52 protein-coding genes (1 of these 52 running past the window's edge) are annotated in these 57671 nt (G+C 38.4%); 32 read left to right on the top strand and 20 right to left on the bottom strand.

Annotated features, from left to right (window positions below):
- From GQO39_RS01260 to GQO39_RS01240, 5 genes are all read left to right on the top strand, one after another.
- Positions 1-778 carry the 3' portion of a class I SAM-dependent methyltransferase gene (locus GQO39_RS01260; protein ID WP_156850612.1) on the top strand. The gene continues 155 nt to the left of window position 1, outside the view, so the window shows 778 of its 933 coding nt (coding positions 156-933); the start codon falls outside the window, past its left edge; it ends in the stop codon at positions 776-778.
- A gap of 2 nt (positions 779-780) precedes the next feature.
- Positions 781-1635, top strand: a complete 855-nt coding sequence (locus GQO39_RS01255; RefSeq protein ID WP_156850611.1) for a TrmH family RNA methyltransferase — start codon at positions 781-783, stop codon at positions 1633-1635.
- A complete protein-coding gene (gene lspA / locus GQO39_RS01250; RefSeq protein ID WP_156850610.1) occupies positions 1625-2128 on the top strand; it encodes a signal peptidase II in 504 nt (167 codons plus the stop codon). The genes GQO39_RS01255 and lspA overlap by 11 nt, the downstream gene beginning before the upstream one ends.
- Before the next feature lie 287 nt (positions 2129-2415).
- Positions 2416-3189 (top strand): Bax inhibitor-1/YccA family protein, encoded by a 774-nt coding sequence (locus GQO39_RS01245; protein WP_007552243.1) that lies wholly within the window; start codon positions 2416-2418, stop codon positions 3187-3189.
- Between the two features lie 118 nt (positions 3190-3307).
- Positions 3308-4186 carry an endonuclease/exonuclease/phosphatase family protein gene (locus GQO39_RS01240; RefSeq protein WP_156850609.1) on the top strand — a complete coding sequence of 293 codons (879 nt, stop codon included), beginning with the start codon at positions 3308-3310 and terminating at the stop codon, positions 4184-4186.
- On the opposite strand, the gene polA is transcribed toward GQO39_RS01240, so the two are convergent.
- The 6 genes from polA to GQO39_RS01210 all read right to left on the bottom strand — a co-directional run bounded on the left by polA (position 4183) and on the right by GQO39_RS01210 (position 11033).
- On the bottom strand, positions 4183-7089 hold the full coding sequence (gene polA / locus GQO39_RS01235) for a DNA polymerase I (RefSeq protein WP_156850608.1): 2907 nt from the start codon (positions 7087-7089) through the stop codon (positions 4183-4185). The two genes, GQO39_RS01240 and polA, sit on opposite strands and share 4 nt — an antisense overlap.
- 342 nt (positions 7090-7431) lie before the next feature.
- A complete protein-coding gene (dnaQ, locus tag GQO39_RS01230) occupies positions 7432-8139 on the bottom strand; it encodes a DNA polymerase III subunit epsilon (protein ID WP_156850607.1) in 708 nt (235 codons plus the stop codon).
- 4 nt (positions 8140-8143) lie between these two features.
- Positions 8144-8731, bottom strand: a complete 588-nt coding sequence (gene coaE / locus GQO39_RS01225; RefSeq protein WP_156850606.1) for a dephospho-CoA kinase — start codon at positions 8729-8731, stop codon at positions 8144-8146.
- Positions 8728-9609 carry a shikimate dehydrogenase gene (locus GQO39_RS01220; RefSeq protein ID WP_156850605.1) on the bottom strand — a complete coding sequence of 294 codons (882 nt, stop codon included), beginning with the start codon at positions 9607-9609 and terminating at the stop codon, positions 8728-8730. The genes coaE and GQO39_RS01220 overlap by 4 nt, the downstream gene beginning before the upstream one ends.
- Positions 9602-10198 carry a Maf family nucleotide pyrophosphatase gene (locus GQO39_RS01215; protein ID WP_156850604.1) on the bottom strand — a complete coding sequence of 199 codons (597 nt, stop codon included), beginning with the start codon at positions 10196-10198 and terminating at the stop codon, positions 9602-9604. The genes GQO39_RS01220 and GQO39_RS01215 overlap by 8 nt, the downstream gene beginning before the upstream one ends.
- A 10-nt stretch (positions 10199-10208) precedes the next feature.
- Positions 10209-11033, bottom strand: coding sequence for a pyruvate, water dikinase regulatory protein (locus GQO39_RS01210; RefSeq protein WP_007552234.1), 825 nt, complete (start codon positions 11031-11033; stop codon positions 10209-10211).
- Between the two features lie 649 nt (positions 11034-11682).
- On the opposite strand from GQO39_RS01210, the gene rho reads away from it, so the two are divergent.
- The 6 genes from rho (at position 11683) to GQO39_RS01180 (ending at position 18668) form a co-directional block, all read left to right on the top strand.
- Entirely contained in the window at positions 11683-12948 is a 1266-nt protein-coding gene (gene rho, locus GQO39_RS01205; RefSeq protein ID WP_004856222.1) for a transcription termination factor Rho, read from the top strand.
- 33 nt (positions 12949-12981) lie between these two features.
- Positions 12982-14289, top strand: coding sequence for a tRNA uridine-5-carboxymethylaminomethyl(34) synthesis GTPase MnmE (gene mnmE / locus GQO39_RS01200; protein ID WP_156850603.1), 1308 nt, complete (start codon positions 12982-12984; stop codon positions 14287-14289).
- A gap of 108 nt (positions 14290-14397) precedes the next feature.
- Positions 14398-16266 carry a tRNA uridine-5-carboxymethylaminomethyl(34) synthesis enzyme MnmG gene (gene mnmG, locus GQO39_RS01195; protein WP_156850602.1) on the top strand — a complete coding sequence of 623 codons (1869 nt, stop codon included), beginning with the start codon at positions 14398-14400 and terminating at the stop codon, positions 16264-16266.
- Positions 16266-16913, top strand: a complete 648-nt coding sequence (rsmG, locus tag GQO39_RS01190; protein WP_156850601.1) for a 16S rRNA (guanine(527)-N(7))-methyltransferase RsmG — start codon at positions 16266-16268, stop codon at positions 16911-16913. Before mnmG ends, rsmG begins: the two co-directional genes overlap by 1 nt.
- A 6-nt stretch (positions 16914-16919) precedes the next feature.
- Positions 16920-17717, top strand: coding sequence for a ParA family protein (locus tag GQO39_RS01185; protein ID WP_156850600.1), 798 nt, complete (start codon positions 16920-16922; stop codon positions 17715-17717).
- 45 nt (positions 17718-17762) lie between these two features.
- Complete coding sequence (locus tag GQO39_RS01180) at positions 17763-18668, top strand: ParB/RepB/Spo0J family partition protein (RefSeq protein ID WP_156850599.1); 906 nt, start codon at positions 17763-17765, stop codon at positions 18666-18668.
- 521 nt (positions 18669-19189) lie between these two features.
- On the opposite strand, the gene gloB is transcribed toward GQO39_RS01180, so the two are convergent.
- The 5 genes from gloB to dapF all read right to left on the bottom strand — a co-directional run bounded on the left by gloB (position 19190) and on the right by dapF (position 24088).
- Positions 19190-19951, bottom strand: a complete 762-nt coding sequence (gene gloB, locus GQO39_RS01175; RefSeq protein WP_156850598.1) for a hydroxyacylglutathione hydrolase — start codon at positions 19949-19951, stop codon at positions 19190-19192.
- 69 nt (positions 19952-20020) lie between these two features.
- Positions 20021-20710, bottom strand: a complete 690-nt coding sequence (locus GQO39_RS01170) for a septation protein A (RefSeq protein ID WP_156850597.1) — start codon at positions 20708-20710, stop codon at positions 20021-20023.
- Positions 20707-21939 carry a signal recognition particle-docking protein FtsY gene (gene ftsY, locus GQO39_RS01165; RefSeq protein WP_156850596.1) on the bottom strand — a complete coding sequence of 411 codons (1233 nt, stop codon included), beginning with the start codon at positions 21937-21939 and terminating at the stop codon, positions 20707-20709. The genes GQO39_RS01170 and ftsY overlap by 4 nt, the downstream gene beginning before the upstream one ends.
- Positions 21940-21953: 14 nt before the next feature.
- On the bottom strand, positions 21954-23237 hold the full coding sequence (mtaB, locus tag GQO39_RS01160) for a tRNA (N(6)-L-threonylcarbamoyladenosine(37)-C(2))-methylthiotransferase MtaB (RefSeq protein ID WP_156850595.1): 1284 nt from the start codon (positions 23235-23237) through the stop codon (positions 21954-21956).
- Complete coding sequence (gene dapF, locus GQO39_RS01155) at positions 23237-24088, bottom strand: diaminopimelate epimerase (protein ID WP_156850594.1); 852 nt, start codon at positions 24086-24088, stop codon at positions 23237-23239. Before dapF ends, mtaB begins: the two co-directional genes overlap by 1 nt.
- Positions 24089-24319: 231 nt before the next feature.
- Between dapF and GQO39_RS01150 the strand changes: the two genes are divergently transcribed.
- The 8 genes from GQO39_RS01150 (at position 24320) to lpdA (ending at position 35432) form a co-directional block, all read left to right on the top strand.
- Positions 24320-24865 carry an AprI/Inh family metalloprotease inhibitor gene (locus GQO39_RS01150; protein ID WP_156850593.1) on the top strand — a complete coding sequence of 182 codons (546 nt, stop codon included), beginning with the start codon at positions 24320-24322 and terminating at the stop codon, positions 24863-24865.
- Between the two features lie 99 nt (positions 24866-24964).
- Entirely contained in the window at positions 24965-26140 is a 1176-nt protein-coding gene (zapE, locus tag GQO39_RS01145) for a cell division protein ZapE (RefSeq protein ID WP_156850592.1), read from the top strand.
- Between the two features lie 280 nt (positions 26141-26420).
- Entirely contained in the window at positions 26421-27383 is a 963-nt protein-coding gene (gene mdh / locus GQO39_RS01140; protein WP_156850591.1) for a malate dehydrogenase, read from the top strand.
- Between the two features lie 94 nt (positions 27384-27477).
- Positions 27478-28674, top strand: a complete 1197-nt coding sequence (sucC, locus tag GQO39_RS01135; protein WP_156850590.1) for an ADP-forming succinate--CoA ligase subunit beta — start codon at positions 27478-27480, stop codon at positions 28672-28674.
- Positions 28675-28677: 3 nt separating this feature from the next.
- On the top strand, positions 28678-29580 hold the full coding sequence (gene sucD / locus GQO39_RS01130; RefSeq protein ID WP_156850589.1) for a succinate--CoA ligase subunit alpha: 903 nt from the start codon (positions 28678-28680) through the stop codon (positions 29578-29580).
- Positions 29581-29737: 157 nt separating this feature from the next.
- Positions 29738-32737 carry a 2-oxoglutarate dehydrogenase E1 component gene (locus GQO39_RS01125; RefSeq protein ID WP_156850588.1) on the top strand — a complete coding sequence of 1000 codons (3000 nt, stop codon included), beginning with the start codon at positions 29738-29740 and terminating at the stop codon, positions 32735-32737.
- A 32-nt stretch (positions 32738-32769) separates the two neighbouring features.
- Entirely contained in the window at positions 32770-33993 is a 1224-nt protein-coding gene (gene odhB, locus GQO39_RS01120; RefSeq protein ID WP_156850587.1) for a 2-oxoglutarate dehydrogenase complex dihydrolipoyllysine-residue succinyltransferase, read from the top strand.
- Between the two features lie 32 nt (positions 33994-34025).
- Positions 34026-35432: a dihydrolipoyl dehydrogenase gene (gene lpdA / locus GQO39_RS01115; RefSeq protein ID WP_156850586.1), complete on the top strand. Its 1407-nt coding sequence runs from the start codon at positions 34026-34028 to the stop codon at positions 35430-35432.
- A 129-nt stretch (positions 35433-35561) separates the two neighbouring features.
- Here the strand turns inward: lpdA and GQO39_RS01110 are convergent, their stop codons facing one another.
- Positions 35562-36800: a saccharopine dehydrogenase family protein gene (locus GQO39_RS01110; protein WP_156850585.1), complete on the bottom strand. Its 1239-nt coding sequence runs from the start codon at positions 36798-36800 to the stop codon at positions 35562-35564.
- 59 nt (positions 36801-36859) lie between these two features.
- A complete protein-coding gene (locus GQO39_RS01105) occupies positions 36860-37957 on the bottom strand; it encodes a carboxynorspermidine decarboxylase (RefSeq protein ID WP_156850584.1) in 1098 nt (365 codons plus the stop codon).
- A 171-nt stretch (positions 37958-38128) separates the two neighbouring features.
- On the opposite strand from GQO39_RS01105, the gene GQO39_RS01100 reads away from it, so the two are divergent.
- The 7 genes from GQO39_RS01100 (at position 38129) to mnhG (ending at position 44901) form a co-directional block, all read left to right on the top strand.
- Positions 38129-38617, top strand: a complete 489-nt coding sequence (locus GQO39_RS01100; protein WP_156850583.1) for a BA14K family protein — start codon at positions 38129-38131, stop codon at positions 38615-38617.
- A gap of 232 nt (positions 38618-38849) precedes the next feature.
- A complete protein-coding gene (locus tag GQO39_RS01095) occupies positions 38850-41771 on the top strand; it encodes a monovalent cation/H+ antiporter subunit A (RefSeq protein ID WP_156850582.1) in 2922 nt (973 codons plus the stop codon).
- Entirely contained in the window at positions 41771-42112 is a 342-nt protein-coding gene (locus GQO39_RS01090; protein ID WP_156850581.1) for a Na+/H+ antiporter subunit C, read from the top strand. Before GQO39_RS01095 ends, GQO39_RS01090 begins: the two co-directional genes overlap by 1 nt.
- Positions 42112-43734 carry a monovalent cation/H+ antiporter subunit D gene (locus tag GQO39_RS01085; RefSeq protein ID WP_156850580.1) on the top strand — a complete coding sequence of 541 codons (1623 nt, stop codon included), beginning with the start codon at positions 42112-42114 and terminating at the stop codon, positions 43732-43734. The genes GQO39_RS01090 and GQO39_RS01085 overlap by 1 nt, the downstream gene beginning before the upstream one ends.
- On the top strand, positions 43731-44216 hold the full coding sequence (locus tag GQO39_RS01080; protein WP_156850579.1) for a Na+/H+ antiporter subunit E: 486 nt from the start codon (positions 43731-43733) through the stop codon (positions 44214-44216). The genes GQO39_RS01085 and GQO39_RS01080 overlap by 4 nt, the downstream gene beginning before the upstream one ends.
- Positions 44213-44494 (top strand): K+/H+ antiporter subunit F, encoded by a 282-nt coding sequence (locus GQO39_RS01075; RefSeq protein WP_156850578.1) that lies wholly within the window; start codon positions 44213-44215, stop codon positions 44492-44494. Before GQO39_RS01080 ends, GQO39_RS01075 begins: the two co-directional genes overlap by 4 nt.
- Positions 44491-44901: a monovalent cation/H(+) antiporter subunit G gene (gene mnhG / locus GQO39_RS01070; RefSeq protein ID WP_156850577.1), complete on the top strand. Its 411-nt coding sequence runs from the start codon at positions 44491-44493 to the stop codon at positions 44899-44901. The genes GQO39_RS01075 and mnhG overlap by 4 nt, the downstream gene beginning before the upstream one ends.
- Positions 44902-44917: 16 nt before the next feature.
- Here the strand turns inward: mnhG and GQO39_RS01065 are convergent, their stop codons facing one another.
- From GQO39_RS01065 to GQO39_RS01050, 4 genes are all read right to left on the bottom strand, one after another.
- Complete coding sequence (locus GQO39_RS01065; RefSeq protein WP_156850576.1) at positions 44918-45319, bottom strand: MliC family protein; 402 nt, start codon at positions 45317-45319, stop codon at positions 44918-44920.
- 17 nt (positions 45320-45336) lie between these two features.
- Entirely contained in the window at positions 45337-45732 is a 396-nt protein-coding gene (locus GQO39_RS01060) for an MliC family protein (RefSeq protein WP_156850575.1), read from the bottom strand.
- A 409-nt stretch (positions 45733-46141) separates the two neighbouring features.
- Positions 46142-47275: a 3-dehydroquinate synthase gene (gene aroB, locus GQO39_RS01055; protein WP_156850574.1), complete on the bottom strand. Its 1134-nt coding sequence runs from the start codon at positions 47273-47275 to the stop codon at positions 46142-46144.
- A complete protein-coding gene (locus GQO39_RS01050) occupies positions 47250-47882 on the bottom strand; it encodes a shikimate kinase (RefSeq protein ID WP_156850573.1) in 633 nt (210 codons plus the stop codon). The genes aroB and GQO39_RS01050 overlap by 26 nt, the downstream gene beginning before the upstream one ends.
- A gap of 260 nt (positions 47883-48142) precedes the next feature.
- Here GQO39_RS01050 and GQO39_RS01045 point away from each other — a divergent pair, with 260 nt between their 5' ends.
- The 3 genes from GQO39_RS01045 to GQO39_RS01035 all read left to right on the top strand — a co-directional run bounded on the left by GQO39_RS01045 (position 48143) and on the right by GQO39_RS01035 (position 50903).
- Positions 48143-49081, top strand: coding sequence for a site-specific tyrosine recombinase XerD (locus GQO39_RS01045; RefSeq protein ID WP_156850572.1), 939 nt, complete (start codon positions 48143-48145; stop codon positions 49079-49081).
- A 78-nt stretch (positions 49082-49159) separates the two neighbouring features.
- On the top strand, positions 49160-50116 hold the full coding sequence (locus GQO39_RS01040) for an acetyl-CoA carboxylase carboxyltransferase subunit alpha (RefSeq protein WP_156850682.1): 957 nt from the start codon (positions 49160-49162) through the stop codon (positions 50114-50116).
- Between the two features lie 37 nt (positions 50117-50153).
- Positions 50154-50903 carry a L,D-transpeptidase family protein gene (locus tag GQO39_RS01035; RefSeq protein WP_156850571.1) on the top strand — a complete coding sequence of 250 codons (750 nt, stop codon included), beginning with the start codon at positions 50154-50156 and terminating at the stop codon, positions 50901-50903.
- Positions 50904-51326: 423 nt separating this feature from the next.
- On the opposite strand, the gene GQO39_RS01030 is transcribed toward GQO39_RS01035, so the two are convergent.
- From GQO39_RS01030 to GQO39_RS01020, 3 genes are all read right to left on the bottom strand, one after another.
- The gene (locus tag GQO39_RS01030) at positions 51327-52388 is read right to left on the bottom strand and encodes a CobW family GTP-binding protein (protein WP_198039396.1); all 1062 of its coding nucleotides are present in this window, start codon (positions 52386-52388) and stop codon (positions 51327-51329) included.
- 5 nt (positions 52389-52393) lie between these two features.
- Positions 52394-53500 carry a D-alanyl-D-alanine carboxypeptidase family protein gene (locus GQO39_RS01025; protein ID WP_156850569.1) on the bottom strand — a complete coding sequence of 369 codons (1107 nt, stop codon included), beginning with the start codon at positions 53498-53500 and terminating at the stop codon, positions 52394-52396.
- A gap of 600 nt (positions 53501-54100) precedes the next feature.
- The gene (locus GQO39_RS01020) at positions 54101-54907 is read right to left on the bottom strand and encodes a lysophospholipid acyltransferase family protein (RefSeq protein ID WP_156850568.1); all 807 of its coding nucleotides are present in this window, start codon (positions 54905-54907) and stop codon (positions 54101-54103) included.
- 123 nt (positions 54908-55030) lie between these two features.
- On the opposite strand from GQO39_RS01020, the gene thiD reads away from it, so the two are divergent.
- The 3 genes from thiD to GQO39_RS09380 are packed head-to-tail and all read left to right on the top strand — an operon-like array spanning position 55031 to position 56592.
- Positions 55031-55894 (top strand): bifunctional hydroxymethylpyrimidine kinase/phosphomethylpyrimidine kinase, encoded by an 864-nt coding sequence (gene thiD / locus GQO39_RS01015; RefSeq protein ID WP_156850567.1) that lies wholly within the window; start codon positions 55031-55033, stop codon positions 55892-55894.
- A 12-nt stretch (positions 55895-55906) separates the two neighbouring features.
- Complete coding sequence (locus GQO39_RS01010; protein ID WP_156850566.1) at positions 55907-56473, top strand: NADPH-dependent FMN reductase; 567 nt, start codon at positions 55907-55909, stop codon at positions 56471-56473.
- Positions 56470-56592: a hypothetical protein gene (locus tag GQO39_RS09380; RefSeq protein ID WP_256375693.1), complete on the top strand. Its 123-nt coding sequence runs from the start codon at positions 56470-56472 to the stop codon at positions 56590-56592. The genes GQO39_RS01010 and GQO39_RS09380 overlap by 4 nt, the downstream gene beginning before the upstream one ends.
- Positions 56593-57671 lie beyond the last annotated feature (1079 nt).

Below are 57671 nucleotides of genomic sequence, written 5' to 3'. Positions count from 1 at the left end.
TCCTGAAGGTCAAGCACTGTGGAAACCCGTTTTATCACAAGAGCAATGGGCTAATGTTGATGCTATTTTCACAGGCAATCGAAATGAAGAAAGCATTGGTCGCTGGCATTTTCCTAAGAAACCGCTTGGTGAAACTTGGCCACTTTCTTGGAATGGACTGTCTTTTCTAGGTCGTTTTACTTCCTTTCGTCATGTAGGGGTCTTTCCTGAACAAAATGCCCATTGGCGTTTTATGGAAGAACAAATTGTCAAAACGACACGCCCAATCAAATTACTCAATCTTTTTGGCTACACAGGTATTGCCTCTCTGATTGGCGCACGTGCTGGCGCAAATGTTACACATGTTGATGCATCTAAAAAAGCTATCGCTTGGGCAAAAGCGAATCAAGAAAAAGCTGGATTATCAAATCGTTCTATTCGCTGGATCTGTGATGATGCCATAAAATTTGTCGAACGCGAACTGCGTCGAAAAAAAAACTATGATATGATTCTTCTCGACCCCCCTGCCTACGGACGTGGACCCCATGGCGAAATTTGGCAACTGTTTGATCATTTACCAGCGATGATCACAAACTGTCGTAAACTGCTCTCCGATGAACCTCTTTCTATCGTCCTTACCGCTTATTCTATTCGTGCTTCCTTCTACGCACTTCATACTTTAATGTGTGATGAATTCATAAACTTTGGTGGTACGGTTGAATCAGGAGAACTAATCTTGCGTGAAGAATCTGCGGGACGTGCCCTTTCTACTTCTCTTTTTAGCCGTTGGATTGCCTGAATATGTGTATACCAAAAATCGGTAAGGTTAAAGAAATCACCTCTCTTAGCAATCCCATCATCAAAAACCTTCGGGCACTTAATCAGAAAAAAAACCGTAATCGAGAAGGTCTTTTCATGGCAGAAGGACTGAAATTAGTGATTGATGCTCTCAATCTCGGCTGGACAATACAAACACTCATTTTTTCTAAAAGCAAAATAGAGAACACTACTATTGAAAACACCGCTGCGCGCACCGTGGCCAATGGTGGTTTTGTCATAAAAGCCTCACAAAAGGTGATGGAATCTATTACTCGCCGTGATAACCCACAAACAGTTATTGGTATTTTCAAACAACAGTGGCAACCACTTGAAATGATAAAAGAACAAGTCGGTAACGTTTATGTTGCGCTTGATCGGGTGCGTGATCCTGGAAATCTTGGCACCATTATTCGCACTGCAGATGCCGTAGGAGCTAAAGGCGTTATTTTGATTGGCGAAACAACAGACCCTTTCTCACCCGAAACAGTCCGCGCAACAATGGGATCAATTTTTTCCATTCCACTTTATCGTTTTGATGAAAGCACCTTTTTAAACTGGTCTGCTTACTTTAAAGGCATGATCATTGGCACGCATCTCAAAGGATCTACCGATTATCGTACAATTGATTTCAAAGGCGAACCTATTATACTTTTAATGGGAAATGAAAAACAGGGGTTACCAGATAACCTTGCGAATCGTTGTGATCAACTCGCACGTATTCCGCAAAGTGGGCGCGCTGATTCGCTTAATTTGGCGATAGCAACAGCTATTATGCTTTATGAAATTCGCCGCCCTTATTTAACACTGGAACATGTGAGGCCAGAACATGATGCGTAAATCACTCCCTCTTTTTCTCCTTGGCTTGATACTTACTGTAGGGTTTGATCAAGCAATAAAATACTGGGTTATGCACAATATGCCTTTAGGAACAGAAAGCCCTCTTTTTCCTTTTCTTTCCCTCTACCATGTGCGTAATTCTGGCATTGCATTTTCGTTTTTTTCTTCTTTTTCGCAGTGGGGACTTATTGCCATTACATCCGCTGTTATTACTTTTCTTTTATGGCTCTGGAAAAATGTTGAATATAAAAAGTCTTTAACGCGCTTTGGTCTTACCCTTATTATTGGCGGAGCTATAGGCAATCTTATTGACCGTATCCGTTTTCACCATGTCACTGATTATATACTCTTTCATATTGATGATATTTTTTATTTTGCTATTTTCAATCTTGCAGATAGTTTTATCACGCTCGGTGTCATTACTATTCTTATTGAAGAATTGCACATCTGGATAAAATCAAAACGTCCTTCCAATCATACATTTTCCAAATAAGAGCCTATTTATCCATCTAGAATAGCTGTATTTCATACAGTATAATGGTTTTATTACAAAAAAGACTTTTCCTTACTAATTTGTAAGGTTTCTTCCCCAGACAAGTCTCTTGTAATTTTAAAATAAATCTCCATAATAAAGGGAGGTATGCTGGATTCCGCCAGCGGCACCTGGAGTTGGTTGTATATGCTGAGATAATAAAGTTTGTACAAGACTTCCTTTCGTGGCGAGAGAGATTCTTTTCAACTCCAACATCTGGCGGAACATATGCTAAAGGACTTTATATTATGGCTGATTTCAAAAAATTACGTTCGGCGTCTGTTTCTCGTGCCGATGCATCAATAGATCAAGGATTGCGCAGCTATATGCTGGGCGTCTATAATACAATGGCCATTGGTTTGCTTATTACAGCTGCTGCCGCTTACGCAGTTGCATCATTAGCAACGACAACAGATATGAGCCAAGCAGCCGCTCAAATCAATAGCAGTGTTTACTTAACCCCGTTTGGAGTAACATTTTATACCTCGCCATTCTCTTATATTATTATGTTTGCACCACTTGTGGCGGTATTATTCCTCAGTTTTAAAATCAACACATTGAGTACGAGTGCAGCTCGTAGTCTCTTTTTTGGTTATGCTGCTCTCGTTGGACTTTCACTGTCCTCGATCGTTTTGCGCTATACAACAGAAAGTATTGTGCAAACGTTTGTCATTACCGCTGCTGCTTTTGGTTCTCTTTCACTTTATGGTTACACAACAAAGCGTGATCTCACGGCGATTGGTTCATTCCTTTTTATGGGTCTGATTGGTTTGTTGTTGTCTATGATTGTGAATATTTTTCTTGGATCAAGTGCCTTGCAATTTGCTATCTCCGTGATTGGTGTGTTGATTTTTGCTGGTTTAACAGCTTACGACACACAAAACATTAAATTGATGTATTACGAAGGAGATGAAAGTGACACGAAAGGTCGTAAGATTATTATGGGTGCACTAAATCTTTATCTTGATTTCATTAATATGTTTGTTTTCTTGCTGCAATTTCTCGGCTCAAACCGTGATTGATTGCGAAAGTCAAAGTTATAGTTCAATTAAAGAACCTTGTTTCTTTTGAGAGACAAGGTTCTTTTGTTTTTAGCACAAATGCTTACCTTTTACCTTCTCGCACAACCCACTTCACAAAATGATAAAGATACTTTACAAGCAAAAATTTTCTCAGTTTACCTCATTTATCCAGCAAAAGCTTCGTAGTTCCCTTTTACATGCTATTCGTAGCCATTCTCGTCATCGATCAGAGATAATCAATCAAAACAATAACTATGATCTTACTGTTGCTTCCTATAATGTTCACAAATGCGTAGGTGTTGATAAAATTTTTAATCCTACGCGTATTGTACGTGTTATTTCTGAACTGAGTGTTGATATTCTTGCTCTTCAAGAAGCAGACAAACGTTTTGGTGAACGAATTGGCTTGATTGATCTTCAATTGTTAAAAGCCGAAACAGGTCTGATCCCTGTACCCCTGAATACCATGTCACCTCAAGGGCATGGCTGGCATGGTAACGCTCTTTTTTTGCGAAAAGGGCATGTACGAGATATCTTACAACTCACTCTTCCTGGTATTGAACCACGTGGTGCTGTAATTGTAGAGTTTGAAATGGAAGTAGGACTTATTCGTATTATTGCCGCTCATTTTGGCTTATTGCGCCATTCTCGTAATCAACAAACAAAAACGCTCTTTACACTTCTTCAAAAACGCCCCCTTATGCCTACACTCCTCGTTGGAGATTTTAATGAATGGAGGATGGGAAAAGGCTCTTCTTTAAATCATTTTTCTCCCTATTTCGATAGCACACTTGGAACTGTACCAAGCTTTCCTTCTCGTTTTCCTTTTTTGGCTCTTGATAGAATTCTTGCTTTTCCCCATCAATTGGTGACAAATATTGAAAATCATTATTCACCACTTGCACGTATTGCTTCAGATCATTTGCCTATCAAAGCTTATCTTGACCTTACTAATGCAATGACCATTATTAAGAACAAAATAAGTGAAAAAGGCTAATGTGCTTCATCCCAATTTTGAGCAACCATTACTTTCACTTCAAGTGGTACAGACAAAGAAAGAGCTGGCATTGTAGCATTTTCCATAACCTTTTTAACGACAGCCATGGTTTTTTCACTTTCATTTTCTGGTACTTCAAAAATGAGTTCATCATGCACTTGTAGCAACATCTTTGCCGATAGTTTTTCTTTTTCCAAAGCACCTTCCATTTGAATCATGGCACGACGAATAATATCCGCCGCTGAACCTTGAATCGGTGCATTAATAGCAGCACGTTCATTAAAAGAACGAATTTGTAGATTAGCCGCTTTTATTTCCGGATAATGGACACGGCGTCCAAAAATGGTCTCTACATAACCATTTTGGCGTACAAATGTTTTAGTCTTCTCCATATAATCTTTAATTCCCGGAAATCTTTCAAAATAAAGTTGAATATAACGCCCAGCCTCCTGTCGCGACAGACCCAATTGATTCGCTAATCCAAAAGCTGAAATGCCATAAATAATGCCAAAATTAATCGCTTTCGCACGTCGTCGTATATCTGAGGACATTCCTTCTATCGAAACCCCAAACATTTGCGATGCCGTTATAGCGTGAATATCCTGACCTTGGGCAAAAGCTTCCTTTAGCGCCGTAATGTCGGCAATATGTGCAAGAATGCGCAATTCAATCTGGCTATAATCAGCCGATAGTAGTACATGTCCTTTTGGAGCAATGAAAGCCGTGCGTATTTTACGTCCTTCAGCAGTCCGCACTGGAATATTTTGTAAGTTAGGTTCTGATGATGATAACCGTCCCGTTGTTGTTATTGCCAAAGAATAATTGGTATGAACACGCCCTGTTTTTGGAAAAATATAAGAAGGTAGAGCATCTGCATAGGTAGATTTTAGTTTTGCAAGTTGACGCCAATCAATAATTTTACGAGGTAAAATATGACCATCAGCAGCTAACTCCTCTAAGGTCTGTGCAGAAGTTGACCACTGTCCACCTTTCGTTTTAGCACCTCCAGGCAATCCCATTTTGCCAAAAAGGATATCACCCAATTGCTTTGGTGAGGCAAGATTAAATTTCTCATCAGCCAGCTGATAAATTTCCTCTTCTAAAATAAAAGCAGCCTGCGCTAATTCTCCTGAAAGACGCAATAAAATCTGTCTATCAACGAGAATTCCACGTTCTTCCATTCTTGCAAGAACTTCTATCAGTGGTCGATCAAGACGTTCATAAATTTTTGTCATCCCTTGCGCCACGAGTTGTGGTTTTAAAACTTGCCATAAACGGAGCGTTACATCAGCATCCTCCGCCGCATAAAGGGTCGCCTGTTTTAAATCCACTTGCGCAAAAGAAGTAATCTTTTTTCCGTTATATGTTAGATCTTTGTAAGCTATAGGTTTATGTCCAAGCCAACGCTTAGATAAATCGTCCATATTATGTGTTAGAGTTCCTGTATCTAAAACATATGATAAAAGCATGGTGTCATCAAAAGAACGCATCACAACGCCGTATTGCTTCATTACCAACCAATCATACTTTATATTCTGACCAATTTTTAACACCGATTGATCTTCTAATATCGGCTTTAAAAGTGCCAAAGCCTTTTGTACTTCAATCTGCTCAACAATACGCCCACCGCCTAAAAGATCATCTCCCCCTTCAACGTGTTCAAGGGGCACATAGGCAGCTTCTCCCGGCTGTAATGCTAATGAAAAACCAACCAGCTTCGCTTGTAGTGGATCAAGTGAAGTCGTTTCAGTATCAAAAGAAAAGAAGCCTTGTTCTTGTATTTTTGATAACCATTCTTTCAAAATTTCTTCATTAAGAATAGTTGTATAGGCATCTCTTGTAATTTTTTGGGTAAGAGCTTGATCTTTACGTTTTTGTGCTAAACATTGTGGAGAATTCTCAGAAAAATCATGAAAAGATGCTCTCTCAATTTTTTTGACATCAGAATCACGCTCGTGAGCGGGTTTTTCCCATTCAACGTTTATATCGAGTGTATCAATAACTGCTGCGTCACATTCCATTGTTGCTGCTACACGACGTGTTAATGTCGTAAATTCCATCGCTTTAAGAAAGGCGATTAAGCGTGGACCATCTTGTGATTCTAAAACAAAATCATCTAAATCATTATCTACAGGTACATCTGTTTTAAGCCGAACGAGTTCACGAGAAATTTTTGCTTGTTCACTATAAATTTGAATATTTTCACGCCGTTTTGTTTGCTTAACTTCTGTTACTCGTTGCAATAAAAGATCGAGAGAACCAAATTGATCCAGCAATTTGGCTGCAATTTTGGGGCCAATACCCGGAATGCCTGGAACATTATCTGTCTGATCTCCAATCAAAGCTTGCAAATCAACCATTTTTTCAGGAACAACACCCCATTTCTCTATAACCTCAGAAATACCGATATGCTTATCTTTCATTCCATCATATAAAAATACATGTGTATTTACTAATTGCATCAGATCTTTATCAGAAGAGATAATCGTTGTTTTTGCTCCAATCTTTGTTGCCTGTGTTGCATAAGTAGCAATTAAATCATCTGCTTCAAATCCTTCCTTTTCGATACAAGGCAAATTAAAAGCCCTTGTTGCTTGGCGTATTAGAGCAAATTGATGAATAAGATCTTCAGGAGGTGCCTCCCGATTAGCTTTATATTGTGGATAAATTTTTTTTCGAAATGTATCGGATGAATAGTCAAAAATAACAGCAAAATGCGTTGGAACAACACCGGTAGCTGTATTGCGTGCATCACAGAGCAATTTCCACAGCATATTACAAAAGCCAGCTACGGCTCCCACAGGAAGTCCATCCTTTTTGCGCTTTAAAGGTGGCAAAGCGTAGTAAGCGCGAAAAATATAGCCCGACCCATCAACCAAAAAAAGATGATCTGTTGCTTTCATGACAATTTTATTTCTCCATTAAAAAAACAATTCACTTTTTTATATATTTTTTTCATTCTTATTTTTAAAATTTATCGACCTGCCTCTAAAAAGCCATTTTTTTTTTTCATAAAGCATGAAGTCGTTGCACTTTATATTTGGTACCTAGAGCTTTTCTTTGCTGTTACAGGATATAATAGCTTTCATTTTGCTCCTCCTATGATAGCTGAGGTACTATGTAGCGACAGGGTCGTTGTGGTGTTCCCCTCCCCACAACGACCGTATTTTTTCTATGAACACATTTCTAAAGGCTTTGTTTTTCCTAGGTTTTCAAATAACTTTTTCAGGGAAAAGGTGGTTGAACTATTCAGAAACTTCAAAGTCATTCCACAGAGCTTTTTTACCCATTTTGTTGATAAAATCAGCATGCATACTTCTTTCTTGTGCACTTAGTCTTGAAGGTAAAGGCTGTGGGCGTAGTTTCACTACGTAGAGAGCATCTTTGTTATTTTGAGTATCCTCATCAATGCTCCCCCTGTTATCAAAACCCAATATGCCCTGCTTTCCACCAATGAGTTCAATATAAACATCGGCAAGAATCTCCGCATCGAGCAAAGCACCATGAAGAACACGATGGCTATTATCAATTCCAAAGCGTTTGCACAAAACATCAAGAGAATTAGGACCCATGGGAAATTTACGCCGCGCCATAGCCAATGTATCAAGAATATTATCAACACTGATAAGTGGTTTATTTGCTCGTTCTAATTCTGCATTAAGAAAACCAATATCAAAACTCGCATTATGTGCAATCATTGTTGCGTCATTAATAAATTCCAAAAACTCATCAGCAATATCACTAAAACTTTTTTCATTCTTTAAGCGTTCATTGGTTAATCCGTGAATTGCTACAACTTCTTCAGGAATAATAACGCCTTGCGGATTCAAATAAACATGGAATCGGCGCCCTGTAAGATAATGATCAACCATCTCTACACAACCGATTTCGATTATGCGATCTTTCTCTTTATCTAAACCTGTTGTTTCCGTATCAAAAATAATTTCACGCATTATTTTACTTCTTTAGCAAACTTTTTATCAGGCAAAAAACTTGTTGACGTGTATTCTCTAAATCTTTTCCTGTATCAATAATAAAATCAGCATGTTCTCGCTTTCTTTCATCAGACATTTGCTTAGTGTTGATAAAGGTAAATTTTTTTTCATTCATATTTGGACGAATCATTGCACGCCTTTTTTGTATTTCTGGTGGAGCAGACACAACAACTACACTGTCTACACGTCTTTCACTGTTTGTTTCAAAAAGAAGTGGAATATCAAGAACAACTAATTTTTCTCCCTTTTGGCGTGCTATATTAATAAACTCTTTTTCTTTTTTTTTGACTAAAGGGTGGATTATTTTTTCTAATGTTTGTAATTTTTCATCATTGTTCATCAAAATTTCAGAAAGCTTTAGGCGATTAACTTTACCATTTTCAATAATACTAGGGAATGTACGTGCTATAAGTGATAAAGTTGGTTCACTCTCATAAAGTTGATGTACCGCTTCATCAGCATTAAAAACAGAAATACCAGCTTGCTTGAAAAAATCAGCAACTGTTGATTTTCCCATAGCAATTGATCCAGTAAGTCCTATAATTTTCATTCCTTTTTTTCACCCATATCCTCTAAAATTGCTGCTCGTAACGCCTTTGTAACCTGTGGTCTTATTCCAAACCATCGTTCAAAACCAGGAACAGCTTGATGTAAAAGCATACCAAGTCCATCTACTATCCTTAAACCATGCGCTTTTGCTTGTTGTAAAAAAGGTGTTATCAATGGTGTATAAACGATATCTGTTACCAACGTTGTTGTTTTTGTTTTATGAAAATCGCAAAAAAAAGAATCACTTTTATTCTCGTGTGGATTTGTCATCCCCACAGAAGTTGTATTGACAATTAAATCAGTCTTGTAAAGTACTTCACTAGAACAGTGCCAGTCGTGGACTTTAACAGGTTTTCCAAAATGTTCGGCTAAATCATCTGCTCGTTTTTTTGTACGATTAGCTAAGAAAATACGTTCAAATCCACGCTCCTTTAAGGCATATAAGATTGCACGTGCAGCGCCACCAGCACCAAAAACAAGGGCTGTCTCTCCAACCCAATCAGGAATAAAATCATCAAGATTAGCACTGAAACCATAAGCATCAGTATTTGTGGCACAAAGTTTATCTCTTTCATACCATAGTGTATTAGCAGCACCAATCATTGTTGCTACATTATCTTTATGATTAGCTAAACGAAAAGCTTCCTGTTTATGTGGCAGAGTAACATTGCCCCCACAAAAACCTCTTTTTTGTATAGATGCGAGAAAATCACTAAATTTCTCAGAGGTTACTTCTTGTGCTAAATATTCGCCTTGTAAATTATATTGTTTAAGCCAAAAATTGTGAATTTTTGGCGACTTTGAATGATAAATAGGAGTACCAACAACAAAAGCGCGTGGAGAAATTATTTTTTCATGTTTTATTGTAAAGTTAACCATCAATAATTCCCAAATGACGTAATTTTGCTAATAAAGGTAACAAAGGTAAACCAATAATAGTAAAAAAATCTCCATCAATTTTTTCAAAAAGATGGATTCCTTCTCCTTCAATTTGATAAACTCCTACGCTGTTAAAAACATCTGTTCCCACACGGGCTAAATAACGTTCAATAAACTCTGATGAAAGAGGACGTACTGACATATATGCACTAAAAACTTCCACCCAAATTTCTTGGCCATTCTGAAATAAAGCTACTGCACTATGAAGAGAATGGACTTTTCCTGATAAATCACATAAACGTTTATGTGCTTCCTTGCTACTTGTGACTTTGTGAAAAACCTTTCCTTCCAAATCAAGTACTTGATCACAACCAATGACCAAGGCATGAGGAAAGCGATCAGAAACATTTTTTGCCTTTGCACTTGCAAGAAAGCAACTAAGTTCTTTAGGAGTCTTTGTTTCTCCTGTCTTTTCTACTTCTCTTTCATCAAAAGAAACTCCTTCAATGAAAAAATCTAAACCTGCTTTTTTCAATAATTGCGCACGATAAGAACTAAGGGATGCTAAGATTAACATATCTGTTACCATAAAAGTTTTTTTATTTTCCTTCACGAAATCGCGATAAAAGTTCAAATATAGCTGCAGCTGTTTCTTCAATAGAACGTCTTGTAACATCAATAATAGGCCAACCAAAACGTTCGCAAATGCGTTTTGCATAAGTCAATTCTTCAGCTATACTGATACGGTTTGTATAACTTTCAATGGCAAAACTATCTCCTAAATCTCGATTTTGACGAATGTGTGATATTCTTTCAGCTGAAGCTATTAAACCAATGATCAAAGCATTTTTTGCTTCCAAAAGGGCTTCTGGTAAATCAATATTCGGAATAAGAGGAACGTTAGCTGTTTTAATTCCACGATTTGCTAAATAGATACTCGTAGGAGTTTTAGAAGTTCTTGAGATTCCTACAAGTATCACGTCCGCATCCGATAAATCATTGGAAGACTGTCCATCATCATGCTCTATTGTAAAATCCAGTGCCTCAATACGGCGAAAGTAATCTGCATTAAGATCATGCTGTGCACTTGCACGTAAATTTGTCGGCATTCCAAGATATGTCTGAAAAGCATCTAGAACAGGATGCAATATGTCAATATAGGGAACTTTTATTTTTTCACATTTTTTCCTAAGAAGGAGTTTAATTTTTTTATCAATGATTGTGTAAAGAACAATACCCGGCTCTTGTTGTATTTCATTAAGAGCTCTTTCCAACTGTGTTTCATTACGAATCATTGGATAAATATGCTCTGTTGCTTGGCTCATTGTATATTGTGATGCAACAGCTCTACCAACAGAGATTAATGTCTCTCCTGTTGCATCAGAAAGCATATGCAAATGAAAGGATTTTTTTTCTTTTGTCACAAAAATTTTAACTCCTTGTTAACAAATGTGCATATATCCTAGGGACTTTTTATAAAGCTAAAATTTAGAAAAAAAAATTCATTATTATGCACAAATTAAACAGTTGTGATAATTTTTATCCCCTTATGAGAGAAAAATGGGGATAATGCTTTTAAAATAATGTTTTATTTCTTTTTTTCCATCTTACTTTGTGGATAAAATTGAGTATAACTAACTAATAAATAGCATTCCACGTTAAACACAGGTTTAAATAATAAGAATAATTCCTTTTTTAAATTTATTAATATAAAAAATATGGGAAAATTAAAAATAATTTTAATTAATTATTTATTTATGATATAGGTTAGATCCGTTCACTTTTTTAGAATATTATAAGATAACTTTACTGACTTATAAATAATTTATTTTATATAATTTTCTTTAAATACTATTAAAATAGTTTATGAAACGACACATTTTTGAGTGTTTTAATTTATATAAGCGTTTTTTTACAGAATAACTTATTTTATATGAATTGTATTCATATAAATGGTTCTTGCATATTTAAAAATTGAGTGTATAATGATTTTTTCCTATAAGAATGTTCCGTTCTTTATTTTCCGTAAATTAATTCAAGGATAATTTCCCGTTACTCTAAAGAGCATATTTCATGCAAGAAATGAAACTACAAGAACTTAAAAGTAAAAATCCCGTTGAACTTGTCTCTTTTGCTGAAACATTAGAAGTTGAAAATGCTTCTTTAATGCGTAAACAAGAATTAATGTTTGCTATCTTGAAAAAACTTGCTTTACAAGATGTGGAAATTATTGGTGAGGGAGTTGTTGAAGTTTTACAAGATGGATTTGGATTTTTGCGATCTGCTGATGCTAATTATCTTCCAGGTCCTGATGATATTTACCTTTCTCCAGCGCAAATTCAATCTTTCTCTTTAAAAACAGGGGATACCGTTGAAGGTCCTATAAGAAGTCCAAAAGAAGGAGAACGTTATTTTGCTCTTCTTAAGATTAATACAATAAATTTTGAAGATCCTGAAAAAATTCGCTATAAAATTCATTTTGATAATCTTACTCCCCTTTATTCTAATGAACGTTTTCAAATGGAAATACAAGACCCTACAGAGAAGGATATGTCATCACGGGTGATTGACTTAATATCGCCTTTAGGAAAAGGGCAAAGAGGATTAATTGTAGCACCTCCTCGAACAGGAAAAACAGTTTTACTTCAAAATATTGCTCATTCTATTACGACTAATCATCCTGAATGTTATCTTATCGTTCTTTTGATAGATGAACGACCAGAAGAAGTTACAGATATGCAGCGTTCTGTACAAGGGGAAGTCGTTTCTTCTACTTTTGATGAACCGGCAATTCGTCATGTGCAAGTAGCTGAGATGGTTATTGAAAAAGCAAAACGTCTCGTTGAATATGGGCGTGATGTTGTTATTCTCCTTGATTCTATTACACGTCTTGGGCGTGCGTATAATACGGTTGTTCCTTCATCAGGTAAGGTTTTGACAGGTGGTGTAGATGCAAATGCGCTACAGCGTCCAAAACGTTTTTTTGGTGCAGCGCGTAACATTGAGGAAGGTGGATCTTTAACCATTATTGCAACGGCTTTGATTGATACTGGCAGTCGTATGGATGAGGTTATTTTTGAAGAATTTAAAGGTACAGGTAATTCGGAAATCGTTCTTGATCGTAAAGTTGCTGATAAGCGTATCTTCCCAGCTATGGATATATTAAAGTCAGGAACACGTAAAGAAGAACTTTTAGTAGCACGGCAAGACTTACACAAAATTTTTGTACTACGTCGTATTTTGGCGCCTATGAATGTAACAGATGCAATTGAGTTCTTGATTGATAAATTAAAACAGACAAAAAACAATAGTGAATTTTTTGATTCAATGAATACGTAGAAGTATTGGATTTTTTTGATTGGGATACATCCTGTGGATACAATCTTTGCTGTTTCAAGTGGATTGTTGCCTTCAGGGGTTGCAGTCATTCGGCTTTCTGGTCCCCATGTTGTAAATGTAGTTAAAACGCTTTGTGGTTGCTTACCAAAAGCGCGATTCATGCATTATGGAAATCTTATTGCTCGTGATGGTAGTTTTTTAGATTCTGCTTTAACTGTTTTTTTTCCTGCTCCTCACAGCTTTACGGGGGAGGACTGTGCAGAGTTTCATTTACATGGAGGAAAAGCAGTTGTTAATCGTTTTCTCGATGAGTTATCCACATTTACTGGATGTCGTATTGCAGAGGCAGGTGAATTTTCACGTCGTGCATTTATAGAGGGAAAATTAGATCTTGTACAAGCAGAAGGTCTTGCTGATTTAATAGAAGCAGAAACGGAAAGTCAGCGACGTTTAGCAATTATGGGTACAAGTGGACGTTTAACTACACTTTATAGTGATTGGCGTCATAAGCTTATAAAAGCACGTGCTTTTATAGAAGCGGATCTTGATTTTTCTGATGAAGATGATGTTCCAAATTCAATATCTGATAAAGTTTGGAAAGATATGAAAAAACTCTGTACTTCTCTTCTCAAACATATTGATGAAGGGGAACGTGCTAGTATTTTACGTGATGGATTAAAAATTGTCATTGCTGGTGCTCCAAATTCTGGAAAATCAAGTATTATGAATCGTTTGGCTGGAAGATCTGTCGCTATTGTGACAGAAGAAGAAGGAACAACTCGTGATGCTTTGGAAATAAGACTTGTTTTTGGTGGTTTACCGGTTCTTGTGACGGATACTGCTGGTTTTAGGAAAACAGAAAACAAAATTGAGCAATTAGGAATAGAAATTGCAAAGCAGCATGTTAAGGATGCTGATTTAGTCATTTTAGTTTATGATATGCTAAATCCAAAGGAGATTGAATTACCAAAAACATCAGCTGAAATATGGCGTGTTGGTAATAAGCTTGATCTTTATGAAAAAAATGAAAACCATTGGTTTATACAGTTTTCTGCAATAACTGGTTTAAATTTTGATTTTTTTATTAAAGAACTTGAGTTATTTTGTTCACGCCGTGCTTCCGAAATTGGAAATCTTGTTCCAGCACGTAAGAGGCAACTTCAGTTATTAAAAGATGCTGTTAAAGAAATAGAATTTTCCATAAATAATCATACTCTTGATTTAAGTTTACGTGCAGAACATCTTCGCCGTGCAAGTGATTTTCTTGGAAAAATTACGGGAGATATAGATGTTGAAGATTTGCTTGATATTATTTTTTCAGAATTTTGCGTTGGTAAATAATGATTCACGTGAAACATTGATTATTTCATAGACAGATTTAAAAGATAGTGTATTTTACATCTTGTTTCACGTGAAACTTGAGAATAGGTTCTTTATGGAATGAAATAAATGCAATTATATGATGTTGTTGTTGTTGGAGGTGGTCATGCAGGCTGTGAAGCTGCTTCAGCTTCGGCACGTGTTGGAGCACGGACCGCACTCGTTACACATAAAATATCAGCAATAGGAACAATGTCTTGTAATCCTGCTATCGGTGGGCTTGGAAAAGGACATCTGGTTCGTGAAATAGATGCTTTGGATGGTCTCATGGGGAGAGCAGCAGATGCTGCTGGGATTCAATTTAGACTACTTAATCGACGAAAAGGACCAGCAGTAAGAGGACTGCGTACACAAGCTGATAGACAACTCTATAAGGAAGCAATTCAAAGAATTTTACAAGAACAAGATAATCTCATTCTACTTGAAGATGAAGTAGTAGATCTGATAGTGAAAGATAATTATGTTTCAGGTGTTATTTTAAAAAAACAGGGAACACTTTTTTCTGGTGCTGTTGTTTTAACAACAGGGACATTTTTAAATGGGCTTATTCATATTGGTGATAAGAGGTGGGCTGCTGGACGGATGGGAGAACAGTCAAGTGTAAAACTTGCTGAACGCTTAAAAAATTATAATATAAATCTTGGAAGATTAAAAACAGGAACTCCAGCTCGTCTTAGTAAAAAAACAATTTGTTGGGAGTGTCTTCCCAAACAACAAGCTGATGAATATCCAGTTCCCTTTTCTCTCTTAACAGAAAAAATTGAGCAGCCACAAATTGAATGTGCAATAACACGTACGAATGTGCAAACACATCAAATTATTCGTAAAAATATTCATCGATCTGCTTTATATTCTGGAAATATTGAGGGATTAGGACCACGTTATTGTCCTTCAGTTGAAGATAAAATTATTAAATTTGGGGAACGTGATGGACATCAGATATTTCTAGAACCAGAAGGATTAAATGATGATACTATTTATCCAAATGGCCTTTCTACTTCTCTTCCTGAAGATGTCCAAATTTCTTTATTGAAAACAATTGAAGGGTTAGAAAATGTTAAAGTTTTACAACCTGGTTATGCTATTGAATATGACTTTGTTAATCCACAACAACTGACTAAAACTTTAGAATTGCGTTCTTTACCAGGATTGTTTTTAGCTGGACAAATTAATGGTACAACAGGATATGAGGAAGCTGCAGCACAAGGACTTTTAGCTGGATTAAATGCTGCACGGAAAGTTTCTGGATTAGATGAAATTCTTATAAGTCGTTCTACGGCCTATATTGGTGTTATGATAGATGATTTAATTTCACGTGGGGTTTGTGAGCCTTATCGAATGTTTACATCACGTGCTGAATTTCGTTTGTCTTTGCGGTCTGATAACGCTGATGCGCGTTTAACACCTTTAGCACAACAATGGGGTATTGTGAGCCAAATACGTTGGGATTATTATCAGAAAAAACAACAACGTCTTGATCATGCACGATCAATATGCCAAGAACTTTTTTTAACGCCTAATGAAGCTTCTTCTCGTGGATTACAAGTAAATCACGATGGAATTCGGCGTTCTGCTTATGATCTGCTTGCTTATCCTCATATGACTATAGAGCGTCTTTCACATCTTTGGCCACAATTACAATCAATAGATTCTAAAACTGTTGAATCTTTAGAAATTGAAGCGCAGTATGCAGTTTATCTAGAAAAGCAAGCACAAGATATTGCTGCTCTTCAGCGAGATGAACGTTTAGAAATTCCTTCTTCTCTTGATATTCAGGCAATTTCAGGTCTTTCAAATGAGTTAAAAACAAAAATTAGAGAAATATCACCACGTTCAATTGCAGATGCTCAAAAAATTGATGGTATGACACCCGCGGCATTATCTCTTATTATTACGTATATTCAACGCCAACGACGTGAAAAGGCTCAATTGGTTTAATGGATATTTCTACAGAACAAAAATATCAAGCACTCTTAAATATTATTCCTTCTGTTTCACGTGAAACGATGGAGAATTTAATACGATTTGAAACTTTGATAATTCAATGGAACAAGCATATTAATTTAATCTCTTCTACAACAATACCAGTTCTCTGGATACGCCATATTTTAGATTCAGCTCAAATATATCCTTTACATAGCAATTTTCTACACTGGTGTGATCTTGGATCAGGCGGCGGATTTCCTGCAATTGTTATTGCTATTTTTCTGAAAGAAAAAAAAGCAGGACATATTGATCTCGTTGAAAGTAATGGTAAAAAGGTAGCTTTTTTACGAATGGTCATTGCTCAACTTAATCTTCCAGCAAAAGTTTACCACTGTAGAATTGAGGATGTGTACAAAAAAATAGAGAAACCAGAAGTTATAACCGCGCGAGGATTGGCTTCACTTGACGCTCTTTTACAACTTATTTTTCCTTTATTCTCAAAAAAAACAATAGCTCTTTTGCAAAAAGGTCGGGATTACTCTACAGAAATAAAAAATGCCTCTGCCAATTGGCAGTTTGATCTGCTAAAACATAAGAGTAAAATTGATGAAAGTTCTATTATTTTAGAAATTTCTCATATTCGATCATGTAGAGGGTAAAGCAAAATGAGCGAAACACGGATTATCGCTATTGCAAACCAAAAGGGTGGGGTCGGAAAAACAACCACAGCGATTAATCTTGCAACAGCTTTAGCAGCCATTGGGGAAAATGTTCTTATTATGGATGTTGATCCACAAGGTAATGCTAGTACAGGATTGGGAATTGATCGTAATAGCCGTCCTTTATCCTCTTATGATGTTTTGGTTTCAGGAATTTCAGTCACAAAAGCAGCTTTAAAAACAGCTGTACCCAATCTTCATATTGTTCCCTCTACTCTTGATCTTTTAGGCGTAGAAATGGAGATTTCTTCATCAAAAGATCGCATTCAACGTTTACGTAAAGCTCTCTATGATGACCCTAAAATGGAAAAAAAATTCAGTTATATTTTAATTGATTGTCCACCGTCACTTAACCTTTTAACACTCAATGCTATGGGAGCTGCGGATTCTGTTTTAGTTCCTATGCAATGTGAATTTTTAGCACTTGAGGGTTTGAGCCAATTGCTTGAAACAGTAAAGCAAGTAAGATCCGTACTTAATCCATCTTTAGAAATTCAAGGTATCGTTCTAACGATGTATGATGGACGTAATAATCTTTCAAATCAAGTTGTTGAAGATGTACGCTCTTTTATGGGAGATAAAGTTTATCGTACTGTTATTCCACGAAATGTGCGGGTATCAGAAGCCCCCTCTTTTGGTAAGCCAGTATTGCTTTATGATCTCAAATGTGCTGGGAGCCAAGCTTATTTGCGTTTGGCATCGGAAGTGATCCAACGTGAAAAACAAGCACGCGCTGCTGCTTAAAAATGTAAAAAACAATTTTTGTAAGAAAATTTGAAGAGCAAAACTATGTATGATGATCAATCAAAAAAAAGACTGGGACGTGGGTTAGCAGCGTTGATTGGGGATATTAACTTAAATAACAATCTCGTACGCACATCGAATGCTGACGAATTGACAGAATCCAATACAGTTTCTCCTGTTTATGAGCGATTTGTGCCTCTTGAATCTATCTCGTGTAATCCACACAATCCGCGGCGTCATTTTACTGATTCAGAACTTGATAATTTAGCACAATCAATTCGTCAGCATGGAGTAGTTCAACCTGTTATTGTAAGGACTTCGCGTGATCATCCTCATCGGTTTGAATTAATTGCTGGTGAACGACGGTGGCGTGCTGCACAACGCGCCAATTTAAGTCAATTACCGGTCATTGTTCGCGATGTAGATGATAAAACGGCTTTGGAATTAGCAATTATTGAAAATGTTCAACGTGCTGATCTCAATCCTATTGAAGAAGCAATGGGATATGAAATTTTGCTGAATGAGCATGGATATACACAAGCAGATTTAGCACAAGTTATAGGAAAAAGTCGAAGTCATGTTGCAAATACACTCCGTTTGTTGAAACTTCCACCAAAGGTACAACAATTTTTAACTGATGGACAACTCTCTGCTGGTCATGCACGCTGTCTTATTACCGTCGATAATCCACAGGATTTGGCCGAAAAAATTATTCGTGAAAGTCTCTCAGTACGACAAGCAGAAATACTTGCATATGAACAAGCAAATCCTAAAGTCAAAAAACGAACTACCGTGCAGAAAGATACAGAAACAAAATCTTTAGAAAAATTACTTGCAGATGTCATTGGAATGAAAGTTGTCATTCGGCATGGTAAAAAAGGTGGTGATTTAAAAATACACTATTCTTCATTAGAACAATTAGATGATATTTGTCGGCGTTTACAAAATTAAGAAACGCTTGCGAAGTTAATCAATTGTTCAAAAGAGCAGGGATTTTATTCATAACTTTTTTGAAATAGTAAGTATTCTATCGTACGTTTTTACCAAATTTCAAATTAGCTGAAACTACAGTGTGTTTTTTCACCAAAAGAAAACCTTTTTTAAGATCTTCAAAAGAAGCGAAAAGCATTGTTAATGTTGTTTGAAGTGCTAGGGAACCGATAACGAAATCTTTAGGTGTGATATTATTTTTCTTAAAATACTCATTAATTTTGGCTTATTAGAAATAGAAACTACTAATCCTTCAATACTGTCGTCATATTCAATTTCGATATCAGATGCTTTTTCAGTATTGGATACTTTTGATTCTGATTTGTTTTATTTTAAAAAGGAAATCTTCTGTTCGGGTGTGATTTGCAATGACATGCGGGAAATCGAATTGATTGTTTTTTTCTTTTTCCTTTGCCATTGTTATTTGAGCATATGTTACGAAAGAAAAAAGGAAAAGAAACGTAAGACAAACTTAAACATGGCTAGAAATTATCCTTTCTTCTTCGGATTTCGGCAAAAACTTCTTCGTCTGTCTCTTTTTCCATCGCAAGTTCTTTTCGCAAAGTACTACTATCCCAGCGGAGAAAAGGATTGGTGGCTTTTTCTTGCTCTAAGGTTACAGGTAAAGTCATAGCGTTTTTTGCGCGCAATAAAAAAACATCCTCTACCCTTTTATGAAGTTTTTGATTATGTGGATCAATTGTTAATGCGAAAAGAGCATTGCTTTTTGTGTATTCATGACCACAATAAAGAAGTGTTTTATCGGGAAGTTGACGAAGCTTTTTTAATGAATTGAGCATTTGTACAGGTGTTCCTTCGAAAAGTCGTCCACAACCGAGTGAAAAAAGTGTATCTCCAGCAAAGAGTAAATTCTCTTCAGGAAAGTAGTAGGATAATGCACCTAAAGTGTGACCCGGTGTTGAAAGAGCCAAAAGCGGGCATGTGCCAAAGAAAAAACTTTCATCAGGTTGAAGTGTTTGGTCAAGATGATTAATATTTTTTTTCTCTGCTTCTGGTCCAATAACGACAGCCTTATAAACTTGTTTTAATTCTTCCAGCGCTTCCACATGGTCGTGGTGATGATGAGTCACAAAAATGGTCTGAAGTGTCCAGTTACGGCGTTTTAAGGCGTTATGAATCGCTTCACTTTCAGGCGCGTCAATTGCGGCTGTGTAGCCGCTTTTTTCATCATGAATGAGTACACCAAAATTATCTTTTCGACAGATAAACTGTTCAATTAACATGTCTTTTCCCCATGAGCAGTGTACAGCGATAAATCTACAAAATAATCTATAGTTAGAGATGTATTATGTTTAAGAATCAGATTTGTCTCCTTCTGTAAAAAGTCCTTGTGAGTGTTTAAGGATAAGAGGCATTTGGGTAAGCATGAAGAGGACTGTTAAGGGCATAACACCAAATACTTTAAAACTCGTCCAAAAATTATCGCTAAAATTACGCCAAATAATTTCATTCAAAAGAGCAAGAAAAACAAAAAAGAATGCCCAACGATAGGTGAGTTTTTGCCAACCTAAGTCATCGAGTTTTAAAGTAGAATCTAAGGCATAACGCAAAAGTGGTTTCTTAAAAAACATTCCACCAAAAAGAATGATGGCAAATAAGCTATTAATAATTGTTGGTTTCATTTTGATGAAAGTATCATTGTGAAGCCAAAGAGTTAAAAATCCAAAGACTAGAACAAATATTCCCGAGATAAGAGGCATTATGGGGATTTTTCGTGCAAGAATCCATGATAAGCTTAGTGCAATAATGATTGCTACCATGAAAATAGCTGTTGCAGGAAAAATAGGTTTATTAAAATTTTTAAAAAATCCAATATTGTTTATCAACCATTCGCCTTTATAATTGGCAAGGAAAAAGATAACTAAAGGTCCCATTTCCAAGAGAAACTTAAGTGTTGGTGAAAGGGGCTTTTTTGGGTTATTATTCATATTTCCCGAATTGGAATTATTGTATGAGCGAAGTTTAAAAGGAGATTGTTTCATGTGTGTTTTCCTGCAATAGTTTCGGCAAATTCAGAAGCAGAAAAAGGTTGAAGATCCTCAATATTCTCTCCTATACCGATAAAATAAACGGGTAATTTGTATTTTGCTGCGATGGCAATAAGAATTCCTCCTCGTGCGCTACCATCGAGCTTTGTCATGACTAAACCATTAACACCGGCAATATCGCGGAAAATATCCACTTGGTTGAGCGCATTTTGCCCAGTGGTTGCATCGAGTGTTTGAAGGATTGTATGGGGTGCTTGAGGCGAATGTTTACCTAAGACACGAATAATTTTTGCCAATTCGTCCATTAATTCAGTTTTATTTTGTAGGCGTCCAGCTGTATCAATGATCAACACGTCACTGTTTGCTTTTTTAGCTTTTTCATAAGCATCAAATGCTAAGCTAGCAGCATCTGCACCGAGTTTTGTGGAAATAACAGGAGATCTTGTGCGTTCACCCCAAATATGTAGTTGTTCAATAGCGGCAGCGCGGAATGTGTCACCAGCCGCTAGCATAACTTTCAGTCCTCCAGCAGTGAGTTTGGCTGCAAGCTTTCCAATTGTTGTCGTTTTTCCAGTACCATTTACACCTACCAGTAAAATAACGTGAGGCTTATGACTAAGATCAAGTTCTAGTGGAACTGCAACAGGTTCCAATACTTTTCTGATTTCGTCAGCTACAATAGTGTGAATGTCATCAGGGGATAAATTTTTCTCATAACGGTTGGAAGCTAAAGTCTCCGTGATGTGTGTAGCTGTTTCTACACCAAGATCCGCTTGAATAAGAATATCTTCCAGCTCTTGTAATGTTTCTTCATCAAGTTTTCCTTTAACAAAAAGGTCACCAATTGATTCACTTAAACGTTGTGAAGAAAGAGCTAATCCTTTTTTTAGGCGTCCAAACCACGCTGTTTTTTTCTGTTCAACAGAGGATATAGGTGGAGACTCTTCAACTTTTTTTTCACGGATTATATCTGTGACAATTACTTTGCGAGAATGTGGTTCAAAAGACGGAATTTTCTCATCGTAGTTTACAGATATGGTATTTTGTTTTTCTGCTTGTTCTTGTTTTTCTCTCTCTAAAGAGGATTGATCGTTTTTTATGGTTTCATTTTTGTATTCATTTTCTTCTCCTATATCGACTTCATAAGGAGTAGAAACTTGTCCTATTTCCTGCTCTTTAGATTTGTTAAAAGAAAATATTTTTTTGATAAAAGATTTTGTCATAAAGGCTCTCCTGCTCAAGCTGCGTTCAATTTTGGGAGGACAGCAATTAATTTATCGCCATCATGATCAACGATAAGGGCTTGAACAATTGTTCCAGCTTTTGCACCTTTGATTTGTACAAGGGTATAATCTTCTGTTCGTCCGATTTCATCTTTTTCAACGAGAATTGTTTGTTGACTATTTTGTAAGGAAACAAGATGTTTTTGGTAAGCCACCTCACCCGCTTCGCGCAATCTTTGTGCACGAATCTTAACTATTTTACGATTTATTTGTGGCATACGTGCGGCTGGTGTTCCTTCTCTTGGGCTAAAAGGAAAGACGTGGAGATGTGTTAAATTACACTCATTGATCAAAGCAAGACTGTTTTGAAACATTTCTTCTGTTTCAGTCGGGAAACCAGCAATTAAATCGGCTCCATAAACCATTGTAGGACGTTTGGCACGCAAATCTTGGCAAAATTGAATTGCATGTTCGCGCAGATGCCGCCGTTTCATTCTTTTTAGAATCATATTATCGCCTGCTTGCAAGGATAAATGCAAATGAGGCATGATTCTCTTTTCATAGGCTAAAAGATTGATAAGTTTTTCATCTGCTTCGATAGAATCAATTGATGACAGTCGCAAACGAGGTAAGTCAGGAACGTGATGCAAAATTGCTGAAGTTAATTTTCCTAGAGTGGCTTTTCCAGGGAGATCATGACCGTAACTTGTAAGATCGACACCTGTAAGAACCACTTCTTGAATGCCATTGCCTGTCAATTGTTTAATTTGTTCAATGACAGCTCCCATTGGGACTGAGCGTGATGGTCCGCGCCCGTAAGGAATAATGCAAAATGTACAGCGATGATCACATCCATTTTGTACTTGTACAAAGGCACGTGTTCGTTCTTCCATTGCACCTACCATATGTGGGGCGATTTTTTGTACTTCCATGATATTATTGATACGCAGCTTTTCGGAATGGTTGATACCAAAATCAGGAAATTGACGATAAGAATGAGCGTGGAGTTTGTCTTCGTTGCCTAAAACGAGATCAACTTCTGTCATAGAAGCAAAATTTTGTGCTTCTGTTTGTGCGGCACACCCTGTCACGATAATGCGAGCATGAGGATTTTCACGTCTCGCTTTGCGGATAGCTTGTTTTGCTTGTCGCACGGCTTCTGCAGTGACAGCACAGGTATTAAAGATGATCGCACCATCTTTTAGTTGATCTAGTCCTGAAGAAGTGCTTTCTTTGCGTATGATTTCCGATTCATAGCTGTTCAGACGACAACCAAATGTTACAATTTCTATTGCCATCAAACGGGATCCTTTTTATAGCTCCCTGTTACAGGGTTTAAAAAACCACTAAATTCATATTTGAATGGGCCAGTCATGATAATATGATCATCTTCTCGATAAAAAATATCCAGTGTTCCCTTTGGTAAATTTACGTCGATATGGCGTTTTGTGAGCCCACGTCGATAGGCAGCTACTGCACTTGCACAAGCAGCACTTCCACATGCTTGTGTTAATCCTACTCCTCGCTCCCATGTGCGTAAATTTAGGCTTTTCTTTGACGTGACGCAAGCAATAGAAATATTGCATCGTTCTGGAAAAAGGGGATTATACTCAAGCTCTGGTCCATATTTTTCCAATGGAATATCTTGAATATCACCCTCAACAAAAAAAATAGCGTGGAGATTGCCAACAGAAACAAGACAAGCATCCTTTAAGGGACCAGCTGTAATTTCTACGTGATTGGTATCAATTATTTCACGTGAAACAGGCATCTCTTTTGTATTGAAATTTGGGCATCCCATATCGACAGAGATGAGATTGTTGGTTTGGCGTTTGCCCTCTATAATTCCAGCCGGTGTTTCTAATCGAAAGGTTTCACCGAAATTATGGTCTGTGAGCCATGCTATGACACAACGCGTACCGTTACCACAGGCTTTAGCCATTGAACCGTCAGCATTCCATATTTTGATGCGGAAATCAGCTTCATTTTTTGTGGTTTTGTGAATAGCCATAATTTGATCGAAATGTGTTTGAGAATCTGCCGATAGAGCAAGAATTGCTTGTTGTGTGAGTGCATGTGTGCTTTCACGCATATCAGCCACAATGATTTGATTTCCAAGACCGTTCATTTTGCTGAATGGCGTTTTCATGAAATTTCTCTATTTATAGTGATTGCCTACAAGAGATATATGTCTGAAAATCTTATAAATTTCCAGTGTTTAATGAATATAAAACTTAGTGCAAAAATTATTATCGTTCGAAATAAGCAATTTTTACCCTATTTTTTTAATTTATTAATTTATCTTTGTAAAATGCCATATAATAAACGTTCATTAATTTCTGAGGAAGCTTCTTTAATTGTCATGGGAAAGAGTATAGATATGTCATTTTCAAAAATTTCGTTTTTCGTTGTAATATCAACTGTAACGCTTTTAGGAGGGTGTTCAACATCGCGGTTTGGTAGTAACGATAGTGGCAACGGATTAGAAGTTTTTTATCCACTTCAACAAATGCCGACAGAAATGATGGCCGATCCATCTTTCTCTCGTTCGTTAGCATCTGAAGCAGCAGATTCTTCGATGTATGAGAAAGGAGATTCCCAGAGTGATGGACGGATGGCTAGTCTCGAATTGCCAAGCAATGCTACTGATTTGTTTCCGGCTAGTATTGCTGGGGTATGGAATCTTTCTATGGGTGGTAAAGTTTGCCGAATTGCAACGCCACAGACAAAATTTGGTCAAGGATACCGCGCTGGCCCTTTACACTGTCCAGGAATCGTTTCTCAGGTAAGTTCATGGGCTGTTAAAGGAAAAAGATTATATTTTTATAATAATTCAGGACGTGTTATCGTTACCCTTTATTCTTCCAATGTTGATCGTTTTGAAGGACGCACACTTGATAATCATCCAGTTGTTTTAAGCCGCTAGATTGTTTTTGGCCATTTATGAAAAAATAAGAGATATGCGCACAATTTTGTGAAGAGAACTTGTATTTTCATCAAGAACGGGTTGAAAAAGGTTATTTGGATGATTTTAGTTTCAACGCGCTATAAGGAGCTGGTATACAAAGGAGAAATCAGTTTTGATCCTGCTCAATTGGCTTTAGCAGAGCGTTTTGATCATTTATTACAAAAAGTTACGGAGCAAAGCGTTTCTCGGTCTTTGATATTTGGATCTCTGTTTAAAAGAAAAAAACAAACCTTTGCTCGTGTTGCAAAACGAGGTAATGAAGATGGTTCTTATCAGGGGATGTATATTTATGGTGAAGTAGGACGAGGCAAAACCATGCTGATGGATTTGTTCTTTTCTTGCTTGCTACAGGAGCATAAAAAACGTGCTCATTTTAATGATTTTATGGCTGATGTGCATGAGCGCATTAATATTTATCGTCGTGCATCAACGCACACAAAAGCCAGACACGATAATCCTATTTTAGCTGTTGCTGAAGATCTTGCACGAGAAGCTAAAGTGCTTTGTTTTGATGAATTTGGTGTAACAGATATTGCTGATGCTATGGTGTTAGGACGTCTTGTCTCTGCCTTATTTGATAAAGGAGTTTTTTTTATTGCGACTTCAAATGTTGCTCCTGATAATCTTTATTATAACGGCTTAAACAGAGAGCTTTTTTTGCCTTTTATTCAAGTTTTGAAAGCACATGTTTGCGTTATCAATCTTGATGCAAAAACAGATTATCGTCTTGAAAAATCAAATCTACAACATGTGTATGTAACGCCGTTAGGAGTGCAAGCAAATGAATGTATGGATCAAGCGTGGGTATTGGTGTTGCAAGGACAGAAGGAAATGTCTGATGAATTTTCTCTAAAAGGGCGTATAGTTTATATTCCACGCACTGGAGCGGGTTGTGCACGTTTTGATTATAAAGATTTGTGTGCAAAACCTTTGGCAGCAGCGGAATATTTAGCATTAGGAGAACGTTATCATACGATTTTTCTCGATAATGTACCGGTGATGGACGATACGTGTCGTAATGAAACAAAGCGGTTTATTTTGCTTATTGATACTCTCTATGAGCGCCACATAAGATTATTTATGTCAGCGGCAGCTCTACTTGAGGATTTATATAAAGGGCGTGCGCAAACTGTGGAAACATTTGAGTTTAAAAGAATACAATCGCGTCTTTTTGAAATGCAAAGTCAGGATTATTTGAAACTTTGGGCAGAACGGTTTCTTTTGAAGAAGTAAAAAGTCAAGTAATTTACCTTTACGTAAACTGTTAAAACAATAACTCTTTGAATTCAAATACAAGGTAATAATTCTGTTGTATTTTTTTTAAATTCATTTTATCGATACATCATAGTAAGTTTTTAATAATCGTTTATGTGGAGAATTTTTGCTTTTATGAGGAGAAGGATTTCATATTCTTTTTTATATCACTATTAAAATAGGGCTAAGGTCAAAAAAATACTCAGTATACTAGCGCTTATATGTGTGCGCTGTGTTTTCTAATATTAGGAATAAAGAAATGGCACGAAAAAAAATAGCTCTCATTGGTTCAGGTATGATTGGTGGCACTTTAGCACACATTATTGGGCTTAAGGAGCTTGGTGATGTTGTTTTATTTGATATTGCGGAAGGTATACCACAAGGTAAAGCTCTTGATATTGCCGAATCGTCTCCTGTTGATGGTTTTGATATCAGTTTAAAGGGAGCTAATGCTTATGAAGCAATTGAAGGTGCTGACGTTGTTATTGTAACAGCAGGAGTAGCACGAAAACCTGGTATGAGTCGTGATGATCTTTTAGGCATTAATCTAAAAGTGATGGAGCAGGTTGGTGCTGGGATTAAAGAATATGCGTCTTCAGCGTTTGTTATTTGTATTACCAACCCCCTTGATGCAATGGTATGGGCATTGCAGAAATTTTCTGGTCTTCCTACACATAAAGTAGTTGGTATGGCTGGTATTCTTGATTCGGCACGGTTTCGCCGTTTCTTGTCTGAGGAATTTAAGGTCTCTGTTAAAGATGTGACAGCTTTTGTTTTAGGAGGGCACGGTGATTCAATGGTGCCTTTGGTGCGTTATTCAACGGTTGGTGGTATTTCTTTGCCTGACCTTGTGAAGATGGGTTGGACAACAAAGGAAAAAATTGATCAAATTATCCAGCGTACCCGTGATGGTGGAGCAGAAATTGTCAGTTTGTTGAAAACAGGCTCTGCTTTTTATGCACCAGCAGCATCTGCTGTTTCTATGGCTGAAGCCTATTTGAAGGACACTAAGCGTGTTGTTCCTGTTGCCGCCTATCTTTCAGGAGAATACGGAGTTAATGATACGTATGTTGGTGTTCCCGTTGTACTTGGCGCAGGTGGTGTTGAGCGAGTCATAGAAATTGATCTCGATAAAGAGGAAAGAAAAGCTTTTGAGCATTCAGTGAATGCTGTGCAAAAGCTTTGTGAAGCTTGTATCGCTACTATGCCTAGTCTCAAATAAATTAAGCAAGACTCTGTTCATTAAAACAGGGTATTCAGAATATTAGGGTTTGAGGTTAATAATAAAGTTATTTGTAAAAGAAAAGGACAAATGCATGAATATCCATGAATATCAGGCCAAACGTCTGCTTCATGAATATGGTGCACCAATTGCAAATGGTGTTGCTGTTTATTCTGTGGAGCAAGCTGAAAAGTGGGCAAAAAAATTGCCTGGGCCACTCTATGTGGTTAAAAGTCAGATACATGCTGGTGGTCGTGGTAAGGGCAAGTTTAAAGAACTTGCTCATGATGCAAAGGGGGGTGTTCGACTTGCAAAATCCGTTGATGAGGTTGTTGCAAATGTCCAAGAAATGCTTGGTAAAACTTTAGTAACCAAACAAACTGGTCCAGAAGGTAAGCAGGTTAATCGTCTTTATATTGAGGATGGTGCTGATATCGAACGGGAGCTTTATCTTTCATTATTGGTTGATCGTACAGTTGGTCGGGTTGCGTTCGTTGTTTCAACGGAAGGGGGAATGGATATTGAAACTGTTGCTGAAGAAACACCAGAAAAGATATTAACTCTACCCATTGATGTTACGCAGGGGGTTATATCTGCCGATTGTGCAAGGCTTTGTGATGCATTGAAATTGCAAGATAGTGCTCGGGAAGATGGTGAAAAGCTTTTTCCAATTCTCTATAAGGTGTTTTGTGAAAAAGATATGAGTCTTCTTGAAATTAATCCACTTATTGTGATGAAGGATGGTCATTTGCGCGTTCTTGATGCAAAAGTTTCTTTTGATAATAATGCTCTGTTCCGTCATCCAGACATTTTGGAATTGCGTGATATCTCAGAAGAAGATCCAAAAGAGATCGAAGCATCGAAGCATGATCTTGCTTATGTTGCTCTTGAGGGCACAATTGGTTGCATGGTCAATGGCGCAGGTCTTGCTATGGCAACAATGGATATCATTAAGCTTTATGGAGCTGAGCCAGCAAATTTCCTCGATGTTGGTGGTGGTGCTTCAAAAGAAAAGGTGACTGCTGCTTTTAAAATTATCACTGCTGATCCAAATGTTAAAGGCATTTTGGTCAATATTTTTGGTGGCATTATGCGTTGTGACGTTATTGCTGAAGGTGTGGTTGCTGCTGTTCGGGAAGTTGGTTTAAAGGTTCCTTTGGTTGTTCGTCTTGAAGGCACGAATGTTGAGCAGGGTAAAGCGATTATCAATGACAGTGGTTTAAACGTTATTTCCGCTGACAATTTAGATGATGCTGCTCAAAAAATTGTTGCAGCCGTAAAGGGAGCTTAAGCAATGTCGATTCTTGTGAATAAGGATACAAAAGTTCTGGTTCAGGGGCTTACAGGAAAAACAGGAACGTTTCATACAGAACAAGCGCTTGCTTATCATGGTACGCAAATGGTTGGGGGCGTTAATCCTAAAAAGGGTGGTGAAACATGGGAGGGCTCAAAAGGTGAAACTCTTCCTATTTTTGCCAGTGTTGCTGAGGCAAAAGAAAAGACAGGTGCGGATGCTTCGGTTATTTATGTTCCTCCTGTGGGAGCTGCAGAAGCTATTATAGAAGCTATTGATGCTGAAATCCGTTTAATTATCTGTATTACGGAAGGCATTCCTGTTATGGATATGATTAGAGTAAAGGCGAGATTAGAAGAATCAAAATCACGTCTCATCGGTCCTAATTGTCCTGGTATTCTTACACCAGATGAATGTAAGATTGGTATTATGCCCGGTTCTATTTTTAGAAAAGGATCTGTCGGGGTTGTCTCACGGTCGGGAACTTTAACTTATGAAGCCGTTTTTCAAACAAGTTCTGAAGGTCTTGGGCAGACAACAGCTATTGGTATTGGTGGTGATCCTGTTAAGGGAACAGAATTTATTGATGTGTTGGAAATGTTTTTAGCGGATGATGAAACCGAGTCTATTGTTATGATCGGTGAGATTGGTGGTTCTGCTGAGGAAGAAGCAGCACAGTTTCTCAGAGATGAAGCAAGAAAAGGTCGTAAAAAGCCGGTGGTTGGTTTTATTGCGGGTCGTACAGCGCCTCCGGGACGCACAATGGGGCATGCTGGTGCTGTTATTTCTGGTGGCAAAGGTGGGGCAGAAGATAAAATTTCTGCAATGGAGTCAGCAGGAATACGGATTTCTCCTTCTCCATCACAGATAGGCAAGACTTTGCTATCAGTTTTGAAAGGCTAAAAAGAATTTCATCTGAATAAAGGTGTATCTTTATTCAGATGAGAATTAAGTATAAAAGTAAGGCTTTTTTGAATTTTCTGACCCTCGTTTGCTTCGTAAGCATTTGTAAGGTCGAAGAGAGATATAAGGAGACGGAATAGATGTTCCGGAGAAGTGTATGGCAAGGCAGGACGAAATAAATGGTCTTTTTGCAAAAACGTCGTTTCTGTATGGTGGAAATGCGGACTATATAGATCAACTTTATGCTGAATATGAAAAAAATCCCACTAATGTAGATTCACAGTGGAGGGCTTTTTTTGAAACACTTCAAGATAATAAGGAAGATGTTCTAAAAAATGCAGAAGGAGCAACTTGGCAACGTGATCATTGGCCATTAAAAGCAAATGGTGAGTTAGTTTCTGCTCTCGATGGTGATTGGTCTATTCTTGAAAAGCGTATTGGCGATAAATTAAAGGAAAAAGCAGCAATTGGTGCTGCGCAAAAAGGAAAAGCCTCTAGCGAACAAGATATTATTCAAGCAACGCGTGATTCTGTTCATGCGCTCATGATGATTCGTGCTTTTCGCGCACGTGGGCATCTTCGTGCACGGCTTGATCCTCTCCAGTTGGCGGAAGAAATTGAGGATTACAAGGAACTTTCTCCAGAAGCTTACGGTTTTACTCCTGCTGATTATGAGCGTCCAATTTTTATTGATCATGTTTTAGGGTTAGAATACGCAATTATTCCACAAATGCTTGAGATCCTCAATCGTACCTATTGTTCAACGATTGGTGTGGAATATATGCATATTTCTGATCCTGCTCAAAAAGCATGGCTTCAAGAACGTATTGAAGGACCAGATAAGCGTATTGCTTTTACACAGAAAGGCAAGAAAGCTATACTTAACAAGCTTATTGAGGCGGAAGGGTTTGAGCAGTTTTTAGATACAAAATATAAAGGAACAAAGCGTTTTGGACTTGACGGTGGTGAATCTCTGATTCCTGCTCTTGAACAGATTATTAAATGCGGTAGTGCTTTGGGGGTGCAGGAAGTTGTTTTAGGAATGGCACACCGTGGTCGTTTAAATGTTCTTTCACAAGTTCTTGCGAAACCACATCGGGCTATTTTTCATGAATTTAAAGGAGGGTCTTACAAACCCGATGATGTAGAGGGTTCTGGTGATGTAAAATATCATTTAGGAACTTCGGCTGATCTTGAATTTGATGGTAAAAAAATTCATTTATCGCTTGTGGCCAATCCATCTCACCTTGAAATTGTTGATCCGGTTGTTATAGGAAAGGCGCGTGCTAAACAAAATCAACTTGTAGGTCCTACATACACTGACGCACTCTCCTTAAGTGAGCGCTCAAGGATTTTGCCATTGCTTATTCATGGTGATGCTGCTTTTGCAGGGCAAGGTGTTATCCAAGAAACTTTTGGTCTTTCAGGTCTTAAAGGTTACAACGTTGCTGGTTCCCTGCACGTCATTATTAATAATCAAATTGGATTTACAACTGATCCACGCTTTTCACGTTCTTCGCCTTATCCATCAGATGTAGCAAAAATGATTGATGCACCAATTTTCCATGTGAATGGTGATGATCCTGAAGCTGTTGTCTTTGTTGCAAAAATAGCGACGGAGTTTCGTCAAATTTTCCATAAGCCCGTGGTGATTGATATGTTCTGTTACCGCCGTTATGGACATAATGAAGGTGATGAGCCTTCTTTTACACAGCCACTTATGTATAAGGCTATCCGTAATCATAAAACAACTCTTCAACTTTATGGTGATCAGTTGATCGCGGAAGGGGTGATTGCTGCTGAAGAAATTGAACAGCAAAAAAATCTATGGCGTGATAAACTTGAAGTTGAGTTGGAAGCGAGTGCTTCTTATAAGCCTAACAAGGCTGATTGGCTTGATGGGAGTTGGACAGGACTGAAAGCTTCCAATAATGCTGAGGAGCAGTATAATGGAACGACGGGTGTTGAGTTAAAAATCTTAAAAGAAATTGGTCAGAAACTTGTTGAGATTCCAGCAGACTTTCATGTGCATAAAACTATACAGCGTTTTTTGAACAACCGCGCTAAAATTTTTGAAAGTGGTGAAGGTGTTGATTGGGCAACAGCTGAAGCTTTAGCTTTTGGTTCTCTCTGTTTAGAAGGAGCACCAGTTCGTCTTTCCGGTGAGGATGTTGAACGTGGAACTTTTTCACAACGTCATTCAGTTCTTTACGATCAGGAAAATGAAGCACGTTATATCCCTTTGAATAATTTACAAAAGGGGCAGGCATTTTATGAGGTTGTCAATTCTATGCTCTCTGAAGAGGCCGTTCTTGGTTTTGAATATGGGTATTCTCTTGCTGAACCACGAGGATTGACGCTTTGGGAAGCGCAATTTGGTGATTTCTCTAATGGAGCACAGGTCATTTTTGATCAGTTTATTTCTTCTGCAGAGCGTAAGTGGCTTCGTATGTCTGGCCTTGTGTGTTTGTTGCCTCATGGTTTTGAGGGGCAAGGGCCAGAGCATTCTTCAGCACGTTTAGAACGTTTTCTTCAGCTTTGTGCAGAAGATAATATGCAGGTTGCTAATTGTACGACTCCTGCAAACTATTTTCATATTTTACGTCGGCAAATTAAGCGTGATTTCCGTAAGCCGTTGATTTTGATGACACCAAAATCTCTTTTGCGCCATAAACGAGCGGTTTCTTTTCTCAATGAAATGGGACCAGAAACAAGTTTCCATCGTTTATTACTTGATGATGCAGAATGTCTCAAAACCTCTGTTATTAAATTACAGAAAGACAGTAAAATTCGCCGTGTTGTTCTTTGTACCGGTAAGGTTTATTATGACCTTTATGAAGAGCGTGAAAAAAGGGGCATTGATGATATTTATTTGATTCGCGTTGAACAGCTTTATCCTTTCCCAGCCAAAGCTTTGGTGGATGTATTATCGCGCTTTTTGCAGGCAGAAGTTATTTGGTGCCAAGAAGAACCAAAGAACATGGGGGCGTGGTCATTTATTGAGCCTTATTTAGAATGGGTTTTGACGCATATTAATGCGCGATATTCACGTGCACGTTATGCAGGGCGTTCTGCAAGTGCATCGCCGGCTACGGGATTGATGGTACAACATGCTGAACAGCTTGCCGCGTTTCTTAAAGACGCGTTAGGTTCTTAATTTATTACTACTCTTATGTATGGAAAAATATTATGACTACTGAAATCCGTGTTCCTACTTTGGGCGAATCGGTTACCGAGGCAACAATTGGTAAATGGTTTAAAAAACTTGGCGAAGCCGTTGTTATGGATGAACCCTTGGTTGAATTAGAAACTGATAAGGTAACAGTTGAGGTTCCTTCGCCTGTTTCGGGGAAATTATCTGAAATCATTGCAAAGGAAGGCGATACTGTTGAAGTGAATGCGCTTTTAGGGGCAATTGAAGCTGGGGTAGCTGGTGTTTCTCAATCTTCTTCTCCTTCTGCTACACCTGTTGCGGAGGTTCTCTCTGGGGTGGAGCCGTCTTTTTCAAATGATACAATGCCTCCTGCTTCTTCAGCAGCAAAATTGATGGCTGAAAATAATATCACCAAAAGTGATGTTTCAGGTTCTGGAAAACGTGGACAAGTTCTCAAAGAAGATGTTCTTAATGTGTTGGCACAAGGAACAAAAGCATTTAGCTCTGCGGTTTCTACAGCTAGCTCTGAATCCAGATCTTCGATCGCTCCAGTTCAAGAAGCGCTGGAAGAGCGGGTTCGTATGACAAAACTGCGTCAAACAATTGCGCGTCGTCTTAAAGATGCACAGAATACAGCGGCAATGTTAACCACATTTAATGAAGTTGATATGTCTGCAGTAATGGATTTGCGTAAGCGTTATAAAGATCTTTTTGAAAAGAAACATGGTGTTAAGCTTGGCTTTATGGGATTTTTTACCAAGGCTGTTTGCCATGCATTAAAAGAGCTTCCTGCTGTTAATGCAGAAATTGATGGAACAGATATTATTTACAAAAATTATGTCAATGCGGGAATTGCTGTTGGAACGGATAAGGGGCTTGTCGTTCCGGTGGTTCGTGATGCGGATCAGATGTCACTTGCAGAGATTGAAAAAGAGATCGGTCGTTTGGGGCGTCTTGCTCGTGATGGAAAATTAGCAGTTTCTGATATGCAAGGCGGAACTTTCACCATTACCAATGGAGGGGTTTATGGGTCGTTAATGTCGACGCCAATTTTAAACGCACCACAATCTGGTATTTTGGGAATGCATGCGATTAAAGAACGAGCAATGGTTGTTGAGGGACAAGTTGTGATTCGCCCCATGATGTATTTGGCACTTTCTTATGATCATCGTATTGTAGATGGGCAGGAAGCAGTAACTTTCCTTGTGCGTATTAAGGAAAGTTTAGAAGATCCGGAACGCCTTGTTCTTGATTTGTAAAAGTACAGTTTTCAGGATGAAAGGAAAAACGGATGTCTTATGATGTGGTCGTGATTGGAGCGGGACCAGGTGGTTATGTCGCAGCAATAAAGGCAGCGCAACTGGGGCTTAAAACAGCAATTGTTGAAAAGCGTACGACATTAGGAGGTACATGTCTCAATGTTGGCTGTATTCCTTCTAAAGCGTTGTTGCATGCGTCAGAAGTGTTTGCTGAAACGCAGCATGGTTTTGAAACTCTTGGTATTTTTATTGCAAAATCGAAGCTTAATCTTGAACAGATGATGGCACATAAAAAAGCTGTTGTAACAGCCAATACGAGTGGCGTCTCTTTTTTGATGAAAAAAAATAAAGTTGATACTTTTTTGGGTACAGCTAAAATTTTAGGTGCAGATCAAATTGAAGTTGTTGCTAAAGATGGTAACAAACAAACGATTGAAACAAAGAATATTATTATAGCTACCGGTTCAGTGAGCTCAGGCATTCCAGGGGTGAATGTTGAAATTGATGAAAAGATCGTTGTATCTTCTACGGGAGCTCTTTCTCTTGAAAAAGTCCCAACGCGTATGATTGTTATTGGAGCAGGTGTTATTGGTTCAGAACTTGGTTCGGTTTGGAGTCGTTTAGGGGCTAAAGTTACCGTTATTGAATATCTTAATAAAGTTTTAGGATCAATGGATGGAGAGGTTTCACGACAATTTCAAAAATTAATGGAAAAACAGGGTATTGAGTATAAGACTGGTGCAAAAGTAACGGCTATTGCGCAATCTGGTGTAACCGCTCAAGTAACCTTTGAAGTTGTCAAAGGTGGTGAAGCTGAAACTTTAGAAGCTGATGTTGTGCTCATTGCTACTGGACGTTCTCCGTATACAGAAGGTCTTGGTTTGGGAGAGGCGGGTGTTCAGTTGGATGAACGCGGCTTTATTGCTATTGATGCGCATTGGCAGACCAGTATTCCAGGAATTTATGCGATTGGTGATGTCGTTAAAGGACCAATGTTAGCGCATAAAGCTGAGGAAGAAGGTGTTGCTGTTGCAGAAATTTTGGCAGGTCAAAAGGGACATGTTAATTTTGATGTCATTCCTAGTGTTGTTTATACACAGCCAGAGATTGCCAGTGTAGGAAAAACAGAAGAAGAACTTAAAGCTGCCGGTATTGAGTATAATGTTGGCAAATTTCCCTTTATGGCTAATGGTCGTGCACGTGCGATGCAAAAGAGTGATGGGTTTGTTAAAATCCTTGCTGATAAAAAGACAGATCGGGTTTTGGGTGGGCATATTCTTGGGTTTGGTGCTGGTGAAATGATCCATGAAATTACAATTTTAATGGAATTTGGTGGTTCATCAGAAGATCTTGGGCGTTGTTGTCATGCGCATCCTACTTTATCGGAAGCAGTGCGGGAAGCAGCTTTAGCGACATTTGCTAAACCGCTTCATATCTAATGAGCCCCACGACGCTTTTGAAGAAGCAGAGGGAGAGTTTTTTATTTTTTCGGCTTAATGGATTGCGTATTAAAAAAACCGCCCTTTTTAATGGCGGTTTTTCTGTATTCATTATTGGTATGTAAAGTCTTAAAATTGTAATTTTGTTTCTTCTTGTTGTTCTCGTATCCAAGTGGAAAGCCCCATATGATCGAGATGTTTGAGAAAGGGATGTGGTGGTAACTCTTCTACATTGACCATGGTTTTAATATCCCATTCGTCGGTGGCAATAAGAAGAGCGGCGGCTGCGGCTGGTACACCAGCTGTGTAAGAAATGCCTTGGGCACCAGTTTCGTTAAAAGCTTGTTTGTGATCGGCTATATTATAGATGAAAATCTCTCTTGATTTTCCATCTTTTTCACCTTTAATAAGATCTCCAATACAGGTTTTTCCTGTGTAATTCGGTGCTAAAGAGGCGGGATCAGGTAAGACAGCTTTCACGACTTTTAAGGGGACGACTTCTTGACCTTCCGCTGTTTTAATAGGTTGTTCGGATAAAAGTCCAAGATTTTTTAGAACTGTAAAAACAGTGATATAACGTTCACTAAATCCCATCCAGAAACGGACATTTTCCACATCGAGATTTTGGGATAATGAATGAATCTCATCATGTCCAGTCATGTAAGCTTTTTGCTTTCCAACAATGGGAAGATTCCATTCATGGCTGACTTCAAACATTTTATTGGAAACCCATTTTTTATTTTGCCATGACCATACTTGCCCTGTAAATTCTCGAAAATTAATTTCTGGATCAAAATTTGTGGCAAACCAACGTCCATGATCTCCAGCATTAATATCAATAATATCGATATCTGTGATTTTATCAAAATAACATTTATGCGCTAGCGCTGCATAAGCATTCACAACGCCTGGATCGAAGCCGGCTCCTAAAATAGCAGTTATACCAGCTTTTTCACATTCTTGACGACGGGGCCATTCATAATTGCCATACCAAGGAGGTGTTTCACAAATTTTAAGGGGATCTTCGTGAATTGCGGTATCAATATAGGCGCATTTGGTTTCGATGCAAGCTGAAAGAACTGACATATTAAGAAAGGCTGATCCAACATTGATGACAATTTCGCATTTGATTTTTTTTATGAGTTTTACAGTTTCTTCTATATTCATTGCATTGAGCATGTGGCCCATAAGAATGCCTTGTTCTTTCAGTGCGTTTTTTTCTTTAATAGAAGTAATGATGGCTTCACATTTTTTGAACGTTCGTGAAGCGATATGTATATCGCCGAGAATATCGTTGTTTTGGGCACATTTATGCGCAACTACTTGTGCAACGCCTCCAGCACCAATAATGAGAACATTTTTCTTCATTTTGGGTTTTTCTCCTTAATTAATATTGTCACATGATGGTTTTGTTATATGGTATTCGGTTACGAAAGGCTCTTTTGGTAATCACTATAGCTGAATTGGCGTTGAATTGTTAGCGTTCCATCAAATTCTTTGATGACAATTGCGGGCATTGCAACGCCATTGAACCAGTTTTTCTTGACCATTGTATAACCTGCAGCGTCTTGAAAAGACAATCTATCACCTATTTTAAGAGGTTCAGGGAACCGAAATGTTCCAAAAATATCACCAGCGAGACAGGATTTTCCGCATACCATAATTTCGTGAGGTCCTTGATTAGGTTCTAATTTTGCATTTTCGCGGTAAATGAGGAGATCAAGCATATGGGCTTCAATTGAGCTATCAACGATAGCGAGATTCTTTTCATTATATAATGTATCAAGAACACTTACTTCTAATGTGGTGCTTTTGGTAATAGCAGCTTCTCCTGGTTCCAAAAAAAGAGTGACACCATGGGTTTTGGAAAAACGTTTTAAGCGTTCTGCGAAAACTTCCAACGGATAATTTTCAGCTGTAAAATGAATTCCACCACCTAGGCTTATCCAGTCAACCGCAGTGAAGAGTTCTGCAAATTTTTCTTCCATGTGACTCAACATTTGGTTGAAAAGATTAAAATCAGTATTTTCACAGTTGTTGTGGATCATCAAGCCATTGATGAGAGGTAAGACCTCTTTAATAGCGCTTTGATTTGTTTCGCCCAAACGACTAAAAGGACGAGAGGGATTGGCAAGATCAAAATTTGATGCGCTGATGCCTGGATTTAACCTTAAGCCTCGTTGAATGTTTTTTGTGGCGTTGGCAAAACGTTGAAGTTGTCGGATTGAATTAAAGATGATTTTATCTGCGTAGCTACAGGCTTCATCAATTTCATCATCTGCCCAGGCGACCGAATAGGCATGGGTTTCTTTGCCAAATTTTTCTCTTCCTAAATGCAATTCATAAAGAGAGGATGATGTGGTTCCATCCATAAACTCAGACATTAAATCAAAAACACTCCATGTGGCAAAACATTTCAAAGCAAGCAAAATTTTTGCTCCGGACATTTTGCGTAAACGAGTGATAATTTCCATATTTTTTATGAGCTTAGATTTATCTATAAGATAATAGGGAGTTTTAATCATTGTTTATCCATTCTCTTTTGAAGGGATCTTATTGCTAGGATTAACGTTTAGTACAAAGAGTAACAGAATATCTCAAGAAAAAGCAGTTTAAAAAAAAGAATCTGTTTTTGTCTAGCAATAGAGAGGTTTTCTGTCACTGAGTTTTGTTTTTGTTGTTTTGAGACTTGCGTTATGTGTATGACAAAAAAATTATATTGTGTTTTAGCTTTTGTATTTGTTGGAAGTCTTTTCATTGTAACAACCAATATTGTTGATTTATTGCAAAATAAAAGTAATGCTAAAGTCAAAGTGGTGCCTCAAACTTTTATTCAAGAAAGTTCGGTGCCTTTAATTTTTACAGGGCGTAGAGAACTTAATGGTTTTAAGGGGTACCATAATTATCGACGTGGTTATGTTAAATATAGAGATAATTGGTGGTATCCTGAAGCAGCCTTTGTTACGGTACCACAGCTAAACACAAAATGGCCGCCATTAAAGGTTACATCAGATGCGAAAAGGATGTTTTTAATCTCTTTTTTAGAGAAAAAAGAGCTAGGGTGGCTTAAACAACATATCGAATCTTGTCGTACGCGTTATCGTTCTTACAATAAAGATGATAATAGCTATCAGCCTTTTCATGGTCCTCGTAAGCAGTGTCTTTCGCGCTTTTTTAAAGGATAAAAATTATTAAATGTAAAAAAAATAGTTATAAGTATCTTGCCGTGTTCGTTACTGCTCTTAAAATAAAGGGGGGAATTACGCTGTGTTGTTTTTTTCGTGCGGCGGCAGTTTTTTAAATTTTAAATGCTTTTAAGTTTTATTAAATCTTATTATCATTAAGTGTGGGATGGGGGATAATGTAAATTTTATTTTGTCGATGACAAAATGTTAAGGGCAGGATGGAGCTTAAAGAATGACAACACGGGAAGCAATGTTGATATTGCTCGTTTTGCTTCCCTTTTGTGGAAGTGCTGTTATTGGATTTTTTCGTTCGACAGCAAAAAATAATGAAGCGTGGTTTGCGGGAGCCATTGCGCTTTTCAGTTTTCTTTTTACAATAATGCTTTATTCTGCAGTTCGCGGAAATCGTGTAGTGCGTTTAGATATTTCTTGGCTTCCAGAATCGGGAAGTGATTTGATTCTCCGTATGGATGGTCTATCGTGGCTTTTTTGCTTGCTCATTACAGGAATTGGACTGCTTGTTGTTGTTTATGCGCGTTATTATATGGATTCAGCAGATTCTGTACCGCGGTTTTTTTCTTTTTTTCTGGCCTTTATGGGGTCGATGACAGGAATAGTCTTATCAGGAAATCTTATCTTTTTGGTTGTTTTTTGGGAACTTACTAGTATTTTTTCCTTTTTGTTGATCGGGTATTGGTATCATAACGCGAGTGCACGTGAAGGTGCTCGTATGGCTTTAACGATTACAGGCTTTGGTGGTTTTGCCCTTTTTATTGGAGTTTTACTGATTGGCAATATCGTTGGCAGTTTTGATTTGGATAAGGTATTGCAGTCGGGCGATATGATCCGATCAAGCCCTCTTTATAATCCTGTTCTTATTTGTATTTTACTGGGAGGGTTAACAAAAAGTGCGCAGTTTCCGTTCCATTTTTGGTTGCCTAATGCGATGGCTGCTCCAACGCCTGTATCGTCTTATTTGCATTCGGCAACAATGGTGAAAGCAGGATTGTTTTTGCTTGTTCGGTTATGGCCGGTGCTTTCTGGGACAGAATCTTGGTTTTGGCTGGTTGGCTTTTCAGGTCTCTCAACACTTTTGCTTGGTGCCTATTTTTCCATGTTTCAGCAAGATTTAAAAGGGTTGCTTGCTTACTCAACGATTAGCCATCTTGGATTGATTACCACGCTTTTAAGTCTTGCTAGCCCACTTGCATGTGTTGCGGCGATTTTTCATATGGCCAATCATGCTACTTTTAAAGCTTCTTTATTTATGGCCGCTGGCATTATTGATCATGAGACGGGAACACGTGATATGCGTAAGCTGACAGGTCTTTATCGCTCTATGCCTATTACTGCAACTCTTGCTTTAGTCGCGAGTGCAGCGATGGCGGGGGTTCCTTTATTGAATGGTTTTTTATCGAAAGAGATGTTTTTTGCTGAAGCGGTTGAAACGCATATGGAGTCATGGCTTGATTGGATTGCACCTTATGTAGCAACACTGGCTAGTCTGTTTAGTGTGACCTACTCTATACGTTTTATTCATGGTGTCTTTTTAGGACCAAAACCTATTAGTTTACCGAAAACTCCTCATGAACCACCGCGTTTTATGCGTTTACCTATGGAACTTTTGGTGTTTATTTGTTTGGCAGTTGGTATTTTTCCTAATTTAACGATAGGGACTATTTTGGATAATGCTGTTGTTTCTGTTTTAGGGCCGATAACAATTCCTTATAGTTTGGCTGTTTGGCATGGTTTTAATACTCCATTAATGATGAGTTTGGTGGCTTTATCAGGAGGGGGATTGCTCTATGCTGTTGGGCATCGTTATTTTTTATCCTGTGATGATGGGCCTCCTTTTTTTCGTCACTTGAAAGGACATCGTATTTTTGAACGCATTCTCGTAATTATTTCTTGGAAATGGGCACGTGCAGTGGAATCTATTTTGTCAACACGTCGCTTGCAAATACAGTTACACTGGATTTTTGGTGTTTGTTTTACATTTGTTGGTCTTTTGCTTTGGTGTGATGGTTTCATTCCTGTAGGTTCGTTACCACTTTTTCCGCTTGATATTCCTTTTCTTGCTCTTTGGGTGGTTGGCGGATTGTGTGCGCTTTTAGTTGCTTGGCAAGCAAAGTTTCACCGCCTTGCATCACTCATGCTCTTAAGTGGCGCTGGCTTAATGACTTGTGCAACCTTTTTATGGCTTTCTGCACCAGATTTAGCAATAACGCAATTGGTAGTTGAAGTTGTGACGGCTGTCTTATTGTTGCTTGGTTTGCGGTGGTTGCCTAAGCGTTTGCATAATCCTGTTCCAACGCCTGTTCGTTTTTTTGTGCGTTTGCGTCGTGCACGTGATTTTGTCATAGCTATTGTGGGAGGTGTCGGGGTAGCGTGGCTTTCCTTTACGATGATGACACGTCCTCAAAGTACGAAAGTTTCCGATTTTTTTCTTACCAATGCTTATTCGGGTGCTGGTGGTCGCAATGTTGTGAATGTGTTGTTGGTGGACTTCCGTGGTTTTGATACTATGGGAGAAATTGTCGTTTTAGGTGTTGTCTCACTCACTGTTTTTGCTCTTTTAAGACGGTTTCGTCCTGCTCCTGAAAGTATTGATGCGCCTTTTCAACAACGTATTCAGAAAGCTTTTGATATGGCACAGCCTGATCGGAATGTGGGGGATACAGTGTTGAATTATCTCATTGTTCCTGCTGTTATAATGGGTTGGCTTTTTGCAATTATTATCGCTTTTTCGGTTTATTTATTTATACGGGGGCATGATCTTCCAGGAGGTGGATTTGTCGGTGGTGTGACTCTAGCGATAGGTTTTATTTTGCAATATCTTGCACGTGATATTCGTTGGGTAGAAAATCATTTGAGAGTTTTGCCCTTGCGTTGGATGGGATTTGGTTTATTGTTGTCAGTTACAACGGGAGTTGGGGCTTGGTTCGTTGGGTATCCTTTTTTAACCTCTTTTTTTCAGTATATACATCTTCCGTTGATTGGGAATGTTCCTATGGCATCTGCTTTTTTGTTTGATTTTGGCGTGTTTTCTCTTGTGTTGGGAGCAACTGTTCTCATTTTAATTGCACTTGCACATCAGTCAGTTCGTAGTTACCGAATCGGTAAGAAACCTATTCTGGAGGAGAAGGAAAATTAATGGAAATTGTTCTTTCTTTGGGTATTGGTGTGCTTGTTGGATCAGGCATTTGGCTTGTGCTACGCCCACGAACTTTTCAAGTTATTCTTGGTTTGTCTTTGATGTCCTATGGTGTCAATCTTTTTATATTTTCAATGAGTAGACCGCGTAGCAATGCTGCACCGATTGTTGATCCTTCTATGGTGATCAATCCAGAAAATTATGTCGACCCTCTTCCACAAGCTTTGGTTTTAACAGCAATTGTGATTGGTTTTGCAACGACAGCTTTATTTTTGGTTATACTTCTGGTTTCACGAGGATTAACAGGTTCAGATCACGTTGATGGACGTGAGGTGCAGTGATGGAAGCTTGCGTGCAGCATCTTCTCATTTTGCCTATTCTTTTACCTTTAAGCACTGGAGCACTCCTCCTTTTTTATGATGAACGCCGTTCAAAACTTAAATCATTTATAAGTCTTTTTTCTGCGGGGTTATTGGTCATTATCGCTGTTTTATTGATCATGCGTGCTCTTGAAGTTGCTCCGGCTTCCCACGTTTATCGACTTGGTAATTGGCCTTCTCCTTTTGGAATTGTTTTGGTTCTTGATCGCTTAAATGCTATGATGCTTTTACTTTCCAGCTTGTTGATGATGAGCGCGTTAGTTTTTGCTCAGGCTCATTGGTATAAAGCAGGTCCTCATTTTCAGTCATTGATGCAATTTTTTATGGTTGGAATAAACGGTGCTTTTTTGACAGGTGATTTGTTCAATTTATTTGTGTTTTTTGAAGTTATGTTAACGGCTTCTTATGGGCTTGCATTGCATGGTTCTGGTCAGTTTCGTGTGCGTGCGGGGTTGCATTATGTTGTGGTTAATCTTGTTGCTTCATTGTTTTTTTTAATTGGTGCGGCTCTCATTTATGGAGTCGTTGGCACCCTTAATATGGCTGATTTGGCTGTAAAAATAAGGCATATAGCTGCGGAAGATATTGTTTTATTCGAAATAGGTGCTGTATTTTTGGGTATTACTTTTTTACTAAAAGCGGGCATGTGGCCACTTAATTTTTGGTTGATGCCGACTTACAGCGCAGCGGTAGCGCCTGTTGGGGCTTCTTTTGCGCTTTTGAGCAAGGTGGGTATTTACGTTATTTTACGTTTGACGTTGTTATGGTTTGGTCCTGAAAGTGGATATTTTAACCATTTCGGTTATACGATTTTATTTTATGGTGGGCTTGCCACTATGGCTTTTGGTTTTGTTGGGGTGTTGGCTAGCCAAGTTTTGGTACGTTTGGCATCCTATAGCGTTCTTGTCTCTTCTGGTACATTATTGGCAGCGATTGGGATCGGTAATACAGCGCTGACAGCAGGTGCGCTCTTTTACATTGTTTCTTCAACTTTAGCATTTGGTGCTTTTTTTCTTCTGGTGGAGTTGGTTGAACGTTGCCAAGATGTCGCTGCTAATGTTTTGACTGTCACAATGGAAGTGTATGGTGATGATGAAGAGGAAGAAGATGATGAAGTTGGTACTTATTTACCGGTAACTTTAGCAATTCTGGGGGCTTGTTTTAGTATTTGTGCTATTTTGATTATTGGTTTACCACCTTTTTCTGGTTTTGTCGCTAAATTTATGATGTTCACGGCAATTTTAGACCATACTAAGGGAGATTTGTCTGCTTCTTTACCAGTTTACTATGATTGGTTCTTTGTGATTTTTGTTACCCTCTCTGGTTTTGCGGCTTTGATTGCTTTGACACGAACGGGTATTCGAACTTTTTGGGTTTCTCTTGAGGGAAGGATTCCGCGTGTGCAGGTCATAGAATTCGCACCAATTGCTATTCTTCTTGCTTTGTGTTTCCTTATAACAATTGCAGCTGGTCCTGTTAGTCATTATATGTCTGAAACAGCAAAGACTTTGTATGATCCCCAAAATTATATTGGGAGCGTTTTAGGTGATTTTTCTCTTGAAAAGAAGGAGATGAATCAATGAGCTATTTTTGTCCTTTCCCTTTTTTCAGTGGTATTATTGTTTTTATGTGGTTGACCTTAAACGGTTTTAGTTTAGGCCAATTTTTTTTAGGTATTATAATTGCTTTGTTTAGTGGTTGGGTTATGCGGTTTCTTGAACCGGAAAAGATTACGATTAAAAACTGGGGTGCAGTTTTTCGTCTCGTTTTTCGTGTGTTTATCGATTCTATACTTTCAAATATTTCGGTGGCTTACTTTGTTTTAACAAAAAAGTCTAAAAAACAGCAGTCGGGTTTTATTGTCGTGCCTCTTTTGCTCGAGAGTCGTACCGCTTTGGCGGTTTTAGCATGCATCTTTTCTGTCACTCCAGGAACCGTTTGGATTGCCTATAATAGAAAAAATGGTGAGCTTTTGCTTCATGTTTTGAATTTTAAAAATGAATATAACTACCAACAGTTTATCAAACAACGGTATGAGCAATTGCTTTTGGAGATTTTCTCATGAGTATGATGATCCTTTATTGGGGGATTTTGCTTTCGCAGTTTTTTTTAGGTTTGGCGATGATTCCAGCGCTATTTCGGTTGATTTGTGGTCCACGAGCGCAAGATCGGATTGTGGGGTTGGATGCTCTTTATATAACCACAATTCTTTTGTTTCTTACATTTGATATTCGTTCAGGAACAACCATTTATTTTGTAGCAGCTCTCATTATTGGACTTTTAGGCCCTGTATCAAGCATTGCTTTGGCAAAATTTTTAATGCGGGGAGAGATTATTGAATGAACGATGATGTATCGCTTGTGGTTGCTATTGCCATCACAGTTTTTTTTATATTGGGATCTGGTCTCACACTGATTGGAGCGATAGGATTGGTGCGTCTTTCCAGTTTTTATAAGCGCTTGCATATGCTTTCACTGAGTACAAGTTGGGGGGCGGGTAGTATTCTTATTTCCTCGTTTCTTTATTCAATATTTGTGGACCATCACTTTGTTTTTCATGAAATATTATTGATGTTTTTTTTACTTGTGACAATACCTGTAGCTTCCATGTTGGTATCGCAAGCGGGGGCTTACCGAGACCATTCAGAAAATGAACAAGAAAAACCGCTGGCTCTTTTGTCGCGTCAGATGGAAGAACAGATATCCATATTAGAAGGAACATCATGCGATAAGAACCAGCGTGATTTCTAGTATGTAGGAACTTTCTTTATTCTGTGCCTTTTTCTTCTACACAGTTGAGGGGCATTTCCTCCTTTGGATCGTTAATGAGGTCATAAAATGTCGCCTCATCTTTTTTTGTCCACCAAATATATTGAGCTCCCACATATTTTGCTCCAGAAGCGGCAATGACATTGGAAGCGATGATGCGCTTTCCGTTCCATTTGAGATCAACTAACGCAATCTCACCGGCATTGTAGTAGGTTGCTTCAGCACGCTCTTTTTTTGTTTCGGTATTACCAGTATTACATTGATAGACTATGGTTTCTTTTGTTGGTTCTGGATCGTCTGGCACCTCAATGACCAAAGAACCAGCAAAAGCACTGATTGAACTAAACAGAGATAAGCTTAAAACGCCTAAAAATTGTAAATTAAAAAATTTTTTTTTCATAATGTTTACCTAGTTATTTAGAATAATAGCATTGTTTCATCCTTACAGTGGATGAGTTTTTTTCCTTCTGGGTCGTGAACACGGTTATGAAGCGTGACTTCGTTGTTCATTTCCCACCAAATATATTGTGCCCCTTCATATTTTTTCCCTGTATCGGCAATGACATTTGCAGCAATAACGCGATCACCTTTCCATTTAAAATCAACCAATGAAATATTATCGGCATTGAGATAAGTTGCTTCAACACGCTCTTTACTTTTTCCAATATCACATTGATAGGCAATGGTTCGTGTTGTTGGCTCTGGATTGTCTGGTACTTCTAAAGTTAAAGTAGCAGCCAAGGTACTGCCTGAGCTAAAGAGTGATAGACTTGAAGCGGTCAAAAATCCTAAAATATGCAGAGTTTTTCTCATAATGCTTCCCTATATTAAGCAGAAGAATAATTTAACTTATGTGATGGTGTCTACGGCAGGATTCGAACCTGCGACCCCAGGATTCATACCACTTCGGTTTTCACCGCCAGCTTTACAGACTGTGTGTGGTCTGGACTGTCTCTTCACCTTAAAGCTTATGCTCTTTAGGCGCTGCCCGTTCAGTCTCTACACCTTCCTCTCTTTTGAAGAGAGGCTTGGCTCGGGATTGGCATGGGGAAGTTCCCATAAAGCTTTCCCCGAATTTGAGCAGATCCACTTTGAGGATTTCTCCTTAAAGCGCCCAATTTCTTCAGGAATCCTGTGCTCTATCCTACTGAGCTACGCAGACATCATCATGTTTATTCCTTTAATAGAAGTATAAAAACGAATCAATTATATTCAATATGAATTAACGAATTTTCGCTAATTTTTGTTCCAGAAAAGTTAGAACTGCCTCTGAGGAGACATTTTTTGCAATAAATGATTGGCCAAGTCCGCGTGTTAAGATGAAGGTCAAATTGTTTTTTGAGACTTTTTTATCTTGGGAGATGAGAGTCATCAGCGTTTCAGCATCTGGTAGCTTACCTGGAATATCCTGTAGTTGTGTAGGCAATCCCACTGCTTTAAGGTGTGTTTCGATGCGGTGTGTGAGTGTGGGGTTTATTAAATTCAGTTGAGCGGAGAATTGGTAAGCTAGAGTCATCCCAATTGCTACAGCTTCGCCGTGGATTAAACGGTTTGAGTCGTAAGCTGTTGCTGTTTCAAGCATATGTCCAAATGTATGACCAAGGTTTAAGAGTGCGCGTTCTCCTGTTTCGTATTCATCGCGTGCTACAATGTGAGCTTTAAATTGGCACGAGCGGACGATGGCTTCTGTTCGCATAGGGCCATTAGAAAAAATTTTTTGCCCGTTTTTTTCAAGCCATTCAAAGAAATCAGGCTGGTTAATGAGTCCATATTTAACCATTTCAGCGTAACCAGCACGAAATTGGCGCAATGGGAGTGTATCAAGGATACGAGTATCAGCGATAACACAACGTGGTTGATAAAAAGTACCAATAAGATTTTTACCATATCGGCTATTGATTCCAGTTTTTCCACCAACAGAAGAATCAATTTGTGCAAGCAACGTTGTGGGTATCTGAATGAAGTTCATGCCGCGGCGTATGATGCTTGCGGCAAACCCTCCTAAGTCACCAATGACACCGCCACCAAAAGCAATAACGCTGTCACCTCTTTCTAAACGTGCAGCAAGAATTTTATCAATAACAGTTTGCAGAGTTGAAAATGATTTTGATTGTTCTCCTGCTTCTACAATAATAGGAACAGCATGAATTTTATTTTTTGTTAACTCTGCCTGTAATGTATCCAAATGAAGGGATGCAACATTTGTATCTGTAACAACTGCCAAACGAGTCTGATAAGAATCTGTTTGGTGAAGAGAACGTTTAATCTGCAAAGCAGTTTGAGCAATGAGATTTGGGCCAATAATTATATCGTAACAGCGCTTGTCTAGTTTAACAGTAACGGTTTTGGCTTGCATGTTTGTTATTCCTATCGTTATCCTCTGTAGAGAGGTAGTGCTGCACAGATCGTATGACATTTTTTGCTACGGTATGACGACTTTCTTTGTGACTGTTAATTGTTAAATTTGCTTTTGCATAGATAGGATAACGCTGTTTCATGAGTTTTTTCATGGTTTCTTTAGGGTTTTCTGTTTGAAGAAGTGGTCGGGTTGGACGCCGTGAAACACGTTTCATGAGGATATCAAGATCAACTTTGAGCCAGATAGATATTCCATTTTGATGAATAGCTTTTCGGATGTTTTGGTTTATGTAGGCACCGCCACCCGTTGCTAAAACAAGAGGTTTTTTTTTAATGAGATTTAGAATAACACGCTGTTCAAGAGCACGAAATTCCGGTTCACCATAAGTTTCAAAGAGTTCAGTAATGGTCATTTGGGCAGCTTTTTCGATTTCCTGATCAGAATCGTAAAAGGGTAAATTGAGTATGGTAGCAACGCGTTTTCCGATCACTGATTTGCCTGCGCCCATAAGACCTACAAGTACAAGTGCTCGTGTATCAAGAGTTGATAAGAGCTGCTTCTTTATCTGTGTTGTCAAGATATATTTAGGTTGATTACTTTTCATAGCTTATTTCGGCATTTATCTGCTTTAAAGTCAATTCCTGTTAATCTTTGTAAGGTATGATAAGAGGTAGAGTATTTTGTAAATAGTTTATTATCTTATGCCAACATTGACCAGATTTTTGATGATTCTTTTCATTTCGCTTGCTATCCTTTTTAGTATAATGGTTGCCCTTACAGTTTGGGTTGAACCGGTAACTGTGGATACTTATATCAACGTCCCCTTGGATTCATTAGATCTTTTTTCAAAAGTGAATGAATGAAATGAAAAGTGATGCTGTGATAGATCATTTTCTTGAGATGATGAGTGCGGAGCGAGGGGCTTCTCCTCATACGCTTGCGGCTTATCAGCATGATTTGCAGTGGGCACAAGACGAATTGTCTACGTATTCTGTTTCACTTTTTTCAGCACAAAAAGAGGATTTAATTGCTCTTTTATCGCTTATGCATACTCTTGGTTTTGCAGCATCTTCACAAGCACGCCGTTTATCGACTTTGCGTCAATTTTATCAATTCCTTTATGCGGAAGGATTGAGAGCAGATGATCCTTCTCATGATATTGACGTGCCTCGTCAGGGGCGTTCTTTGCCTAAAATTGTCAGTGAAGATGGGGTAACAAAATTGCTTGATTTGGCGCAGTTGGAAGTGAATCAAGCAGATTATGGGTCTAAGGATTATCTTCGCGCATTACGTCTTCAGGTATTGATTGAAATGCTTTATGCAACAGGGCTCCGTATTAGTGAATTGGTGAGTCTTCCAGTGCAGGCTGTTCGAGGTAAGGAGGCTTATATTTTTGTTTGCGGTAAAGGTAAAAAGGAGCGAATGGTGCTGTTATCAAAAAAAGCATGTCAAGTTCTTTCACAATGGTTAGTATTGCGTGATCAAGGAAAGGATACGGCAAGTCTTTACCTTTTTCCTGCGCATTCAGAAACAGGGTATATTGCTCGTCAAGTTGTTGCACGGGAGTTAAAAAGGCTTGCCAGAAGGGCAGGAATAAAAGATGACAGCTTGTCTCCCCATGTGTTGCGCCATGCTTTTGCTAGCCATCTTTTGCAGAATGGTGCTGATTTGCGTGCAGTTCAACATTTATTAGGTCACTCTGACATTGCTACCACCCAGATTTATACACATGTTTTGGAAGCAGGACTTTATCATTTAGTCAATGAGCATCACCCACTTGCTGATGAGCAGAAGGCTGGGTAAAGAAAAGGTGATGTTTTTGAAAAATACTTTATAAAGCGAATTATAAGTGTATAAGTGACACCAAATAAGTTAGGTACAATGTATAATTATCTTGATTTTGAAAAACCAGTTGCTGATCTTGATGGGAAAATTCTTGAATTAAAACAGATTTCTCAAGAAGAAGGCAGTCTTGATATGAGCGACGAGATTGCGCGTCTTGAAATGCGTTCCCAGACGGCATTGCGTGATATTTACAAAAAATTATCGCCATGGCAAAAAACACAAGTGGCTCGTCACCCTGATCGCCCGCATTTTATGGACTATTCTGCACGTTTGCTGAGTGATGTTACACCTTTGGCAGGAGATCGCAAGTTTGCTGAAGATGAGGCTATTCAAGCGGGTTTCGCCCGCTTTAAAGGTGAAGCTGTTGCGTACATAGGTCAAGAGAAAGGTCACGATACACAAACTCGTTTGCGTTATAATTTTGGTTCTGCACGTCCAGAAGGGTATCGCAAAGCTGTACGTATTATGGAAATGGCGGACCGTTTTGGTTTGCCATTACTCACTTTTGTGGATACAGCAGGGGCTTATCCTGGTGTGAGCGCTGAAGAGCGCGGCCAAGCAGAAGCAATTGCTCAATCAATAGCGGCAACTTTGCGCTTAAAGGTTCCTGTTGTTTCGGTTGTTATTGGAGAAGGCGGTTCAGGGGGGGCGATAGCAATTGCTGCGGCCAACAAAGTGTATATGCTAGAACATGCGATTTATTCTGTCATTTCTCCTGAAGGGGCGGCTTCTATTTTATGGCGTGATCCTACTCGTGCGAAAGATGCTGCAATGAATATGCGTATTACTGCCCAAGATTTGTATCAGTTAAAGATTATTGATGGCATTATTCCTGAGCCTTTGGGAGGTGCGCATCGAGGAAAAGAGACTGTGATTGATGAGACGGGTGATGTTATTTCAGAGGCTTTAAAGGCTATGGCTGGCAAAGGTGGGGAAGCTCTTAAACAAGACCGTTGGGAAAAATATCTTCAAATTGGCAGATCTCTAGCATAAATGATTTTTGTGAGGGGATAAATTGGAGTTTTATTTGATGACATTCGACAGATACATCACAATGTGTGTTTTGTTTGCAATGGGAATATTGACGGCATGTGGGGTAAGATTGCCAGCTTCTATCCGTGCTAAAGTTGAGCAACCGCTACCGCAAGAAATTCAAAATAGAATGGTTTTGTATAATATTGATCCCCATGCGCCGATTATGATGCGGTTTTTTAAGGAAGAAAATATTGCCGAAGTTTGGAAACAGTCCCGTTCAGGACCTTTTGTACTCATGGCGCGCTATGGCATTTGCAAATGGTCCGGTCAGCTTGGACCTAAATATAAGGAAGGGGACTTTCAGACTCCAGAAGGTTTTTACACTGTTAGTGCAAACCAAATGAATCCTTATTCGAAATATTATCTTTCTTTTAATATAGGATTTCCTAACCTTTATGATCAAATCCATGGACGAACAGGAAGCAATCTTATGGTGCATGGTTCTTGCTTTTCTGCTGGTTGTTATTCCATGAGTGATAAGAATATGGCACAGATTTATGCTTTTGCACGTGATGCTTTTAGAGGAGGACAGAGGGAATTTCAGTTGCAGGCTTTTCCTTTTCGCATGACTGATGCCAATATGACGCGTCATAAGGATGATCCTCATTATCAATTTTGGGTTATGCTTAAAGAAGGTTATGATTTCTTTGAGGAGAATCGTAAACCTCCAAAGATTGACGTTTATGAAAAACGTTATGTTTTTAATCATAATGCTGATCAAATTTCAGCTGCTTTAGCGCAGTGAGTGCCAATTTTATCGTAAAATGGGTTCCCTTTGACTGCTTTGTTCTTTTATCTGTATGTCGAGTATTGCCTTTCAATATGGGTGATATAAGGCACATTTATGCATATTGAAAATGCAATGTCATTTCTGACTGATTTTAGTTTTTGGCATTAACTAAGTGGAAAAGTGTGTCGTTGAATGGAATATTTAGAGCAGAGTTTGTTTGGTAGCTTATGAAATGAATCACATAAATGATAGGCAGTTAGTATCTATTTAAGATAAATTAGTCTGATTAGAGATCGATAGGGATTAAGAATCTTCGTCCTTTAGAGTGGGGGAAAGGAAAAAATGATATGTTAGCGTTTGTGGTGAGATGTTATAGAGAATATTCTAAAATTCACAGTGTAATCTATTAAAGATTTTTGTTCAAAAGAAGGAAAGAAGTTAAAATTTCATTCCTGGAATAATCAGAGGATTATCCAATATGGAGGTTTTGTCTGCGGTATCTATTGCTGGTTTGTTTAAAAAAGCATTAAGGAGTTTTTGTATCGCTTCTTTCTCAACACCATCGGCAATGATGACAAAACGCGTTTGTGTGATTCCTTTTGGCCATGCTGGAAGTCTTATTGGTGGGTGGAAGAATGTCTGTATACCGTGTAATACAAGTGGGCGCTGTGGGTCGTCGCGTAATGCAATAATTGCTTTAATACGTAATAATTTTGCACCATAAAGATTGTTTAGGAGATCTAAAAAAGTTTCGATAGTGGCATAATCTATAGGTTCTTCACAGTCTAATGAGAAGGCGCGAATGGTCAAATGGTGAGCATGATCGTGAAGAGCTGGCGTGAGCCATTGTTTCAGTTGTGTATTCTCTCCTTTTTCATCCCATAATGTTTTATTTATTAATATACTTGGGCAGCAATGATCAGAATGCACATCGATGATTTGTGCTGTAGGGTTAATCATTTTGAGTGTGTTAATGAGCGTATTTAAAAGCACTTTTGAGGCAGTAAGGTCTGTTTTTGTGAGGACAATTTTGTCAGCAAGTACTAATTGTTTGCGTATTTCAGGGTAATGTTCGAGTATGGAAAGTGTGCTTAATGTATCAAATGTTGCAAGAATAGCATCGATAGACACTGCTTGAATTAAGGTAGGATGGCTTAGAAGAGATTGTACAATAGGGACTGGATCAGCTATCCCTGTTGTTTCAATGATAATGCGATTGAGTTGTTTGATATTTTCTCTATGAACGCGATCAATCAAATCTGTCAGTGTATCAATGAGATCACTGCGCAGATCGCAGCATAAGCAACCATTGGCGAGTTCAATAATTCCTTCTGTCGTCTTTTCAACCAGAAAATGGTCTACACTTATTTCACCAAATTCATTGATTATAACAGCACTTTCAGCCAAGAGAGGGTCGCGTAGCATGCGGTTGAGTAAAGTTGTTTTGCCAGAGCCTAAGAAACCAGTAATAAGAGTAAGAGGAATGCGTTTTTTTTTCATATTCATTATTCGCTGTGGCTTGCGGCTTTTGTTATAGGGTGGTTTGCTTGTTTTTTATACGAAGTATGGAATTTTTTTAGCGGCTTTGCTTTTGCTTTACGCGTTGGTGGTGCAGAAATGAGGCGCACTGGTAAAGGAAGAGAGGGAGTAGGTGAAGCAGCAATTAAAGGTGAGGTGAGGATAATATTTCCTTGATCATCATAAGAATTGGCGTGCATTTTTACGGCTTCAGGTGTACAGGTTTGTTGTTTCATGTTGGTCGCTTGTGCTCTTTTCGTTCCATAGGGTTTTAGTGTTACCAATGTTGTTTGCAGCGATCCTTGGCGCAAAAAACCTGTTTCAAGCAGTTGTGCGGCTTTTTCTTCTCTTTCACTCACATTGTTAGATCCTAAAATGACGGCAATAATTGTGCGTTTATTGCGGGTTGCTGAGGCAACAAGATTGAAGCCAGAGGCACAGATAAAGCCTGTTTTCATGCCATCTATTCCGTTAAAACGACCAATGAGGTTGTTTGAATTGGGTTGGATTTTTCGTCTGTCACCAAAATCAATGGCTGGTATAGAAAAATAATGGGCATATTGGGGAAATTCTCGACGAATTTGAACCGCTAAAAGAGCAACATCGCGTGCTGTGGAATAATTGTATGGGTTTGGTAATCCACTTGCATTAGAAAAATGCGTTCCAAACATTCCTAAGTGTTGAGCTTCACTATTCATTCGTTGCACAAAAGCTTCTTCTGAACCTGCAACCGCTTCACTCATGGCAATAGCCAAGTCATTGGTGGAGTTAACCAGAGTAATGCTTAAGGCTGTATCAAGTGTGAGAACAGAACCAGCTTTGTAACCTGAACGGTGTGCGGGAGCTTTCGCCGCATATTCGCTGATGGTGATGTGTTTGTTGGACGAAATTCCCCCTGTGCTCATGGTGCGAAAAATGACATAAGCAGTCATTAATTTTGTTAAGGAGGCAGGATACCAGCGTTCAAAGGCTTGATTGTGCTCTAAGATGCGGCCAGTTGCAACGTCAACAGAGATAAAGGGTTGAGCTAGAGCAAGGGTACTTGTCAAACTCAAAAAGAAAGATAAAAACAGACGATGAACAAGTTGTTGCATTAAGTCCAATACCTTCTTATCATTGATTTAAAATTACTTTAATGTAGTACATAAAATTTTTGAGTCCATGGTTATAGAGAACAGATAGTTAATACTCTGTGAGTTTTTTTCAGGGGTAAAACCAACGCTTATCTTTATTTTCCTCCTTGAATTCGGTTTTGCTCATTGCAAAATTCTTTGGAGTAATATCGTTTCATTAACGAAGGCTGTACAATATTTCACATTCTCTAATGGTATCATGCTTGTAGAAGCGTTCATTATGCTGTTTATTTACGGACTTGCTTTAAAAAAGCATTTCACTTTGCCTTCTACTTTAGTTACTGTTCATGAAGAGTGTAACATAAAGCGTTTTGGGTATCACCATCTCTATGCTTATGAAGGTGTACATTGGTGTTATATACTCTCAATGTTATAATTTTTTTTATATTTGAGAGCGTTTATAAAAGGTATATTCACCTCTTTTTCAATTTTTCTATACACCGCTCTCTCTTATAACGGATAACCAAACTTTTTGATGATTCGTTACAAGAGAGAAAATAAGATATCCTGTATTTGGTACTTTTAAATCAATATGAAAGGTAATAAATTATTGTTTATAAATCAATATGTTGATTCCTGATGATTCAGTTTTTGAAGTTTTTTCACAGCGCAGGGTGGCATAGGGGGAGGGCTAGGATCTTGGGCTGCTAATAAGAGCAATTCATCACAGGCTTTTTCTGTTTTTTGGACGAGTTGGTCTAGAAAATCGCGTTTGCTTAAACCAGCTTCTATGGGAGGGAGAATGCGAACACGGATTGTTCCGGGATAGCGGCGGAAATTGCCTCGTGGCCAATATAAACCAGCATTGTGCGCAATGGGAACAACTTGAAGTCCCAATTCATTGTATAGAGCAATAATCCCTGATTTATAATCTGGTTCCTGTCCTGGCTGTCGGCGTGTTCCTTCGGGAAAGATCAAAATTTGGCGCCCTTGTTTTGCTTTTTCTTTTGCTTTTTGTATGATGGTTTTTAAAGCTTTAATGGGTGTTGTTCGGTTTATGGGAATAATTTGTGTTTTTGCCATGTACCAGCCAAAAAATGGAATCCACGTCAGTTCACGCTTTAGGATGAGAGCGGGATCATCAAAATAGGGGACAAGGCTGAAAGTTTCCCACGCAGATTGATGTTTGGGAGCGATAATATAGGCTCCCTTAGGGAGATTTTCTAAACCTTCAATTTCATAGTTTGTACCCGCAATATATTTTTGCAAAAAAAGTGTGACACGCGCCCATGTTTTAGGCACAATCCACGCTTTTTTGCGTGGCATGAGAAAATAGATGGGAGCGTAAAGAATCATTTGTATAAAAGTTGTTGTATAAAAAGCGAACGTAAAAAGAAGAGAACGAAGGATAAGCACTATATTTTCCATTTTATATCTGCAAAGAGATTGTATATAAGGTACTTTACACGAGAAAACATCTTTCTTTATGTTTTTTCAAAAGTCTATTTTTAGCTATTTTCTGTTATTTAAAAACATGAGGAAAAAAGACTAATGAGCTTGCAGGGGAGCCAAAACACTTTTTTTATTCCACGGATTTTATCTATTGCAGGGACTGATCCTTCTGGTGGCGCTGGAATGCAAGCGGATTTGAAAGTTTTTTCAGCCATGAAAACTTATGGTATGAGTGTGGTTACAGCTGTTGTTGCACAAAATACACAAGGTGTACGTGCTTTTCAGGCGTTGGATGCTTCTTTTGTCGCTGATCAAATTGATTCTGTTTTTGAGGATATCCATGTTGATGCTGTTAAAATTGGTATGGTGGCCAATGCTCAGATTGCACAGATTATAGCAGAGCGTCTTGCTTATCACAAAGCGCGCTTTATTGTTTTTGATCCCGTTATGGTTGCGAAAAGTGGCGATGTTCTTTTAAAGCCTGATACAATTGAAATTATGCGTGATGTTCTTGTGCCGATGTCAACACTTATTACACCTAATTTGTCTGAGGCTGCCATGTTGTTGGGATGTGAAGTGCAATGGTCATTAAATGCTATGTACAAATATGCTCCACAGCTTCTGGCTTTAGGTTGTAATGCAGTTTTGTTGAAGGGAGGACATTTGACCACTCTTGCTTGCAAGGGTACAGCAAATTACGATTGTTCTAGTCCAGACCTTTATTGTGATCGTGAGGGGATTGTGACGCTTGAAGCTTCACGTATCATAACTACCAATGATCACGGTACGGGTTGTACTATTTCAGCTGCAATTGCAGCTTTATTGCCTACACAGCCTTTGGTTTGCGCAGTTAAACAAGCAAAAGACTATTTGCATGGGGCTTTATCTGCTTCAAGCGTTTTGCAAGTAGGGAAAGGTCGGGGACCGCTTCACCATTTTTATGAACTATGGGATAAAAGATAAAGGAGAACCTTATTGAATATTGCTATTATTTTGGGGTCTATACGTCAACCCTCGTTAACAAGAACTTTAGCTGACTGCTTGGCTGATTGTTTGTTGACGCGTGGTGCATCTCTCCATTGGGTTGATTTACGTGAACAGCCTTTGCCGATTACTGACCCAGATTATCATAACCATGTAGAGTCTAATCCAAGTGCTGCCGTTCGTCAGTTTGTTAAAACAATTGCGGCAGCTGATGGTGTTATTCTCGCTAGTCCTCTTTATCAAGGGTCTTATTCGGGTGTTTTAAAAAATGCTCTTGATAGTTTGGCCTATGATGCTTTTTTAAAGAAACCAGTTGGGCTTATCTCTCATGGTAGTACAGCTAAAAAATGCGCACAGCCGTGTGAGCATTTATTGCCGGTTGTGCGCACGCTTTACGGTTATCCGCTACAATGTCAAGTAGCTTCATCCAAAGAGGATTTTACATCGGATGATGAAGGTCGTACATGGAAAGTCATAAGTGAAGAGGTACGGGCACGTTGTGAGCGGCTTGCTAATGAAATGTGCGCATTTTTAAAACAAAAGGGTGGGGGGATATGATAAGACATGGTGAACAATATCGTTATTTAGTAGTAGGTGGTAGGGGAATGCTTGCTCTCTTGTGTCAATCGTTAGAACTGCAAGAAGTGATTATTGTAGCGCGCTTTCTTTTTCATTAAGTCTAGCTTGAAGCATTGCAAAAAAACTATGTGTGTACCATTGGATTATTTATTATTGTGTAGCTTCGCTGGCACAATTTTTAGAAGTTATGATGCAATGGCATGGGCTAAAATATTGCCTATCGTGGGTTCATTTGCTTGCTCACGCATTTTCCTGTGCGTTGATTGAGGTGGTTAGCTCTTTTGGCTAAACAACCGTGTATTCTTCATGTTTTTGGTTCCAGTGTTAATGATTGAATGATTGTTGATTGCGCACACAAAAATAAGGTTGATTTAATACCAGTTAAATTAATAAGGAAAATAATGCCAAATGGTTGGCGGTGGCTTACCCATCAGAAGAAGAGCCTATAGGTAGTGAACGCAATGAACAGTTATGTGAATGAATAAAAATTGTGATTATTTGAGATGGCGAATTGGGTGAGTTTTTTTGTATATTCTTTTGAAATGTCAATACTTGTTATGAACAGGGCAATTTATTGATTACTTTAATCGTACTAGAAGCTTCAAATAAGGGAAAACAAAACAGCGAAAAATAGAAATTGTGGAAACAGATCATCAAAGGGTTAACTTGACCCTTTGATCAGTCGTGATGCACTTTTAGTCTACAAGGTGTAAGTTTACCACTTTACTCTTATGATGAGGAATAGGTGCAAGTTGCACCTATTCCTCAAGGAGCGATGGTGCAAACATTGCACAGTTACATACTGAAGAGAAATTCGGTCAAATTGACCGAATTGCTCGAACGTTTTTTCTCTTTCAACAATGTGCATTAGATAAGAAAAGACTATCAGTCAATTTACCCTAAAAGAGGTCATCCCATCTTATCATGCTGCTTCTCAAATAATGCGATTCCCGCTAAAGAACTCATCACCACAAATTGCGATTTTTAGGATGAAGAAAAAGATGTATTAAAGGGTCTTTAAATGATCTTTGAAAGCTCTTTGAAGACCTTTTGAAAAAAATAAATTGCTGCAAAATCTAGTGGCAAAATATACAAAACCCGCCGTCACGCTACACTAGTGGTAATGTAGTTTGACAGTAGGTTTTATACTAAGTGGGAAGAGGTGGGATTAGGTAGG

It is taken from the genome of Bartonella refiksaydamii, from assembly GCF_902652675.1.
In the GTDB taxonomy this organism is placed as follows: Bacteria; Pseudomonadota; Alphaproteobacteria; order Rhizobiales; family Rhizobiaceae; genus Bartonella; species Bartonella refiksaydamii.
This window is presented reverse-complemented; position numbering and strand designations above follow the sequence as displayed.

Excerpts from the sequence above, each read along its gene's own strand:
- mdh (WP_156850591.1), top strand. The coding sequence starts at position 26,421 with ATGGCACGAAAAAAAATAGCTCTCATTGGTTCAGGTATGATTGGTGGC.
- ftsY (WP_156850596.1), bottom strand. The coding sequence starts at position 21,939 with ATGACAAAATCTTTTATCAAAAAAATATTTTCTTTTAACAAATCTAAA.
- GQO39_RS09380 (WP_256375693.1), top strand. The coding sequence starts at position 56,470 with ATGATAAGACATGGTGAACAATATCGTTATTTAGTAGTAGGTGGTAGG.
- coaE (WP_156850606.1), bottom strand. The coding sequence starts at position 8,731 with ATGAAAATTATAGGACTTACTGGATCAATTGCTATGGGAAAATCAACA.
- polA (WP_156850608.1), bottom strand. The coding sequence starts at position 7,089 with ATGAAAGCAACAGATCATCTTTTTTTGGTTGATGGGTCGGGCTATATT.
- GQO39_RS01150 (WP_156850593.1), top strand. The coding sequence starts at position 24,320 with ATGTCATTTTCAAAAATTTCGTTTTTCGTTGTAATATCAACTGTAACG.
- GQO39_RS01080 (WP_156850579.1), top strand. The coding sequence starts at position 43,731 with ATGAGCTATTTTTGTCCTTTCCCTTTTTTCAGTGGTATTATTGTTTTT.
- GQO39_RS01100 (WP_156850583.1), top strand. The coding sequence starts at position 38,129 with ATGTGTATGACAAAAAAATTATATTGTGTTTTAGCTTTTGTATTTGTT.
- GQO39_RS01065 (WP_156850576.1), bottom strand. The coding sequence starts at position 45,319 with ATGAAAAAAAAATTTTTTAATTTACAATTTTTAGGCGTTTTAAGCTTA.
- GQO39_RS01045 (WP_156850572.1), top strand. The coding sequence starts at position 48,143 with ATGAAAAGTGATGCTGTGATAGATCATTTTCTTGAGATGATGAGTGCG.
- GQO39_RS01245 (WP_007552243.1), top strand. The coding sequence starts at position 2,416 with ATGGCTGATTTCAAAAAATTACGTTCGGCGTCTGTTTCTCGTGCCGAT.
- mtaB (WP_156850595.1), bottom strand. The coding sequence starts at position 23,237 with ATGGCAATAGAAATTGTAACATTTGGTTGTCGTCTGAACAGCTATGAA.
- dnaQ (WP_156850607.1), bottom strand. The coding sequence starts at position 8,139 with ATGCGTGAAATTATTTTTGATACGGAAACAACAGGTTTAGATAAAGAG.
- GQO39_RS01095 (WP_156850582.1), top strand. The coding sequence starts at position 38,850 with ATGACAACACGGGAAGCAATGTTGATATTGCTCGTTTTGCTTCCCTTT.
- odhB (WP_156850587.1), top strand. The coding sequence starts at position 32,770 with ATGACTACTGAAATCCGTGTTCCTACTTTGGGCGAATCGGTTACCGAG.
- GQO39_RS01180 (WP_156850599.1), top strand. The coding sequence starts at position 17,763 with ATGTATGATGATCAATCAAAAAAAAGACTGGGACGTGGGTTAGCAGCG.
- aroB (WP_156850574.1), bottom strand. The coding sequence starts at position 47,275 with ATGCAAGCCAAAACCGTTACTGTTAAACTAGACAAGCGCTGTTACGAT.
- GQO39_RS01085 (WP_156850580.1), top strand. The coding sequence starts at position 42,112 with ATGGAAGCTTGCGTGCAGCATCTTCTCATTTTGCCTATTCTTTTACCT.
- GQO39_RS01090 (WP_156850581.1), top strand. The coding sequence starts at position 41,771 with ATGGAAATTGTTCTTTCTTTGGGTATTGGTGTGCTTGTTGGATCAGGC.
- mnmG (WP_156850602.1), top strand. The coding sequence starts at position 14,398 with ATGCAATTATATGATGTTGTTGTTGTTGGAGGTGGTCATGCAGGCTGT.
- gloB (WP_156850598.1), bottom strand. The coding sequence starts at position 19,951 with ATGTTAATTGAACAGTTTATCTGTCGAAAAGATAATTTTGGTGTACTC.
- GQO39_RS01185 (WP_156850600.1), top strand. The coding sequence starts at position 16,920 with ATGAGCGAAACACGGATTATCGCTATTGCAAACCAAAAGGGTGGGGTC.
- mnhG (WP_156850577.1), top strand. The coding sequence starts at position 44,491 with ATGAACGATGATGTATCGCTTGTGGTTGCTATTGCCATCACAGTTTTT.
- GQO39_RS01060 (WP_156850575.1), bottom strand. The coding sequence starts at position 45,732 with ATGAGAAAAACTCTGCATATTTTAGGATTTTTGACCGCTTCAAGTCTA.
- GQO39_RS01220 (WP_156850605.1), bottom strand. The coding sequence starts at position 9,609 with ATGGTTAACTTTACAATAAAACATGAAAAAATAATTTCTCCACGCGCT.
- GQO39_RS01170 (WP_156850597.1), bottom strand. The coding sequence starts at position 20,710 with ATGAAACAATCTCCTTTTAAACTTCGCTCATACAATAATTCCAATTCG.
- GQO39_RS01020 (WP_156850568.1), bottom strand. The coding sequence starts at position 54,907 with ATGGAAAATATAGTGCTTATCCTTCGTTCTCTTCTTTTTACGTTCGCT.
- GQO39_RS01110 (WP_156850585.1), bottom strand. The coding sequence starts at position 36,800 with ATGAAGAAAAATGTTCTCATTATTGGTGCTGGAGGCGTTGCACAAGTA.
- GQO39_RS01035 (WP_156850571.1), top strand. The coding sequence starts at position 50,154 with ATGACATTCGACAGATACATCACAATGTGTGTTTTGTTTGCAATGGGA.
- GQO39_RS01215 (WP_156850604.1), bottom strand. The coding sequence starts at position 10,198 with ATGGTAACAGATATGTTAATCTTAGCATCCCTTAGTTCTTATCGTGCG.
- GQO39_RS01240 (WP_156850609.1), top strand. The coding sequence starts at position 3,308 with ATGATAAAGATACTTTACAAGCAAAAATTTTCTCAGTTTACCTCATTT.
- dapF (WP_156850594.1), bottom strand. The coding sequence starts at position 24,088 with ATGAAAACGCCATTCAGCAAAATGAACGGTCTTGGAAATCAAATCATT.
- GQO39_RS01025 (WP_156850569.1), bottom strand. The coding sequence starts at position 53,500 with ATGCAACAACTTGTTCATCGTCTGTTTTTATCTTTCTTTTTGAGTTTG.
- GQO39_RS01050 (WP_156850573.1), bottom strand. The coding sequence starts at position 47,882 with ATGAAAAGTAATCAACCTAAATATATCTTGACAACACAGATAAAGAAG.
- GQO39_RS01125 (WP_156850588.1), top strand. The coding sequence starts at position 29,738 with ATGGCAAGGCAGGACGAAATAAATGGTCTTTTTGCAAAAACGTCGTTT.
- zapE (WP_156850592.1), top strand. The coding sequence starts at position 24,965 with ATGATTTTAGTTTCAACGCGCTATAAGGAGCTGGTATACAAAGGAGAA.
- rsmG (WP_156850601.1), top strand. The coding sequence starts at position 16,266 with ATGGATATTTCTACAGAACAAAAATATCAAGCACTCTTAAATATTATT.
- rho (WP_004856222.1), top strand. The coding sequence starts at position 11,683 with ATGCAAGAAATGAAACTACAAGAACTTAAAAGTAAAAATCCCGTTGAA.
- GQO39_RS01040 (WP_156850682.1), top strand. The coding sequence starts at position 49,160 with ATGTATAATTATCTTGATTTTGAAAAACCAGTTGCTGATCTTGATGGG.
- GQO39_RS01030 (WP_198039396.1), bottom strand. The coding sequence starts at position 52,388 with ATGAAAAAAAAACGCATTCCTCTTACTCTTATTACTGGTTTCTTAGGC.
- sucC (WP_156850590.1), top strand. The coding sequence starts at position 27,478 with ATGAATATCCATGAATATCAGGCCAAACGTCTGCTTCATGAATATGGT.
- thiD (WP_156850567.1), top strand. The coding sequence starts at position 55,031 with ATGAGCTTGCAGGGGAGCCAAAACACTTTTTTTATTCCACGGATTTTA.
- lspA (WP_156850610.1), top strand. The coding sequence starts at position 1,625 with ATGATGCGTAAATCACTCCCTCTTTTTCTCCTTGGCTTGATACTTACT.
- GQO39_RS01105 (WP_156850584.1), bottom strand. The coding sequence starts at position 37,957 with ATGATTAAAACTCCCTATTATCTTATAGATAAATCTAAGCTCATAAAA.
- GQO39_RS01075 (WP_156850578.1), top strand. The coding sequence starts at position 44,213 with ATGAGTATGATGATCCTTTATTGGGGGATTTTGCTTTCGCAGTTTTTT.
- sucD (WP_156850589.1), top strand. The coding sequence starts at position 28,678 with ATGTCGATTCTTGTGAATAAGGATACAAAAGTTCTGGTTCAGGGGCTT.
- lpdA (WP_156850586.1), top strand. The coding sequence starts at position 34,026 with ATGTCTTATGATGTGGTCGTGATTGGAGCGGGACCAGGTGGTTATGTC.
- GQO39_RS01255 (WP_156850611.1), top strand. The coding sequence starts at position 781 with ATGTGTATACCAAAAATCGGTAAGGTTAAAGAAATCACCTCTCTTAGC.